The sequence below is a fragment of the Candidatus Nanopelagicales bacterium genome (assembly GCA_028687755.1).
GTDB lineage: Bacteria > Actinomycetota > Actinomycetes > S36-B12 > S36-B12 > UBA11398.
The window spans coordinates 1-50,906 of record JAQTZL010000014.1 but is presented as its reverse complement, the minus strand read 5'-3'; the positions used below and the strand labels follow the sequence as shown (position 1 = coordinate 50,906).

Here is a 50,906-nt window from a genome sequence, read left to right as displayed (position 1 = left end):
GGTAGCCACCACAGCTGCGTCTGTTTTCCGAACAGAAAGATTGTCGCTCACGAACGAATGACCGAGACTACCATCGGCATAAACGGGAAGTCTGTAGCATGTAGTACCGGATGACCCCGCGCCAAGGATGTAAAGAGACTGACTGGTCAGGTAGAACTGCTCTGTGAAAAACAGCGCAGGTAAGCCCGACGGAACAGTTGACCACCCACCGAGGTTGCCGCTGACATCATGACCCGCACGTAACATGTTGCGTGATCGAGCTCCACCTTGTGCCCAGTGGTTGATGACGTAAACAAATCCGGGTGTCACCACAAACATACCGCCGGAATGATATTCGTCTGGCATGTTGTCATACTCTTCCCATGCTCCCAGATTGTCATCAGCGCTGAACTCCGCCATGTAAACCTTGCGTCCAACGACAGCGTAGATCTTGTTACCCAGTTTGAAGAAAACGTTGTTGCGGGTACCGGTCAAGCTAAAGGGAAGATTGCTCAGAGCGGAGAAGTTACTGATAGTACCATCGCCGTTTATGGTTGCTGAGACATAACCCGAAGATTCGGGTGCGGTAACAGCACCAAAAATGAACACTTTATTCTTCGCCAGAATGACGGAAGCGGTGGTGTGGTAGAAGGGATTCGAGGAGGTGTTGTAGTTGTTACCAGTGGCTGTCCAACTGCCGATGTCACCAGACCCATCGATGGTCGCGGTGTAGATCGCTGTGTTCAAGCCGACACCTGTGTGCCCGGCTGTCAGGTAGACACGATTTTTGGTCACAAAACAGCTAGGATTGTTCAACGCTAACGGAACTGGGTTACTCGACTGCCAGCCGGAGATGTTGGTCGATTGGGTGGGGTTAAGACCGCCGCCCTGTAGTACCCAGGGTCGACCATAGCCAGCCACTGCCGTGTTTCGGGCCTGAGCGCCGACCTTGGCATACAAGGCTGGAAAATCGGCGATGTTGACCTGTCCGCCGTTAGCCCGAAGCAGTCCTTCTTCATCAGAAGCTTGTGGGTTATAGATAGCGACAATGTCACCCACTGACAACCCATTGGATCCACCTGTTGCTGCGATGGCTTCAGCATAGCCTTTACTGGCGGCGTGAGTATCCTGAACAGGGTCACCGATCAATGTGACGTTGTCGGCAAATGCGCCACCTTGATCGGACATCACGTCAGTGATACCCAGTCCAGCGAGGTCTGTCGGCTGACCGCTACTCACCAGACTGTAGTCCAAGTTAGGGAAATCTTCAGCGATCAGGTCAGTGCCGCTTATGACCTGACCTCGGCTGTTAACTGTCACAGAACTCATCCATCCAGGGGTCACACCTGTGGGCTGATACATGGTCAGGTTTGTACCTGGCAGACTGTAAAAGTGACCACCGATAGCAGGAAGATTTGACACCGCCAAAGCTTGATCAGACAACCTGGAGACATTCAGATTCTGTACAGCTGAGTCTACATAGGACTTAGAAGCTGCCTCGTTCTCCAGCAAAGGAAGACGAGACAGCCGAATGGGTGTGGTGATGGTCGCACCAGGAATATAGATGACGCCGTCACTGGCGGACGCGTGTGGTTTACCGTAGAACAGCTGCATGGAGCACTCCTGATGTAAAAAAGGGATTCACAAAATACCCTCCCTCTGTACCCGGGAAGACCGGGTACAGAGGGGGTATCTTTAAGCGTACTTGATGTAGTACTGCATGCCGTCTACCCGGACATCGTCCAGGTTAGGGAGGTTATACTCCGTCGCCGTTCCAGCCGCGTTGATCTGCTGAGTACTAAAGTTGGTGTAGTCATTCAGTCCACCACGGAACGCCGTTGCGTAGATGGCCGTAGGGTACCCTGCGATTCCGCGACCGCCAAGATAAACCAGCAGGTCTTTAATGACAAACGCTTGGTGCCCGGCCATTTCGCTCGACGTAGAGTAACCGTCGATAGCCCATGTCCCGATTGTCCCGTCTTCCAAAATAGGAGCGCTTACAGTGGCTGAACTGTAGGTGGTGCCATTTGTACCACCAATAAAGTAAACACGATTCTTCACCACGACCACCTGAGCTTTACCCATAGCCACAGGAAGTGTCTGAGCCTCAGTGACCCAGGCGCCCAGTGTGCCGTCCAGATTGATCGGAGCACTGAAGATCTTGTTGGTACCGGCGCCGTCGCCGAGCAATCCACCGAAGAGATACACCCGATTCCCGATGATAGCGTAGTCACTGTGGCGAACAGCTTCCGGTGTCGCGCCACCCAAAGAGGACGACCACGAACCAGTCATCAGTCCACCGCCGGCTAAATCGATCACGTAGGATGTACCAAACCCGATCACATGCAGCTTCTTGCCGATTACAAAAGCGCAGTGTCCGGTCTCCGCCGTAGGAAGTGAAGATGCCACTGTAGACCATGACCCGAACGTATTGTTGGTACCCCAGGAGGTTCGCCAGATTACATTCGACGCAACACCACCCACGGTTTCTCCACCGATGTAGTAAATGTACCCACCAACAGAAAGTACTTGTCCGTAGGCCCGTGACGCAGGAAGAGCGCCCGTGCTTACTCCTACCTGAATACCAAAGCTACCGTCTTCTCGAATAGACATGGAACTACACGTCGTGTAGTATGTCGTGTTCAGTTTACCACCAAACCTGATGACAGCATTGTTACGAATCAGCGCCCGCTGTCCTTCAGCCGAACTGATCGTTGAGTTAGGGATAGCGTAGAACGGAGCGGCTATCTCCGTTTGTTCAGAATTGAAACTGTACTGTTGTTTCCACGGTTGTCCGTGACCTTGGGTCGCCGCGTTTCTATACGCGTGCCCGATAACGTCGTACAGTGGTCGAAAGATCCCTCCGTATCCGTCGATAGGGAGAACGCCGCCATTGCACTGAATAAACTTGGCACTGTCCCACGTGTCGGTCAAAACGATCGAACCAATAGGCAAACCTTCTACAGCTGGCCCACCGGACAGTGTCGTGTCAACATAGCCCTTTGTGGCAACTTCGTCGGGTGTAACGGGATCCGCGGCAACTGTGATCGGACCACCCAGAGTTCCGCCAGAGGTCAGGAGCCCATCGGTGACACCAAAACCAGCCGCAGTGGTAGGTTTCTCACTGACATCGCTCCAGCCGGCTGAAGGAATATCGCTAGCCTCAAGGAACAATCCTTGGCTGACGCGACCATAGTCGTCCAGAACAAACTTGGTATACCACCCAGGGGTCACACCGTTTGTCGGTAAATTGTAGTACTGTGCGTAACCATCATCGTGCTCAAACGTTACGGCACCCGTGTAAAACGGGGCGTTTCCAGCCGGCACATAATCAGTGACCAGGGCACTAGCCGACAGGTTCAGAGCCTTTGTGTCAACATAGCTCTTGGTGACCGCCGAAAGACCTGCGTTGCCTTCCGCTGACAGAAAGATCCTGTCGCGAATAAACCCTTGAGCGTCGATCATCAAACCGCCGTAGGCGAGATCGTTGTCATAGATAGTGAGTTTCATAGTTTTACCTCAGTTAGATATGTGGGTCGATGTTACTCAGCTCTTGATCCAGGCGTGAACGCCGCGCTCTTCGATCTCAGACAGATCAGGCAACCCAAAGCTGTTTGATGGGGTCAAGTTACCAAGATAACTTGTGTAAGGGGGGTAGTAATCGCTTCCCCCCGGAATCTGTGTCCTGTAGATAGCAGGGCTGATGGTTCCGTTGCTGATCTCTCCGCCGATACGCACCAGCAAGTTTTTCACAGAGATCATCTGCGAATCAGCCACCCCTTCGCCAAAGTACGGCAGGTCGGTACGCCATGCTCCGGTATCCATAAGACCAGTGTTGCGATCGATGGATGTGCTGATAATGTCGGTGACAACGGCGTTACTCTGCACCATGCCAGAGAACAAGTAAACACGGTCAGCTGTGACATGCATAGTGCACCGATGTCGATATGCGGGCGATCCAGAAACAGTCCACGAGTGGGTAGTCCAGGCGCTAAGTCTCCCGTCCTGTTGAATGTCAGCCGACAAGATGCCGCTCCATGGACCAGTGGTGTTGGTGACGCCACCGATCATATAGACTTTCCGATCCGTTACAACCAAAGAAGCTTCAGACAGTGCCACAGGCATAGCTGACTCTGCTCTCCATTCGCCGCTTGGAAATTCTGAACCAGGCGAACCTGTGATCGCGATAGAGTAAACTGTGCTCTGCACGGTGTTTGTCGCATCTCGCCCGCCAAAGTAAAAAAGACGATCACGAATGATCGCAACAGATCCAGACTTTCTTGGACCAGGAAGTACAGCCGCCCAATTAAGCCAAGAGGTAATCAGTCCTGTTGCGCCGACTGTCGCGTACGCAATACTGTCCGTTACTGTGCCACCGGACAAAGCTCCGCCCAACAACAACACGTTATTGTTCAGAACAACAGCCCTGGCGCTTTGACGTGGGGCGGGTAGCGAAACGCCGGCGGTCCAGCCATTGGTCAATTGTCCAAACGCGGTAAGGTCGGCCACCAGCGTTGATCCAATAGTTGTACCAGCGCTGTTTTTTCCGCCCAAAATGTAGGCTTTGTTGTTCACCACCACACACTGGTGATCAGAAACAGCGGACGACATGGAGGTCCCGGTTCCCCAGTTCGTGTTAACCTGATGATTCAGTTTGTTGAAATGGTACTGCTGCTCCCAGGGGCGACCTGCGCCGGGGATAGTGCGGTAGTCGTACTTGTTTCCAAACCGTGTGTACAGGTCGGGGTAGGTAGATTTTAGGACATTGCCACCGTTGGCTCGGATGTAACCGGCGGGCGCAACGTCAGACGCAGTCAATCGAATATCCCCTGTGACGTACAAAGGGCCGGAAGAGCCACCTGAGGCAGCCGCTGCTGCGTCAACATAGGCCTTTGTCACGGTCTGAAGATCAGAAGAATACGTGATCGCTGTGGGATCCGCCACGTCCAGCGTGATATTCCCTGTAACTGTTCCCCCATTCAGTCCGAGCAGATCGGTGATACCGTAACCGCCACGAGTGTTCGGGAGACCAGACAGCTTGGTCCAAGACTGACCCGGTATATTGGCAGCTGTCAGAGAAGACGTATCCGTGACATAGCCGTAGGGACCGACATAGGCCCTAGATGTGACGGTAAGACCCGCCGGTAAGCTGGAACCCACGCTTATGTTGATAGCGCTCCCTGCTCCGACTTTGGTGATTTTGCCACCAAAGGGACCCAAACGCTGGGTGTGCAAAATACCCGTGGTAAAGTTGTTCACATCCAGAACGCTGGCCTTGTTCTGAACATACTGCATCTGCACGACTTCGTCGGCTTCGGTCGCAGGACGCATCATGTACACAGGTGCCTGTGCAACGTAAGACCCGACAGAAATAGCACCTTCGCCATCCATCAGGGAACTGTTAAAGACTCGAACTCGCATTTTACACCTCTCGTAAAGGACTGAAATTTCACAGAATACCCGAGCCTGGACAGGGGTGGACCCGAGGTCCACCCCTGTCTCAAGCCCTTATTTACCCAGGGTAGTGACCAGTTTTGCCAGGTCAATCACAGCTTCCAAGAAAGGCAAACCTTCCTTCAGCATCACGCAAAGTTCACCAGCTTCGTAGATGTCATCCACAAGCTGAAGAGCTTCCCGCGAGTTGTTACCCCCAGTCTCGATGAGACTGTAGGCGAACTCGCCTTTATCGTTGACACGATCTACAGCAGCACGGTGTTCCCGCAGAAAGCCCAGTACGCTGCTGGTGACCGCGCTAACGGACACAGGGTCGATATCTGCCAACCCGTTCTTGAACTGGCGAACCTTAGACAACTCGACATGAGCCATCAGTACCTGAATCACAGCTTTGTTGAGCTTGTTCGCAAATGGCTCGTACATCAACTCTTTGTCATCGATGATGTGTGCCAGTTCACGCAGACTGGTAGATGTCCAGGCGTCGTAAGTTTTGTTGCGGTAGATAATGGGTACCGAGAATCCCGTACCCCCCAGAGGGTCAAGAATCGCGTTCAGTTGTCCGTAGCACTGATCGTAGAGTGGCTCCAGCTCCTTAAAGGCATCGGAGATTCGATACAGCATAGCCATGATGTCAGACGCAATCACAGAGGCTTGTGTCAAGTCAGTGGGACTGTAAGAGGTCAGAGCGGCATAAGCCCTTGTCTTGTTAGCCACACTGGGAGACTGAGACATCTTGGCCGCCAGGGTCGCGGTGATCATCGCCGGCATGATTGAGACAGCTTCCGTGGCCACTGCGCCGCTGACAGTCTCTAAACCAGCCAAAGCCTCAGCCGCTTCCAGCCGATCGACGGCTGTAATCATCCAGGCCTTCTGTGCCGGCGCCAATTCAAACACCAAACTCTCTGTGCCCACGATTGCTTCTGGCGTGTTGCCGCCTTCTACAGGCTGTTGGTGTTGGTCGATCACATTGTCAAGTGCCATGTCAGCCCCTTGCCACCACAGGGCGCTCTGTCGAAGGATCAGCCACCCAGTCGGTCAGCAGCACACTTCGGAAGGTGGTCAAGATGTAGTTGGCGTTGCCAGCGTTGTCACCTATCTGACACAGACGACCAGCGTCCACATAGCGGGTGATCTGGCTCATCTCGTCGATGACAGTCTCACGGTTACCGCTGAAGATCATGGCTTCGGGCTGCCAGGCCACAGCTGCGCGCCACGACACAAACTCCACCACAGTGGCTTTCAAACCAGCTGTGTCTTCATGAGTGAAGTGGATGTACTGGTTCAGAGAGTCGTACAGGACACTTTCGATGGCTGCACTGTACTTCTGCACGTACAGCGTCAGATTCACCTCACTGGCAGGTGGCAGAGCGATACGCTCAGAGATAGCCTTTGCCAGCAAGGTCAACTCATAAGGCTTCAGCCGACGATGGTTGAACGAGAGAAGGCGACTTTGCAGGTCTTGGGTCAAAGCAGGTTTGGACATGGGTTTTCCTTTTCAAAGAACTTTCAATTGGGCTGACTTCACAAACAGCTCGTTGTTCAAGCTGTTTTCCAGGGACTTCTGAAGATCAGAATAGTACCTGGCTTCTCTGGCATCTGGAAGCACCAGATCCGCTATCTCATAGGGCAGACCATTCACATCCATGTGGTCTTCCAGGATACCGCTGATAAAGTCGTACTGGTCCAGCAGCTCTTGCAGTACCTCTTTCGGCAGATGCAAACGTTTCAGCGCGTTGACCACGGTATGCTTCACACGACGAAACCTGTCCATCGGGAAGTCATATGTCATGTCCACAGTGTCACTGTTGTGTAACAGAAAGATCACTGCCCAGAAGACCAAAGCTCCCCATACAGGGAACACCATGAACGAAGCAGCAAAGACCATGATGTCCACGCTGATCAGCACAGCGTACAACACCTTGCTGTTCGGAGCTATCGCTCCGCTGAACGCCATCATCTTTGCCAGAGCACTGACCAGCTCCTTGCCCAACCCAAACCTGGTGGCAAAGGTATCAGACATGTTCTCATAGTTGGTCTGGTTGTATTTCCCGTTGGCTATCTGGGACTTGATCTCTCCCAGATACGCCTTAGCCAGCTGACCACAGAAGTCATACCTGTGTTTGTCGTCTGTCAGCAAAGACTCGTTGAACTCAGCTTTCGTGAACTTGTTCTTGAACAGGTACACTGCTTTCTCGTAGTCCTTGTTGTTCAGTTCAGACAGCACGTCGTAGATAGACCTGTTGGTGGTCTCCACGCGGTTGTGTTCTTCCAAGCCATCGAAAGCGTGACCCAGCTCATGGCAGATCACAGCCGCTGTCTCTTCAGGTGTCAACCCAAAGTCTTTCAGCAGCACAAAGTCGATGATCAAGTAGTGACCCACCTCAGCCAGGTACCCCCCTACCCTGGCCAACCGTGTGTCCACATAACCTTTACGGCCATCCAGCTTCTTCAGCTGAGCTTTGCGGTGCTTCTCGATCTGGCTGTACTCTTCCATCGCTTTATGCGAAAAAGAAAAGATCGAGGAGAACTTGCCAGCTTTGAACTGGTTCATGTCCTTGGCGTGTCTGAAGTAATCACCGAAGAACGGGATCACCGCAGCCGGTGTCAGCACGTGAAGCTCTTTCATGAACTTCACGTTCAGTCCAAGGCGTCCGTGGATCAGCTTCTCCATCTGACTCGGGTACGCACTTGTCCCGATCAAGTTTCGAGTGTTCTTGAACTTCTTTCTGTCGATCTCTTTGTAAATAGAAGACACCAGCTCGATCAGCTGCCCCGGAAAGGCGTCCTTGAGCTGGTAGTCTATGGTTTCTAAGGCAAAAGCCATGGATGTTCCTTAGACAAGTTGATTGGTCAGAAAATGCCTCAGACGGTCATCAGGAAGTCTTCCAACTCTGCGCTGTCCAAAGTTGGCAAGTCGTACATCACAGAGTGATACTCCAGTACACCCATGCCACCCAGACACACTGTCAGATTCTGTTCCCTGAACACATCCTCAGCGATACCAGCGATGCTGATAACTTCGTTGACACAGGTGGCTTTGCTGACGTTGCCCACCAAAGTGGCTGTAGGGTACGCTGCTGTGGCGTCCACATCGTACACCGTACCTCTGAAGTTTGACACAACCTCAGGGAAGTCGTGGAAGATTTTCAGTCCTTCATTCAACAGCAGATTCTGCTGAAGCATCTGGATCCAGCCGGCCAGACCAAGACCGGTGTACTTGTTCTGGTCTTCGTGACCATTCTCGTCTGGTCCATCGTCTTCATCATCGTCATCGGCATCGATTACAGACTCCAGCAACTCATCCGGTACACAGTCGGCCAGCTCCTTGTCCTCTGAGACATTGCCAGCTGTACCCACCACCACACCTCTCTCTAACCCAAACAGAAACAACGCATCCACGATCTTACGCGGATTGCTGTTGAATTTGGCAAAGTCCGTGATACCGGCGCCAGCTGGTAAACTGTTACAAAGGTCTTTGGTCTTCTCCTCGATCTCCAGCATACCCAGACAGTCGAAGATGTTGTACACCATGTACTCGATCGGGTAGTTCTTCTGCATGAACCTGTGCCACGCCTCTTTTTCATAGGCGTCAGCTTCTGTAAAGGTCAGCTTTCTCTTCTTCAGCACCCTCTGAAGAATAGCGTCCAACGAGTAACTGGGTTCCTCAGGTTTGGCAATGCGCAGTTGTCGGTACACGCACATCGCATCGATCGCGTAGAACGTGCTTGTGGATGTCAGGTAATGCCATTGGAGAGAAGGGTTAATGGGCTTGGACTTGCCAGACGCAGTCTCTTTTCGAGTGATACCTTCTTTGTATCGACAGTATCTGTAGGCTCTGGGGACGTTCTGATCGCAGATGATGTTCTTGGGATCCACATTGTGAACCTTCAGTCTGTCCATGATCCGCTTCATATCGAAGTTGATGTTCCAGATAGCCAAGAAATCAGGTGCCCACTCGTTAGCTACCCTGAACACATCTGCCAGCAACTCTACCTCAGTCTCAAATACCCGAGTCACCACCTGAATCTTGTTCGCGTACTCAGGAAGGTACTTCTCGATAGCTTTGTTGAGTCTGTCCGTGTAGTTGCTGACATTAGCCAGATACTTGGACAAGATAGACATCTCGACCTTGCCCCTGTAGACCACAGTGGCCATCAGGATCTCTAAGGTATCAATGTCTGTTTCAATGTCGAACCCAGCGACACTATAAGGTGTCTGGATGAATTCGTTCTTCATCAAGTTCTGAAGCTTGATGATAGAGGTAGACGTTCTGTCAAAGCCGTACAAGTATGGACTGTCTTTCAGCTTCTTAGGCTGAGTGGCCAGATGAGGCATGTCCAACATCTCAGCCGCACGTCTGTTCAAGTCAGACTCTGTGCACTTGACCTGGATGGTCTTGTCTCTCTGTTCAAACTCTTTCTTGTCTTTGTGATTGCGGTGCTCTGGTCGAGTCACCCACAGTGGTCGCTGAAACTCTTTCACAAGGTAGGTGCTGGGTCCAGAGGTGCCATCCTCGTAATGAACATGCTCCTTGACAAAGTGGCAGTCTTCCCTGTAGTCTGACTTGGGGATATGGACCGCAAAGCGGACTTCCCTCTTCACTATCTTTTTGCTCATAGATTCTCCTGGTCATCTCATTTGACCACAAGACCAAAAAAGAAAACCCACCTACCCAGCCTTGAAGCGGGTAGGTGGAATCTCTTTATCAGGAGGCGCTCTCCTCCTCCTCCGCGTCAATATCGGCGCAGACCCTGTCTAGGTCAACAATTTCGTTGACCATGTCCAGCAAGTCGTCAATGTCGCCATTGACCAAGGGGCTGCCAGACCCCTTCAACAGAAGCATACGATCGTATGCTTCTGACAGTGCGACATCGCACGCAGATTGTTTTCGACGGGAGCGGATCCCGACGATCACTCGCCGGAATCCCTCCATGCGTTTCTCCCGGATCTGGCGGGTGATCCGGCGGAGATTATCCGCCAGCTGCTCGTATGTCATCGCGGTCATGCGCGCCCCTCTGAATAAAGAACTCGCGCTTCAGCGGCTGCTTGGCGCTCCTGCTCCGTGGACACCTTTGTCTTGAGCGCAGCGATGTCTCGCTGGTCTTTGGCTCGGTTCAACCTCAGCTTGCTGGCCAAGGTTTCCTCCAGGGAGTGGCAACAGACGCCATCGATCAGCACGGTAGCACGGTCTTCCGTGATCGCATGCATGTCAATGAAGTCGTTGTACTCCAGCACCAGCGTGGTGCCGAAGTAGTGGGTGTTGAAGACACCCGTTTCCAGCAGCTTGGTAAACAAGTCCGCTGGAACGTCGACGTCGATGTCACTGGTCTCCTCTCGGACACCGTGCATGACGCACGCCCCTCCCGCCCCGACGATCATCTGCGTCGGTTCCAGCGGGAGTTCCGCCAGAGCGGCTTTGTACCGCTCTATCAATTCAACTCTATCCATCTAGCTCCTCTCTACCCTAACTGTCCGTGACACCATGTCAAGAATTCAGATAAGGATGTTCAACAAGTATATATGTAACCCAAAGAAAATCAGATCCCTCTGTGCCCCTAAGAGCACAGAGGGTCTGTCAGATTTCATGCTGAGACTTCAGATGTTTCAACACGTCGTCAGTCGTGCTGCTTTCCTTCTTGCGGTGACGATCCACGGCTTGCAGGATCTTATCGATCTTGTACCGAGGTCTGTTCAGGAAGTCGTCAAACGGTATGCCCGTGTACTTGAACACGTCACGCATCATGTACGAATCCAGATAGGCGTCGTACAGATAGTGATCCATGAACTTGGCGTTGTCACGCATCAGTGCTGTGGCGAATGGATGCGTAGACTGACGGTAGTCATGGATACCGTAAGCGGTCTCCTGAAGCTCTACCAGCAACTGCTTGGCCGCAAGGTAGTCATCTTTACCTGTGAACCACTTCAAAGCGTCGTACAGGAAGTCGTCATAGTTGACCTTGGCTCCAAACCCATACGACGCAATGTAATCGGTTACCCCCGCGCTGTGATCCGGGAGACTCTGAGAGTAACCAATGTAAAAAAAGTGCGCATCACGTCGATAGGGATGACATTGGCCAAGCCTGGATTGACGGGCTCTTCCTGTTGAGGTTTACCGCAGCTGGGACACTTGTACTCTTCCAGACCGATCAAAGCCAACGTGGTGTCTGACTTGAACCGGATGATCTTTTTAGAGATCTCTGGACGGAGGTTGTCGTCAGAGGACAGAAGAGAGAGCACCTTGTTGACCGCTTCACGACCCTGGATCAGTTCACCGTCCACTTCGATGCTGTCCACAAAGTGGCTGAACTGGCGAAGGATAGAGGCGCTGACGTACTGCTGAAGCAGTTCTTTCCGAGCATCCGCGGTAGCCTCTTCACCGGCATCTGTCACGATGACTGTGTCGATGGCTGTGTTGATCATGTTGGACCAAGCCAGACCGTCAGAGATGTGTTCATCGAAGGTAGGTACCTTCAGATTGAAGACCAAACTGTCGTTCAGAGCGATCTGAGCTGACTTGGTGCGGCTGTGTTCTGCCACGTACTTGTTGTAAGTGTCCAGAGTCAGACTCTTGGGTCGAGCTTCGTAGAGCGTGACACGCTGAAACTCGGTCAACGCCATGTTGTTGCACCAGTACAGGAACTGGAGGTTGATAACGCCAGTCTCTGTGTGGGTGCACTTGGACAGATCAAACGAGCAGTCACGAGAGAAGTCGAAACCGTTCGGATGCATCGCAGAAGCAAAGCCCCAGCAGAGGATAGGGAAGTCATGGATCAACATGTACTTCCTGAGGTTGGAAGCCGTGATGTCCGTGTAGTTGATGGCCGTGATGTGTTTGGCAATGAAGTCAAACAGTCGGTTGTTGATGTAGGCCGACATGTTGGTCAATGTCATGCCAGCAGTCATCCGACCCAGGTAGATCTTCTCACGGAAGATCGATGTGTAGAAGTCGATCAGATCTGTCTCGGTGGGGGGATTGATCGTGACCACGATGCCAGAGTGCGGCAGTGGCACGTAGACCGGCTCACCCAGACCCAAGGCTTTGCTGACTTTCAGAACAGCCATGTCGCTGGTGAGTTCAGCGCCAACAACAGACTTGAACTTGGGCGCAGTGATGCCACGCAGACGACCGTCCGTGTGCTTGATACCCTGTTCAAACTGCTGGGTTGAATCTTCAAACAGATCTTGGTACAGGCCACCCGGCGTATAGAAGTTGGTACTTTCACGCTGACGATCCGCAAAAGCTTCGATAACCGGGCTGTCGCGATTCATGCCAGGGATCTTGTCGTTGCGACGCAGAAGCATCGCGCTGTTGCGCAGCGTGTAGCTGGGAAGGTGGAACAGGTAGTCACCCTCCTTCGGCTTCTTGTCTTTGACCTGCGCAGAATGCGTGACGTGAGCGTGTCCTCGGTGAAGATTCACAGTTTCAGGGATGTACTCGGTTTCACCGGTGGTCTCATTGACCATCTGGACAGATGCCTCAGAAGACACATCGATCTGGTCTTCAGGCGGGGTGTACACCAACTCGTCGTCAGGCACTGGGTTAGGGGTATCGGGTGCGGTCATGGAAACTTCTTTCTTCAGCCAAGGGTTGCGGCTGTTTCAACTTTGGGTTCAACGGTGGTGACGCCCTTGGCATCCAGTTCAGCGTTCTTGGCCAACAAGCGCTGTTCGCCTTCGCTGAACAGTTGGAACATGGACAACACCGACAGGTTCAGCAAGCTGGTGACTTCTTGGCTGGCACCGATGTACTGCATGGAGATGTCACTGTAGACCATGGAGTCATCCAGAGTCTTCAGAGGGCCAGTTTTGTCGGCGTGTTTAGAACGGATGGCCAGCATGCGGTCCGTGAACTTGGACACATCGGACTCAAACTGTACCCGATAGCGGTTGAACTCGCCGATGCTATCGCCCAGGATTTCAGCGAAATGTTCGTAAGTGGTCATGGCCTGGACGTTATCAAAGAGCTCGGTCACAGCTTGACCCACTTCTTGACAGAGTTGCATCAGGTCATCCCAGCTCTCGGAAGAGGCGGCCACCAGAGCGTTGTGTTGATTGGGGTTGCTGCGTGTGCTGCCGTCCACGAGCTTGTTGCTGGTGCGAGCAAGCTCGCGACGCTGTTCACGATTCAGTCCGCTGGCAGACAGTTCAGAAGTCTTACGAGGTGTTTTGACACGGGGAAGTTTGGGCACGGTAAATTCTCCTGCTGGGTGGTTAGGGGGTTATTTTTCAGACCATTGCAACGAGACAATAAAATCACCACGTCCCCACAAAGGAGACGTGGTGACATTTCAGAGATCAGGTGCGATCATCATCGAGATAAAGTCGTGGTGCCATTTAGCGTCGTTCATATACGCCACAGGTGTCCAGATGGTTCTCAGGAAGATCTTGTACTGCTCAGCAGCTTCCGAGTAGCTTTCAAGCACAGACTTGAACACACCCAGCTCTTGACCGCCGCTCAGGTATCCGCTGTTGATAGGGATGATCAACTTGTTGTAGATGTACATCTTGACAGCCAAGATAGCCAGATCGGACAACTGCTGGTAACTCTTAGGTTGGATATTGTTCAGGTTGCTGTCGTTCTCCAAGATAGCCAGCAGCGCAAAGTTGTTCAGTGTCTGATAGCTGGCATAGACGGCCACCGTGTTTCGAGACACAAGTTCCACCACGGTGTTGTACAGCAAACTGTACCCCGTGGCTGCTGAAGCGATCTTGTTGCTGACACTGTTCAAAGCTTGACCAGAGGCCATGATAGGCTGGTGAAACGAGTTGACAGTGCCCACACCACCAAAAGCGTTGGGTAAGCCACTGTAGCCTAACGTAGGCAGGTAAGTGATCGCTTGGGCAGAGAGGATCTCCTTGCCCATGGTCAACTCAGTGGGTATGGCGTAGACCGTGTACATGGTCTCAGACATAGTGGGTCTGACCGTGTGCATCTGGATGATGTGCTCCGTGCCACCCACGATGTTGGCGTCCAGCATCACGATAGGACGGATCACCTTGGACATGATCTTCTCGTCCATAGACGACAGCTGATAGAGCCGGTTGTCTTCCCCGTAGGTCAAGCCGTAGTGCAAGAGTTCCATCGGGATGTGTGTCTTGATTTTCCCCAGCACGTACATCAGTGCGTTCATAGATCTTCTCCTGAAAAAGTGATCAAACGATCTCAGAGAGGTTGCCCTCTCTGAGATCGATCTTACAGTCCAAGTTGATGCTTCAGCTCGCTGGAATACCGGGTTCGGATAAATCCTTCCAGAAAGCTCATGGACGACGAATGTTTGTCATCCACAAAGTCTACGAAGTCAGGCTCACGTCTCTCACGGATGGCCTTAGCGATATGCACCGCCACAGGTACTATCACAGAAGCATAGCCGTTTGTGACCCGTGTGACACACCTCCTGGGTGTATGGTAGCTCAGAAAGGCTTTGCTGCCCTCTCCTGCTCTGATCTGTTTCACCAACTCAGGATACATCTTCAGCTTCTGGTAAGTCGCTAAGCCGATGATGGCTCTGAAGTTAGGAACGTACACCGTTTCAGGCAACTCTGTTTTTACGATGCGTCTGAGACCGTTGTAATCCCTTACCCTGTATCTGTCGTCCAGGGGCTTGTGCTTCAGCCAGTACCAGAGATTGAGGACAGAGTGGAACTTGCCGATATGGGGGTAGTTGAGTGTTCTGTGGTATCCAGGGTCCAACACTTTCCCCAACTGTGTCTGGCTGTAGAGACTGATGTTGTAATGATCCACACCTTCGATCCCAAACTGGTTAGGTGTGTAGTAAAGTGCCAGTGATGTCATGTACCTGCTTTGTATTTGGTCAGTGTCCAGAAGAACACGTAGACGTACAGACCGAAGATGTGGGGGTTGGCAGCCAAGAAGATCTTCTGCGAATGCTGGTTAGCCACAAAGTACTCGGCCATGGTTTCAGGTATCAGACTGGTTTTCGGATCGTAGTTAGGAGGAACACGGATCTTGACCAGTGTCTCCATCAGTGTGTCCAGATAACTGTCACCGTTGGTGGAGTAGAAGACCGACAACAGTTCCACCAGTTCCAGAAAGCTGCAACTTTCTTCCACATAGTCAAGCATGCCCGTGGACTCACGATCTAGGGCTTCGACCATCGGAGCCGTCAGACACTTGAACAATGAGATCCGGTACTTGTCACGGAGGGTCATGAGCGCCGGAAACTTGTCCAACAGCTCGTGCACAGCCAACACAAATGCCGGATCAAATGCAGGCCGCTGTGACGAGATCGTTTCCACGGTCGAAATTGGTCCGGCATCTCGGTAGCCGGGCTTACTTGAGGAAGTAGGGAACGTAGGCATCATGGTACATCTCAATCAAATCAAGGGTGGACAAAAAGGGGACTTTGTTTTCGTACTGGTCGAAGGTCCAGAAGTCACGGGTGTCCAGAAGCTTGTCCCACCCGTACTTCTTTTCCAGCTTGGTGTACAGTTCACCTGGCTCAGGAACAGCGATAGGCAAAGTCTTGTAGTGGTTCTTGATCTGCAGAAGATCAGCCGTGATCTTCACAGCGCGCGCTGTCCTTGGATCGTTGTCGATCGTTTCCCGAACGCTGGTGCGGGTCAAGTTAACAGAAGGACGAATCGCCAGATGGTAGGTCGTGTTGTTACCGTCCAGCCCAAAGCGGTCAGCTTCCTTGATGTAATGGAACTCTGTCAACCGAGGCAGTACACCGTCAACCTGAGAGACCAGTACCTGGATAGTGCCGCCGCTGGGACCCGACTTGTTGCGAAGCAGCTTCAGGTTCACCAGGTTCAGATCCGGGTTACCAGCGTCGTCCTGACCACGAACTGCCGGGTACAAAGGACCGCGTGTCTCAGGGTGCGACAGCGCACTTGCCGTACACGCTTGCCACAAAGCGTTGGTCATGAAGAAGAAGTCATCGGGCGCACCCTTGATCTTCTCACCTTGCTTCATGTGCTGCAACTTCTTGGTGGGCATCTGATGCTGCGGTACACCGATCAGGTTCTCTTGCGTCACGTGCGCGGTGGCGATCATGTAGTGCGCAGCGGCACCGCACATGATAGGCAACTCAGCCAGCAGCTGAGCTTTCACCAACCCCTGACGCATGAACTCTGTCAACCTGGAACTGTCGCCGATGTTGTTCTTGTTCTGGATCTCTGCGACACTGGATGTGGTGAACTTGGTCACAGAGTCCAACTGCCCAAACGTAGGATACAGTGTCTGAATGGGTTCACCTTTCTTGTTCACAAAAGGCGTGTCCATCATCCTCTTCTTACCTTGCTTGATCTTGACGTTGCGCAAGAACTCACGAAGCAAACTGAACCACTCATCACCCATGTGTTCATTGACGTCACTGACCAACCAGATCTTCTCGTCGAACATGTCGATGTCACGGAACATGGGGAAGCCTTTCGCGAAGGCAACCAGTCGGTTCAGGTGGATGTTCGTCTCGGTATCATAGGTGCTGATGTAGGGTCTGTACCCAGCTAACGCCACGCTGTGTGCCGCTGTCAGAGACATGAAGTGCATGATGGTGCTCTTGAACAGATTGTTCTTTCCCACCAGACCCATGAAGGCGCCATGCCCGCCGTTCAAGATGTTCTCACCACGCATCCCCCGAACATACTGTCCTGTCAGAATATCGGCAAGACACCCTACGTTGTAGTAGGTTTTCTGCTCAGCGATAGAGTTGATAGCCGGCAGTGTGTCTAACATGTTTTTCATATAAACGAAGTCTTTCTAAGAAAGGTTTTCAAACAAACTATTGCCAAACATTTCAGGCAAAATTAGAACCCTCAAAGGTAACCCTAAGAGACTCTGGAACTGACTCCACTGTGTTGAGAGCCACACCGGTTTGGTCGACAGCTTGATTCACCAAACGAGTACCTTCAGCTACCACACTGGTGGCTTGGTTAACCAGTGACACGCCCTGGTTCACGATAGCTGTACCCTGCGCAATAACACTGTTGACTTGTCCCGTGACGCTGTTTACAGCACCCTGTACAGCGTTTGTGACCGAAGAGGTAACAGCGCCTGTCGCCTCTGCAAAAAGCCGTTCAGCGGCCGTTGAAGCGGCTTCCTGGGCATTGTTGAGAACTTGTGGAATACTGGTACCCAAACCGCTGGAGGAGAAACGATCTAACACCTGCTGTTGTGCGGATGTCGGTGTGATACCGAAAGGAAGTTGACCCGCTGGACTGGCTGCCACCAGCGCATCCACTGTGGCAGCGTAGTTAGTGTTAGCCATAGATGGACTGGCTTGAGAAACCATAGCGCCCAAGAAGGGGTTGTTCATATCCATACCCGAGGCTACCAGACGCTCGACTTCTGCGGTGGCCTTGATACTTGCGGTGCTTCCACCAGGACCAGAGCTGGCCATGTTGAGCAGTGCGCCACCGTACTTCAGATCGCCACCTGCGTTGATGTCCCCAGACGCATAGATAGTCCCGTCTACTTTGACAGCTGGAGACTTGATGAAGACACGCTTGGGGGACTCCAGGGCGATCTCGTTTCGTGTCTTGACAGTCATCAGACCTTTATCAGACTCTAGCTTGATTTGGTTCTCATAGCCGTCAGTGATGGTCAAGACGCCTGTGCCAGTGTTCAGAGTGAACGTGTAGGTGGTCATCTCGTCGTTCTTGGCAGATGTGCCGAACTCCACCTTCTGACCCTTGGTGTCCATGATCAGGTAGTAAGAACTGTCACGAGCGATGCGGTCTGGATCATCAGCGTTAGAAGCGCTCCACAGCTTCAGTCCACCGAACCGATACTCCACTGTCTCCAGACGACGCAGGTCACTGAAGCCCCAGTCGATCCAGTAGTACTTGTCCACGTTGGCAAACCGAAGCAGCATGACTTCTTCATTCACCACCACGTTAGGCGGAGTGATCCTGTTACCAGCCCCCATGGGACACCAGGAAGCCTCTACCGTGCTTTCTGCTTTCAAGGTGGTGGAGCTGGTGGACGCAGACGCATCTGTTCCATGACTCACCTTGAACTCGGTGGTGTTGTCGATGATGTGTCCTGAGGGCTGAGCGTTCAGTGTTTCCAGAGGAGACACTTTCAACTTGCCGTTACCCATCACTTCGGTTACCACGCCCTTGGAGTAGTACTCAAGGGAACTCTTCTGATCAACTTCAATCGGTGTCTGCATCTCTGCTCCTTATTACAGTTAAGCTGGTGTGAAGAGCCGCTATGAGCGTCTCGATATCCATGGCGGTTTTAAGACCAGGTTGTATGGGTTTACCCACAGTGGACTGAAGCCGTTTGAACAACTCTACTCCTGACAACCGACTCTTGAAGAAAGTTCCCAAATCCACAGCCAACAACCTGGGGTCATGGCTTTCTGGCAAAGCGCGGTAGAACGAGTCCAGCAGCTGCCCCATGCTTTCATGGTGCACGTTGATCAACCTTCTTCGCTGAACAGCGTCAGACAACACGCGTTCTACATCTTCACTGGTGATCTGAGAACAGAGTGTCACCAGAGGTGTAGCTACCTTTGTGCTTACGGTGGGTTTCTTGATACCTATCGTCGATACTGGCGTTACCCAGTGTTTCAGGGTCTCTAGGATACCCATGAAAATTCCTTTTTAAAACAGTGCTTGGATAATGTGAAAGTTCCCCGGACTAAAGCATAGCGGGGGCTTGTTTAATTTGTAAAAGGACCTTTTCGCCATGCAAGCACCTGACTTTTCTGAAGACACTGACCTCTGTTCACGCGTGATCAAACGCATGCAGCTGACGGGTTTCAAACCTGAGAACATCGCCAAGTTCACCACTGTCCGTGGGTATGTTTCTGCGGTAGGTTTGCCACCGATTGTGCAGCTGCCTTACCTGGTGGGTGCCTTCAACGCACTCTTTGTCAGCGTGGGTCAACCCGTTCCCAACACGATCAGGCTGTCCCTCAATCAAACCCGAGACCCAGGAAACTGGATCCAAGACGTGGAACAAATCGTGCTGCCTTTCATCCTGGCCAACGAAGAAGCGTTCTTCAACTGAAACAGCGCAGACGTGCCTTCGGGTGCGTCTGTGGCTTGTTCTATCGATGATTTGACCCCTATACAAGGATACCGATATGAAACGCGATCCCTCTCACATAGCCAAGTACCTTGACCTGAAAGACGGCAAGTACGTCACACAAAAGAAAATGATCATCGAGTTCCCCTCCTGGTACAAGGAGAAGGGGCTTTACGACATCTCTGATACCTCGTTCCTGTACGGCATCTTTGCGATCATCATGGACGACGTGTATTCCGTGTCTCTGATCACCACGGTGTTGTCTACCTCTCCGGTGATGGTCACTGAAGTAGAGCGTGAAGACATGACCTACACTCAGTTCCACTATGGGCCTGGTGACGTGATCATCAACAGCGACACCGTGATCATGCACACCTTTCTGGTCTATGAGCTGTTTGACATGTTCTTCATGCAAGCCAAGATTCCATGGTTCATTGAGTACCTGGATCTGGCCAAGATCCTGAAGAACACAGTCTCCTACGGTGGCACCAACTTCGGCCGAAGCAAAACAGGTAACGAAGTGTTGGTGAGCTTTATTGCTCGGTCATCCAAGGACAAGTTCAAGTTCCACAGACAGGACAGAAAAACACCCATGACCTATGTGGACCTGATGGACATTCGGTACTCCACACTGAGTACCGTGAACAAGTTCGCTGGCAACTACTTTGAAGAATCGATGGTCAGTGCGCTTGTCGTGAAAGAGACCAAACCCACAGCCCTTGAAAACCATGTAAGGACATGACATGCCTTCTATCACCACCACCCTACCTCCGGTAGGTCTGAAAGCTTATTTCAGCTTCAAAGACCCTATCGCTGGTCAGATCCGATCCAAGCTGATCACGACCGACACCAAGATACCGTTGGAAGTCACAAGTGTCTCCAGCATGATCGAGATGCGCACGTTCGACATGCGCAACCCATACACCTACGTGTACATGCCCCTTGGGTTGACAGAGACAGACTTCGACCAAGACTATGCCAACGATGTCTCGATCATTACCTTCAGACACCTGGGTCCCAAGAACACGGTCTCTTATGTCCGTGTACCACTGAACTACATCAGTCAGTACTCAGAGACACTGGACATCACCTACATGAACAAGTGTCTGGTGATCGATCTGGGTAAACAGCACACGCTGCTAGATACCACTGTGGTCTTCTCTGAATTGTCAGATGTGATCCTCAGTAAACTGGGCATCATCTGCGACATGAAAGAAGTTCAGATCGGTGAAGTGGACGTCTTGACACAGATGGACCACGAGTCACTGGAAACAGTTCGTCAGAATGCCATCACTGTCCGCAAGCCACTCTCTGTCAAGTACGAAGAGCTGACGCACGCGCACAGTCAGCTTCTGGCACGTTTGCAGGCGCTTAACATCACCTTGGAGTAACCATGTCTGACAATCAACTCTTTACCGATGAAGACCAAGTAGCGTTGGCGAAGACTCGCAGTCTTCGTTTGCGCATGATCGACCAGATCGCAAAGAAGAGCGACGCTGAGTTGCCCTCTAAGCCATCTGAGCTTTTGGCTATCGCTCAACTGACCGTGGTGCAAGACAAGGCTGTGATCGATCAGGCCAAGCTCCGCATGGACAGCGCCAAGAACGAAAACGACGCGACAGCCAATCGTCTTCTGTTGATGGCGCTGATGCGCGAGATCCACGAGAACAAACCTCAGTTTCTGTCAGAAGAAGGTGGTGGTCAGATCCCTGAGTACCAACCTACGGATGCCCTGACCATCAATGACACTGAGCTGGTTCGCGGTATGCAGACGCCTGATGTGGAAGCCGTGCTAAAAGGCATGTAAGTCACAGTGACTCTGGCTTGCGCCAGAGTCACTGTGTTACCGTTTCAAGATACGGAGAAGCGCCATTTGCAGTCTGGGCGGCGGAGTGCGATCAGACTTCATGGCGAGATAGAAAGCTTTCTCTGAAGACAGACCAGAGACAGTGATACGACCCTGGTACTCACTGAAAAACGTGTCCGGTGGAACAGTGGTTTCCAGAGAAAGGCGTGGTCCATCCAGGGTGGCAGAGAGCAGTTGATCTGAGGTCAGACCGAGAACAGTGGCGTTAAGTTCCATGGTGTCTTCCTTAGATAGGTGTCGCGGTGATGGTCAGGGTAGATGGGTTGATCGAGAAAGCGTCCATTCGCCTATTGTACTTGTACGCCGAATCTGTTTCTGGAAAGCTGATGGTGTTTGCTACTGGAAAAAACCCCATGTGAGATGCAACAATCTTTAAAGCACTGAGCCCCATCTGGTCTCCGGTGATCATCTTGATGATGTTGTTTGGATTGGGGTTGTTTGCGGTAAGATAGTGGCGAGGGTCGGTATCCGGGAAAGATGCCAAAGGTTCTGTAGCAACTGGTGGTATGTTGGCACTGTGATCTGCTGATTCCGATGGATTACCAGAAGAGTCCCAGATAGCGCTGTTGTACCAGTCGGTGTAGGTCTCTCTGTCCACATACACACTCCACTGGGTGGCACCCAATGTTCCTCCTGGATACTGGAAGTTGCAGTAAACATACCCACCCTGAGTGGCACCAGGAAGCATCGTACCTCCGTAAGAGATGGACATCAACCCAGCTCCGCCGTTGCCGAAGAAGAAGGTTTCTCGGCCAGCCAGTATGTTGGCCAGGATGGTCTGGTCATAGGCGCCACCTTGAGGACCGCCTGAGTTGTCTGACGCGTAGGCCATCGCGTCGGTGACTTGGAACGCTTGGGTGGTAGGCGCTGACCTGAACTTCATCACACCCTTGGCTGGCATAGGGCTTAAGTACGCAAGGAAGTTGGCCGTGAACATAGCCGTCCCCGGTGGGAAGAAGAACTTCAGTCGCTCAGGTGATCCAGCGCCAGCTATGTAAGACAAAATCACATAGCCGGTGGCTGAAGCGGACCCAGAAGGCACGGAGTCCGGATGATGCAATGATTTAAACCCGGTAGCTTGCCCAGTAGGACCTACAACTGACGTGTAGCCAGAAGACGGCGTTTGCACCACAGTTGTCGGCGGCGCATAGCTGTTGGTTACTACCCTGAGGGTAGCCAGTCGCTGATATGCTGTTCTGTCAGTGTCGCTGGCCGATGACGGCGTTGTCAGACTAAGTCCTGGCTTATTGACAGCCCGCAGTAAAGCCACACAGTTCTCCACAAAGCCCGCTGATACGCGATATCTCTGTCCGTCTAGGATCACAGATTGTCGGTCTATCTCTGAAGAAGTTGCCAACAATAAAGCCCAGTGTTCGGAAAGTGGACTATAGGCCACACTTCCAAAGCTTCGGCCATCTGTTAGCTGGTACATGGACATAGGCGAATGCAAGTCAATACCATTGGTCCCGCTATCCCAGAAAACACGCAGCTCCTGCCGGATGTAGTTAGCCTTTTCCGCGACGCTAAGGTTAGCCGTAGATAACAGAATTCTATCCAGTGTCCGTGATAAACTGTGGGCAAAGACATAAAGCGAGACCCGATGACCTTTGTCGAGTGTGAATGATCGACCAGCGTCACCCTCTGCGCTAACGCACTTAGCAAGCACAGTGATGTACTGTACAAACCTGTCATTCTGGCTGTAAGCTGTACCGCCAGGGTAAGTGTTGGGGTAAGTTGTTGCGTGTATAGAATCAAACAGCACTCTAGTAGCCGATGAAACAGACATGATTTCAGCAGCTTGTCTTAGGTGCGCCGCTATGGCTGTCAGGTATGATGTAACGGCGTCTATACCTGCGTCAGGAACACCTGTCGCTGGATCCAGAGTCTGCGACATTATCCGAACTGTATCCATAAAGAGTCTGTCGTGTGTGTACGGCCACCCAGCTCGCATGTTGGAGATGGTCATGTACATGAACGCTGTGTCCTGGGTAACAGGTGGTGCTCCTGCCAGACACTTGTTGATGATATGCTGTCTTTCGTCGGTATGAAGATACGGGTGTCGGTAGTAGACGCAGACGGCCTCTACAGACAGCGCCTTGTACAGTAGCAAGGCAGAGCTTGTGTCCACGTTAACGGAGGTGGTCGTCGAACTTGTCCCTCCACTCTGCTGGGTGGACCCCAGTAGAGCGTTGGCGCCCTGAACAGCTGTTTCCTTCAGTCGGTCGATCTGTCTGTACAGACCTGACATCTCCGCCAAAGGCAGGTCATCGCTGATCCGTCGAACAATCTGGTTTCGCAGAGCTGCGCCATCGGCTCCAGACTGGATCACTTCGTTGAAGTCCTTCAGAGCCTTCAGCATCACCTGCGTAGAGACGTCAGGAGAGATGCTCTTGAACTCTTCCAGCAGAGCAGGATTCTCGTACAGCTGAGCCGTCACGTTACCCATGACTGATCTGAGAAAGCTGTTCACAGTGGCTGTGTCCATGCCCTTGATCAGATTGATTGCTGGCCCCAGGCTTCCCAGTCTAGAGACGTCCAAACTGCCTAGCATACGAGAAGCCACATCTGACACGTCAAGATTCTCCAGCCTGTTAGCCAGATCTGCCACACCGTCTTGTAAAGACTTCAGCGTGTCCAGCGCTTTCCGCGCATCTTGAAACGCCTGGTTATTTAACAGAGGCGTGATGATCTTCGAGATGACGTCACTGGTCTTGAGCTGGGTGAAATCTCTTACCAGCAGATCAGCTTCCTTGGTGACGTACTTAACCCTGTTTAACGAGATCCCCATGGTCTTTCTCCTTGGCAACTTCTTCCAGCGGTCTTTCCATTTTGAACTTGTTGTTCTCCATGTACGCTGTAGCTGTCACGATGTTTGTGTACAAGAGAGGTGACAGAAATGTCAACTCCATCCTGGGTGTCATGACGTACTCGGTATAACTGAAGATGTCCTTGAAGCCCAGCTTCTTGAACAAGGCCACTTCCTCCTTAGACGGATCAGCTTCTCCCAGTGCCGCAAAGTACATCTTGGTCTCAACACGACCCACACTTTCCAGTGAGTTTCCGTGTGCCTGCATCCACTCACCAAACTTGTAGCCATAGAAGGCGTACACGTTCAGCATCTTCATGTAAGCAGGTGACCATGTCTCCACAGGGTCTCTGACAAGTGTCACCTCTGTGGACTCATTCAGCTTCACGAACAAAGCCCTTACAAAGGCCTCTGCCTGCTTTTCAGAGAGGTGGTAAGGGTAGATGTTCACTATCACCTCAGAACGCGATGGCTGCTGATTAAACGCGTTTCTCTTCTCCAGGGTATCCAGCTTAGACAGCAAGGATATGGCCATGTAGGTCACCACACTTCCAGCGATGACGTCAGCCGTCTCTTGGGACAAGAGTCTCTGGTACTCCCTCATGTCCACAGGAAACCTGTCAAACTCCCTGAACGCGTAGTCCAAAGATCCGCAGTGTTCGACTGCCTTGTCTTTGCCCATGAGCATGGACAGCACAGAAAGTCTCAGCTCCATGATAGAAGCGATGTCTATATAGATGCGCGATATCACAGTCTCTCCTTACAGGGTATGTTTGATGTGCATGCAGTTGAGGATGATCTTGACGGTCTTGGTAGACTCGGTACCTGTCCGGTAAGGCTCGATGGTCTTCAGACGCACAGAGCCATATCGCATGGCCATGGCGTTGTAGGCGTTGAAGCCACCTTTGTCGCCACCTCGGTACTTGATAAGTTCGGAGATGGCGTTGTCCATGTTCATACCCAGAAGCACGCGCAGCTCTGGGTAAGAGATCTTAGACCCCTTAGAGGGACCTGTGGGCTGGTAAGTCATCTGGTCGATGACCTTGTTGTTGTCAGGAACGCTGATCTTTTTCATCATGGTCTGCGACTGACGACGGTACGGCATTTCAAGGATCAGGTACTCGATCGCTGTTTTGTGATCAGGTTCATCTGGGTTGTTGGTGTAGACGAGCTTCTCGAAGAGTTTGATGCCATACTTCTCAGCTGTGGCGAGACAAGTGTCTTCGGTGATACCTTGCGCTTTGTAAGCAGGCTTGAAGAAGACGAGGAACTTGGTTCCATCGCGAAGTCCCTTCATGTATTCATCAAACTGTCGGTCGGTGAGATCGGCAAAGATCTTCTTCCACTGCTCGACGTTGTAGCCTGTGGGGTCGATGTCTTTCATCAGTTGCAGGATGAACGCTTCAGCTTTCTTGCGATTGGCCATGGTGATACCTCAATTTTGACAGATCAAACGATCCCCTAGGGAAGCAAAAAAGAAAGAGCAGGTAGAGAAGGGCGCAACCCCTTCTCTACCTGACCGTCAGGCCTGCGCGAGGTAGGCCTGACGGTAACCGAAGACCCAGTCGGGGTCCTCGGTTTTTGCCATCAGGGTGAGGGTGGCCAAAGCCACCTCCGTCCACTGGGTGGGGTGCTCTTGGGCGCCCCTTTCGTGGAAGGTTTTGAGGGCATATGCGGAGGCGTACGCCTCCTCGTCATACACCTTCATGATGGACCCTTCCGGGTCCATCTCGTCAAATCCGGACATTCTCTCCCCGAAGGGGGTCATCCGTGCGGGAGTAACCCCCGCACGGACGAGGTATTCACCAAACCCCTCTTGAGGGAGGGGACGGGTCATGTTGGTAGAAACTGTCATATCAAACTCCTTTATCCTCCACTGCTAACCATCGAACGTGGTGAGATCAGTAGAGTATGTTCGATAAGTATATATGTAACTGAAGGTTTTTCAAATGAAAGTCTCGACCAGATGCCCAAAAGTATCGTGTGGTCCCGGGACAGCCCAGGGTTCAGAACACTTCACAGGAGGCGCTATGCGCATCAGCATCTACAGAACAGGCTACGGTAATACCACAGTGGGTGGTGGTTCTGCTGGCTCTATCGACTTCGCTATCCCTCTCACACTTCCGCTTCTGCTGACGGGCACGGCACCGACCGACGACACAGAACTTGTCACCAAACAGTACGTAGATGACAAGCTGGCTTCTCTGGATGCCTCAGGTGTGATCGGTCCGGTTCCAGCCGCACGACTTCCAGCCTACCTGGGTGACGATGTCACCTCAGGTGGGAATGGCATCTTCTATCTCACCAACACGGGTGTCCTGACAGGTGAGTACTCCAAGTACACCGTGGACTCCAAAGGTCGCATCATCTCCGCTCAACAGCTGGGTGTCAACGACCTCCCACCCCTGAACTTTGGGATGCTGGAAGGGCTGCCTACCACAGTGGCTGGTTATGGGATCACCGATGTGGAAGGTCTCTACGGTGACCCGATGACTGGCTATCTGGAAATCTACTTCACACCCACTGCGGCTAACCACATCGTCAGCAAGCAGTACGTGGATCAGGCATTTGCTTTCACCGACCAAGAAGTGGCTTACTACACCGGTGATATCATCACCCGCGCTGACGCAGTCTGTCCATCTGGATACCTGCGAGCCAACGGCGGTGAGGTTCTGAAGGCTTCTTTCCCTGCGTTGTACCTGAAGATCGGTGACAGCCAGATGCTTCGTTCTGTCCCTGGATATGGTCGTCCTTGGGAACAGCAGCACGCCATCAACAAAGCAGCGAACACCAACTTCAGTGCATACAGCACACTGGACGCCAGTAAGAATGGACCCTACTTCAGCTTGACATCAGGTGCCATCCATCAGTGTGTTGTGGTTACCAAGAACAAGATCGTTCGCATGGGTGGCTTAAACACGAGTGGATCTGCCGCTACCAAGATGGCGAGCATGACCATCTACGAAGACGGGACCGAGTCTACCTGGACTGTGGTGGACATGAATATTGAGTTCTTCGGTGCGGCGTGCGTGGTAGCTCAGGACCACGTCTACATCATCGGTGGACGTCATTCCGGTCTGACAAGCAACGCAGTATACCGATCGTTTATTGACGTCGCCGGCGGTGTCAATCCTTACTTCGTCAGTACAGGATGTCCTCCGCTCCCTGAGAAACTTGAGTACCATAAGGCGTTTGTCGTGAACAACCGCATTTATGTGCTCGGGGGTATCGACAACAGCCCACCAACTTCTTCACGCAAAAAGACTGTCTACTACACAGACATCCAGCCGAATGGCGATCTGGGACCATGGGAGCAGGGTACTGACCTACCTGACTACTGGGAGTCTGGTAACATCGCTGTCATCAAAGATCGTGTTTACGTGATGGGTGGATACAACAACTCAGGCGTTGCGCTGGACAAGATCTACAGTTGTGAAATCAACCAGCACGGTGACCTGGGTTTCTGGTTGGAGTACCCGCTTCGACTGCCAAGACCCATGGCAAACTTTACAGTGCTTGTCACCGACAGCGTACTGAATGTCTTCGGTGGCCTGGGATCAGGAAGCTCGTATGCCGACAACGTCTATGGCACGGCTATCCTTCCTGACGGGCATTTGGCAGGCTGGGGACAAACCAGCTACGGTGGTACAGAAACCACCGGACAAACAGGTACGCTACCATTTCTGCTCCGCGAAGACATGACAGCCGTGTCTACCAAGAATGGTCTCTACATGTTCAATGGTAAAACCTCGGACAGTTTCTACCCCTACCCACCAGAAATTATCAAGGTACCCTTCAACGGTGGGCTGAACGACTACACACCTTACTTCATGAAACGTGACGCGTTCAAGGGTGCTTACCTGATGGGCGGTGGCCAGCCCTGGAAACAGCTCAGCCACATCGCAGAGACCGCAGGACCATCGCCCACCTGGATCACTGTGTCAGCTCTCCCGCATCCGGTTACCGAACCTTTTGTCTTTGTGACAAACCGGATGGTCTACGTCATGGGCGGTAAGTCTATCGCTACCGGTTTGGCTGTTGATCTGATCCAAGAAGGCTACATCGATGAGAACGGTGTTCTGGATAGCTGGAGTATCTCTGGAAGCACACTCCCGGGTCGTGTCTACGCTGGTGAAGGTGTCATCCTTCCTACCAACTGGACCACGTTCATGCTGTTGATGTCGGGTCACAAAAACGATCTGGGTACCACCAGCGACTTGATCGGCTACGAGATCGACCCACGCGGTGAAGGTAACTCTGCTCCGATGGACCTTTCTTCGCCCAGAGACTTCTACTTCTCACCCAGTGTCAGAAACTTTGCCACCGTAGTGACGAAGAAGATGGTGCACATCTTGGGCGGTCTGGATACCAACAACAACGCCGTTTCAACCATCTACTCCAGCTACATCAACTCCGCAGGTGAGCCACTGGAATTTCTCCCCAATGGCAACATGGTAGACAACAACTCTGTCACCGTGAGCATCGCTTTTCACAAAGTCGCTCAGGTAGGTAGCTTTGTGTTCTTGATCGGTGGTAACAAGAACGGCGGGTACAACACTGACGTCTATCGGTATACGATCGCGGCCGACGGGTCTCTCCGTGGATTGACCAAGATCTCTGGGCTGACTTTGAACGCCATCACCAACTACGCCGACGTCTACGTCAACGGAAACATTATCTATCTGTTTCCCAAGACTGTGGCTGACACCATCATCCGTCTGTCTGTGGATCTGAACGGCAACCTGACAGAACTGACACCACTGACTGCGGCTGGGGCTACTGGTGGCTCTTCTGCGTTTGTGTTTGCGACCTCGTCTCGTCTGTATGCCTATGGCAGCGGTTTCAACCACTATCTGAGCAATCCAGATGGCGGTAAGAACTCTTACCAGGATGAGTATTACCGACCCACCACGGTGATGCCTTTTGACTGGACTGCCAACAGTGACACCTTCCGCTTGCCAGACACCAGCCATCTGGAGCAAGACGGCGTGTACTCTTACATCAAGACGTAACAAAAAAGAAAAGAAGAACTAGCAAGACTACCGCGAGGTAGTCTTGCTAGTCTTACCCTGGATACATTTCCGAGTGGAGGAGTCGTGGGCGGATAGTCTCCACCTCCCAACCAGCCTCATTCCGGTTGTATCGACGTGTAAAACGCTTCCCGACGTTATAGTCGTCGTAGGCGAACCAGATACATGGCGACTCCTCGATCACGCGCACAGCGCGCGCGACGTTGTCACCGTATATTTCGCCGGGAATGCCGGCGATCTCCAAGTCCGCGTCAGCGGACGACACATTCGCGTCGTCGCCGCCGATACGGGTGGCAAAAGCGTTCATGTCGTCAATGACGTCTTGGGGGGTTGTAAAAGTGGTCATAGTGTGCTCCTTTATTCTCCACTGCTAACCATCGAACGTGGTGAGATCAGTAGAGTATGTTCAATGTGTATATATGTAACTGAAAGAAAATCAGATGCCTTAGACCGAAGTCTAAGGCATCTGTAGCTTTATCAGCTGTTCAGGAGAGCGGTGTACTCATACCGAGGGATCACGTAGATCTGATGCCCCTCGTACAGGAACGAGAGATACCAGACACCTTGGCGGTTGATCATGGTGAAGACGTAGTTGGGGTTGGCCATCATCTTCGAGAACATCTCAACCGTGTTGTCACTGTCGGTGATCCGGAGCATGCTTTCCAGCAGTGTCAGCAAGCGCATCGTCTTCGGACGCATACGCGCGAAATCAGGATGTGTAGAAGACACCGTGATGATGTCCGGGTACTGCGTCACAAAGTCTTTGATGTGCTCCTCTGTGTAGTACCCATTGCTCACGGTCAACAGGATGTTGTTGTAGTCAAATGGGACGTTGTAGCTGTTGGCTTTCAGGTACTCCAGATCTGTGTAGACCTTGACGTACTTCTGCAAGTCAAACTCCTCAGAGAAAGCCTTGGCTACCTGGGTCCGGATACCGTGCTCTCCCACGTGAGAAGGGATAGCCATCTTGTTCCAGCGAGGTGTCACAAAGAACTCGTTGATCTTCAGGATCGTGGGGAAGATCGTCTCGATGTACGCAGATGTCAACCCCAAGTCCAGCAGGTACTGATACAGGTACAGCTTGAGTACATGGTCGTAGTTACCCTGACTGCCGTACTGGTTGAAGGCAAAGTGGCAGTCGCGGACCACCGTAGACCCTGGCAGATGGTAAGGGATGTTCAGGATCTTGGTGTGCGTCGTGGGATACAGACCCTTGTCCTGCTCGATCCTTCCGTTGAACTCCACCAGAGAGAAGCTATTCAGGGCTGTGACCATCGCAGCGCCATTCTGCACACTGACCTGGAAGTCTTCAAACGGAAACACGATACTGATCTCGTAGTCCGTGTAGAAGCCTCTGAACGTGCTGTCACTCAGCCAGATACTGCACTGGATACCTCTGACGGTAAAGCTCAAGAAGTCAGGGCCTACCAAGTTGCCTGTGACGACCATGGTCATGGGTGACAGATCAGTCACAGGGTAGTCTGGGTACAGCAGGTTGTGTTGAGACAAGAACCCGATGATCAAAGCAGGTTTGTCCAGGTGTGTGTTTGCTGAAGCAAAGTCCGTGAACCGACGCACCACGTTCAGAACGGTGTCCACTTCGCTCTGGGTCATGCCGGTCTGATCGATCTGCTTGAATACGTACAACGAGTACTCTGGCATCTCCTGGGAGTAGTACTGCTGTTTCTCCTTGGCATAGGTCAGCCCTATGGTGGAAAGCTCATACAGTGGCTCTACTGAGCCCGGGGCGTTGTTTATATGGCGATCGCATGTGACGAAGGCTTTGATTTGTCGAGTCATGTGTTATACTCCAAAATTAGGTTCACAGCATACCCCGGTATATACCACGAGATCATACTAAGAAAGGGAGGTTCGATATGGCTTATTTGAAACTGTTGGAAGTGTTTGTTCTGTCTGTCCTCATGGACAAGACAGAGTACAACTTCTTCCACAAAAACTTCAAGCCTCTGAGAGTAATAGCCATCTCTATTTTGGTGGGGAATTTGTTCTTCACCTTCTACCTGGTGACCGTCCTTAACAAGACACATCAGCTGCTGGAACAGTCTTGTCCACAGATCTTCGAGATCGCCAAGGCTAAAAGCAAAAAAACGTGAGACATGAGACAGCTACCTGCTTGCGCAGGTAGCTGTCTTCTTACATCAGTAGAAGATGTCCAGTGTCACCGTTCCCGTGATCTTGCTGACCGCGATGTTCACAAAGCAGCTGCCATCGTCTTCACGAGGAAGTTTCACGGTGTCAGGCAGCGGCGCATCCAGAACAAAGCTCAGTTTGAGCGTGGTCACATCGATGCTCAGCACACCGGTTTCAGGGTCGTAGTACAGCTCTTTCTGACAAAAGTCCTTCGTGTAGAAGGTCATGTAGGTATGAGTCCGGATACCTTTGTCCGCTTGCAAACCCATGGCGAAGCGCTTATGCACATGGTACAGTTCGTTAAAGAGAGCACGGAACGGCAAAGAGTTCTCTTTGCCGGTGTCGTAGATCTCCTGTAAGATCTTCTGTCGGAGGGTTTTGTGAGGCACATCTGGGTTGTCTTTCAGATATGCCAAAGCGCGTTGACAGAAGTGCGTCTGCTCTTCCATCTGTGCCAGCAGCATTGCGTTGTCTTCTGGAGACAACACCACTGTTTGTGATACCCTGGTCAACCCCAGGGCCTTTCTTGTTGATGAGATGGTCATCATTCTGGTTCCCTTTCGTCCAGTGGCGTCAATGGTTCAACAGAAGCTGGCAGGTAGACCACCTGCTTGGCTTCAACGGTTTTGCCGGTGATGGTGGTTGCCTCCACCTTCAACGTGATGGCGGTCAGATCAAGCACCTGCAAGAGCTTGAAGAAAGTCCTGATCGTCATCGTTTTGCTGGTGAGTTCCTTTCTCAGACCAATCTTGATGTAATGGTGAGCCACACGGCGGTCTGGGTAGTGTCTTTGGACATACTTGTCGATCTGACCCATCAAGTCAGTTTTCGATCCGACCAGACCCAGCTCCTTCTTAAGCACTGTGGCAAGAGCACCTAACTGGCCGGCAGGGGTCAGTGGAGATGTTTCCTCTTGTGGTGCCTGGTGGATCCTTGTTGTCTTTTTGAGCATATCTTACCTTTTCCCTAACGGGATGTTTCCTTGAAGTAAAACACACAGGGTATGCGTCAGCATACCCTGTGTGTCAGATGAGAATCAGAATCAGCACACCAGGCTTTTCGATGAGCACCAGGTACTCTTCGTTGTGTCCTGATGTTTCCACAGAGACGTAGTTCAGTTCGATCGACACCAAGATAGACTTGATAGCTTCCACGATCTCGTCGAACTCATCCACGACCACAGCTTCGCCGTATTTGGCGCTCATGGTCTTGAAGATGTCGTCGTAGAGATCTGAGCTGACCGAGTCATACAGATCTGATCCAGAGAGTCCACACATGACATCCAGGCTATCAAACTTCACCACGGTGACGTGGTGATCGCGGATATTCAGGATCAAGTTTTTGACCGCACTCAGAGCAGCTCTGTCGCCTTCGGTTTCTGCTGTGTTGGGTGTGACACGCTGGTAGTCTGTCAGGTACATCCTGAACAGGTCGTAGGCGTATCCCGATGGACTTGTCTCGTCTGTGAACAGTTCATAGACCTTCTGACGAACGCTGTCGCCAAAGGTCAGTTCACTGATCCTGTTGAGAAACCAGCGATCGTGCAGCGTATAAGCTTTCATGTTTGTCCTCGATCTGGCTCTACGCCGTAAACTGCCACAGTGTTTTGATCTTGGAAGATCACGGCAGAGATTCTGAATCCAGGATTCAGTCGTTGGTTGACGAAGGTTTCTGACAGATGTGCCAGCACCTCGTTGTACTCACCCATGTTTTCCTGGTACTTTTGTTCCGCATAGCTGTGCAGCAGACGAAGTACATTGTCCAGGTGATCTTCGTCGTACGTCGGTGGAACATGACCCGAGTGAACGGTGTAGATGTTCCGAAGCGCATCGCGGATAGCCACGAGGTAGTGCAAAGGGATAACCATCTGTCCAAACAAATGCCCCAAGGCCAACTGTCTGAAAAACGTAGCCATCGAGTTGGTGTGTGCCGCGACAAACACGTTGTGCGTGATGGATTCGTGCAAACACCTCAGAATCGCCATGGCCGACTGACCGAGCTGAGTCTCACTGACACACGCAGGAACATCCGACGCTCTCATGACGGCGTGTGTCAAGTCAAGAAAGTCTTGCTGAATGTACTGCCGCTGAAGAACGCGGAACAGTGGCAGATGACAGCCAGGTGGAAAGATGTATGCTGCGGACTTGGTTTTTTGCATGTTCAATCCTTGTAGATAGCGGCCATCAGAACGACCGTGTTGTGCGTCACAAAGCTGACGCTGAAGTTGATAGAAGTTTGTCCCGTGAACCCTAACAGGAAAGCGCTGAGACACTGACTGACGTGTTCTTTGATGATCTCGTACGGAGACACAAAGTCAGTGCGGAAAACGTAGCCACCAGTGTCAGGTGGTGCGTCGTCTGACAGATCGATGGGTGACAGATTGACAAAGATACGGTTAACGCAGTGTCCGTACTGCGGGAGAGACTGATAGTCCTCTAGGGTGTACCGCACAGCGTGTCGAACCGCCAGTGTCATGTACTCGGTCAGGTATCGATGCTGACTGAGGTTCTTGGGAGGCTCGGCGTCTATGCTGAGCAGGTAGCTCTTGTTCATACCTGCTTCAGGGTAACGATCAAGTTGTAATTACCATCTACGGTAACCGAGAGGTAGTTGTACATCCGAGCGTTGTACCGGTAGCCCAAGAAGTCTTCCAGCGTAGGAAGCAGATCCAACCCCAGTTGCGGACAGTCTGTCATTCTGAGATTTTGAAGAAGGTCCAACGGTGACTGTGATGTCAACCCATAGCGTCGGAGACTTTCCAGATACCGACACTCAAACTCGATGTGCCCAAACTGAAGATGTTTGGTCATCTGCATATGTGTCACACCGAACACCACGCTTTTGGCCACGGCATCAAACATCGTGCTGTAGCTGGTGTCAAACTGGGGTTTGAGATTGCTGTGACTGGTTTTCAGAATGTGCGATAACACGGCTTTTCCTTTTTATCAGGTTGATAGGTTCACACTTTATATATGGCATCAACGGTTTTTCAAAGTCATCAACTGTCAGTATCTTTCTTTGCACTTTTGAGGATGATCTGAATCAACCTAAGGACCACTATGTCACGATCTCACAGTCTCTATAAAGGAGTTGAAGACTTTCAACTCAGTATTGAACTTCTCGAATGGCGCGAGTCTTTGCTGAAGGGCGTACCTGTGTATGTCCCTAGTCAGGACCCAATGCTTGACACATTGACGCTGGACTCTGTCCCTGAGCCACTGCGTCAGCAAAAGGCATCTGACGTTCAAGATGTGGTTGCCTTGCAGGACCGACCCATTTGCCGGTTTGTGACAACTGGTAAACAGGTCAGCGGCAGTAAGCTGTTTGTCGACGACTCTGTTCTGGCACCTCTGGTCAGCACAACGCTTTCTGGCAATTTCCAACAAGCTTACCGCAAGCAGCTTGACCGACTGATCCACGACGATGCCGACAAACTCAGCGTACCGACTCTGATGAGTCTGGCTGCTGTTTTCTCTAAATACAGCTCACCTCTTCCCACGTTGTTGACTTCAGCCAAGTACGTGAGAAGGTTGCGTGACATCCAAATCGTGCTGAACAGTTTCTTCAAAACCAACCACAAAGTCTTCATCGATCTGGTGATCCTCTTTAACGATGAAGCCAGACCTGAAGTAGGAACACCCCATGACGCACCTGGTCGCATACTTGGCCGTTGACCTGGCTGAAGGCAACACATTTTCAGGTTACGCTTGTCTGGCTTACAGCTACGCGCTGACGGCTCGATCCAAGTACACCAAACACCCTCGCAAGTCTGCACTGAACTTCACTGAGTCCGGGATACAGAAAGAGAAGTCCGCAGCACCCATGACCGTAGAGAATATCTACGAGCTGATCCAGCGAAGTGGATATGGTTTCATCGAGACGATACCTGACGCAATCACAGAGACATTCTCACTGGCATCCAGTCTGGAGAATATCGAATCACTGACCGTGATCCATACGCTGAAATACCTGGAAGGGTTGACAGATCTGGCGTTTGGTGAAGGTCGTCACGAGTGGGTCAAAAACGGCGGTGTACTCCCTAAAAGAGCCAAACCGATAGAAAGCCCAGAAAAGTGGAAAGCCATCGTCGAACTTCACGATCAGCTGGTAGAGCGTAACGTCCGGGTCAGTTTTGTCAAGGAAGACGTGGACCCAGAGAACTACGCGCAGACACTCTGTAAGACCATGGCTGCCATAGGCTCTAACTCTGCCAGGACTCTCAACGAAGCACCGTTCAACGTCAACGACGTGGCTCCAGTGGTTCTCCGGTCATGCTTGGCATATCCAGAATTCAAAGAGTCCTACGACACCAAAGACCTGATTTACTACTTCAAGGACTTGTTCTTCAGCTCTGACCCCACTGTGCAGGACGACAACTTCTGTATGCTGGCTTCGGCGAAGGATGACCATGAGGTCGGTAAACGCAACTTCACCAGCAACTACAGCTGTATCCACGGACACATTCCTCCGCTGATCCACAGACTGAAAACCTTCTTCAGGTCAGAGCCCAGGTACCAGGTGATGACCTGCTCTGTCCGGTTGACCGAGTTTGAGAACCGTGATCTGCTCAGACTGGCTGAGGTGGTCCCGTTGACTGACATGCTCAGGAGCACATCCACGGGCTCAGAGAGTCGGTATAAACTCGTGGGTGGTAAGCTTGACTTGCTTCAAGAGAACACCATGGGGTATCCCTTTGTTCGGGAGATCATGATGATGATGGACTTCATGGAGACCATCGAAGCAGAGTCTCAAGAGCACACCAAGATCAAAGACGTCACCGATGTCTTTGTGAAAGAAGGTAAGCTGGTTCTTGACAACGCGGAGACCCATAAGGACTTCTCTCACCTGGCGTCTGAGCTGGGTATCAAGATGACCCAGAACTTCATCGCGCACACAGGGTTTGACTACCCCAGTTATCTGGCTCTGAAAAAGATCGAAGCAGACATCCAGTCTGTGTTCTTTATCATGAGCAAAACCCACGACAGCAATTTCATGTCGTTCCATACCAAGTTTGTGCTGCCTGACAGGGTACTGTATTCCACCTCGGTCAGGAACAAGTACCTGGTGCGACATTTTTAAATTCTTCGGCAAGACGTCATCCTTTCCCTTTTTCACCTCGTGAGGTTTAACCATGTCCCTTTTGAACATTGTCACCGGTTCGTTCTCCATCGCCACTGGCGAAGCCGCTGAAGTCTACTTCTGCCCAGCAGGCAAGACCCACGCCATCGTCGACCTGAGCTTTCTGCGTGATGACCTGACCACCAGCTCTCTGATCGGCGTGGCTCTGACTACCCAGTCCAACCCTGCTGCGCTGACTTCCCTTGACTACCTGATCGACGACATCGAACCCGTCGGCACCCAGAACGCCATCGAACTGTCCAAGGTCATCGTCGGCCAAGGTCAGCGCCTGTTCGTGAAAGTATTCTCTGGCACCGGCATCTCTGTCCGGATGTCTGGCTCTGAAGAAAACAACCCCCTGGTCCTGGCCGCTGGTCGTTTGGCTGCCACTGCTGTGGCTGGTACTGGTCAAGTCCAGTTGTTCCACAACAACCTGCCCGACACTGCTTACAGCAGCGTGAGTATCAGCACCTACAACGTGTCTTCTTCCAGCGACGCCATCATCGAAATGTGGGTGGGTAACACAGCCTCTCCTGGCGCTCAGCACAAAATCATGAACGCTCGCGTGCCTGCCAACGAAACGGCCATCGCCGAGAACTACACGTTGGCTCCCGGCGACCGTATTTACGTCCGTTCGAGCATCGTGGGCTCGGAGTTCTTTGCCAATGGAATGATCGTCAAAGCCGCGTAACAATTGCCTTTCTGAGGCTACCTAATCTCCAGGCTCCCACTCACGTGGGGGTCTGGAGGTTTTTTACCAGTGATTGCATCATCTGATCCCACTCAACAAGGACACAAAAATGTTTGACGATCTCAACGACAACAGCGGTTTCTCACCTGAGGCTGCTTCCAAACCTCCCGCTGAAAACCGGTCTTCTCATCAAGATCGTCCTCAGGGCAACTCCTACGGCCAGAGTCGCCCTCAAGGTGGCGGTGGCTACGGTGGTGGCGGCGGTGGCTTCCAACGCAAAGAAGACAAGGTGGATGACCCCTACCTGCCTATCGCGGTCTTTGTGGACAAAGAGTTCTCCGAGCAAGCCAAGACCAGCTTGTTCCACATCGCCTCCAAGCTCATCGCCAAAGGCTACACCGTCCGCATCTTCGGTGACGACAAAGAGTTTGTTCAAAAGGTCACTGCTGTGTCCACCAAGTTTGTGGAGGTGTACCTGCCTTGGCGCAACTTCAACGAGATCGAGTCCAAGCACACCTGGAACACACTCACTGCCAAGGACATCGCTGCCAAGCAGTTCTCTGGCTGGGACAAGATACCTGACGCTGTGAAGGGCATCCTGGCATCTCAGGTGCGCATCATCTTCGGTGACCGCAACAACAGTCCTGTGATGTCTCTGATCACTTGGTCACGTGACGGTGCTACGCGTGCCTCTGAAGTCACCAAGGACACGGGTCGTGTCGGCTTCATCATCAAAATGGCCAGCAGCTATGGCTTCGGTGTCCTGAACATCGCCAAGGAATCGTCTGGCGCCATCATTGAGCGCACGTACGGTATCTGAAAAGGACCCCTCTGTGAGCCGCAATCGACACAAACAAACCAGCCTCCGCAGTTTGGCGGAACTTTCTTCCACCCCAGTAGGAGACACCACGATGACCGAAGACTCCGAGACTCAGGACCAAGCCTCTGACGCCCAAGAGCAGACCAGCGCTTTGGGCGAACAATCGACCGAAGTTGAGCAGGTCTCTGAACCTGTCGCTGCCGAACAAGTCAGCTGGAAAGACATCAAACCTGAACCGCAATTCTTTCCCCGGGCGACCGAGACTGTCGCGGACGTCGAACCAACACCCCGCATGGTCCAAGTTCCACGCGCCGTGACCGCTACGGCAGCCGAAGTTTCCATCCAACATCTCGACACACGCATCATGAAACAAACCTACGATGAACTCCAAGGTTACCTGGACGCCATGCTTCCTGCCAAACGCATCACCGAAAAAGACGGTGGCCAGTGGCAGCACTTTCTGCACGGCGTGATCGTTCGCGCTCTGAGCGAAACCGATCCCCAGGTCTTCAAGCAGAAGTGGACAGCTATCCTCCGGTTCTTCCACGACAACAAAGACGCCCTCTGCAACCCCAGCTACATCTACCGCTTCATGTCCAAGTGGCCAGGCAGCAACGCCGAGCTGGTGGTGTTCCGTCTTTTGGTGTGGGTTCTCATGGAGACCTGTGATCCTGTCACCCGTCGCACCAAGTTCCAGGGCATGACCACCAAGTCTCTGACGGGGCTGTCTGAGCACCAGAGGAACAACCTGAACGCCTACTACGCCTGATCGATCTCTTCCACACCCTACCCATGAGAGGTAGGGTGTGGAAGAGTCTTTTCAAGGTTCTACCGGGATCATATGAAAAATGACTTCGCGAAAGAACATCATGGCCAAACGACTGACTTACAAATACCACCAAGATGGTGAGATCCCCCTTCCTGGCACCAGCGACATCTTTGTGTTTGGGAGCAACCTGAGAGGGGCGCACGGCCGAGGCGCAGCTTTGGTCGCTAACGATCTCTATGGAGCCATCTACGGTGTCCCCAGAGGCTACATGAACCGTTGCTACGCCATCCCTACCAAAGATCGCTTTATGCGATCACTCAGTGTCTTTGAGATCAAACAAGAGGTGGACAGATTCATTGCGTTCACGTTGGCTCATCCAGAGATGACGTTCTGGGTCACACGGGTTGGCTGCGGTCTTGCAGGGTACAAGAACCACATGGTCGCTCCTCTGTTCAGAGGCTGTGGCAAGAACTGCAACTTCCCACATCAGTGGAAGCCATTTACACGCTGATAGAAGCCTCTTAGAGCGCTTTAATAACAGTGGGTGATACGTAGATATAGATTTTGTATTTAAACGCTTATAGACCTCTTCCTGTAGCCATGCTACAGGAAGAGTGTCATTTTAAGTCACCAGGTCGATGGCGTGGATCTTGGTCAGTTTGAAGCCTGAGGTGTGCATGCGTTTCAGAAAGAGACCCATGAGTTCACCAGAGAACTGTGCGGCGATGTTGTTCAGAGCGTTCTTCTGACCTTTGTAGGTATCACCTAAACAAGCGTAGCAGAGTGTGAAGCCTTCAGATGCGCAGAACATCGGAGACCGCATCTCTACCTTCTTGCCTTTGTAGGAGGCAGCTTCGGTGTCAGAGGTCACCAGAGACCACTTGTTAGAGAGGCGGATGTACTTACCCACCATGCCACGTGTGTCTTCTACGATACCCACAAGACCTTCCTTGGTGTCACAGGGTGTGTCCACAATCTCCACACCAGACAGAGCGCGTTGCAGGATGGTGTATGCATACCCGGAGAGCTGCGTCGAGTGACCGCGAGAGTAAGAGGCCAGACGCTGATCGTTCAGGTACTTGGGGAAAACGTCAGGTGAGGTGTCCAGACCTTCAGACATCGAGGCGGTGATGGGGCTGGAAGTCAGGCTGGTTTTGAAGTCGTTGGCTTCACCGTACATGCCGAAGACCTTCTGCCGAGAGATCTTGGCTTTGTTGGACATCAGGCGCTTGGCGATAGGGTCGTCTGCCAGAAATGCGTCGTCGTGCTTCTGAAGCTCTTTCAGGATCATGGCACCTGTGGCTGGGTCTGACAGCTTGTCGCCATGTTCGTCCAGAAGTTTCTTCTTCAGCTGTTTGGCCCCAGGAGCCTGACGGATCATCTTGACGCTGGTGGCGGAGGACACCAGCGGAGCTATCTGGGTGAACATCCAGAGACGATCCATGGTTTCCAGGTACTCGGAGACTCTGATGTCCTTGGTGTTCTCTTTGAAGTCCTCCTTCTCTTTGGCCTGTAGTGCGATCAGGTTTTCCAGTTTGGAAGGAGGTATGTGGCCTTCTTGAAAAGGTATGCGTGTACCCAGGATCGGGTAGATGGCTGCTCCGTTGATGATGACATTGCCAACACGTGTCTCTATGGTACCGGAGACAGAAGACATCCAAGAGTTGTCGACAGAGACTTTGTCGCCCATCCGGTAGAGCGGCTCGTCTCTCTTCCAATCGGTGATACGGACCAGAACTTTGCCCTGTTCTGAGACCATGACACAGTGAAGTCCATCCGCGGTCATGACTGGTGTCAGGTGATCCATGGTGTCTATCTGAGGGTCTTTCTCTGGGAGAGGGATACCCAGGGTCATGATGTACCACCGACGTTTGGTCAGCGGTTTCTCAGCCACAACGCACAGCTTGAGGTATTCCAGTTTGGTGAGCATGGTGTTCCTTTATTGCAGAAGGGTTTGTGCGTGTTTGGCAGCTGACCTGTGAAGATCGAAGTCTTTCAGGATAGCCAGCACGATAGGACGGATCCGACTGATCTGTTCCGTGGTGGAGAGTATCTTGCTGACGTGTTTGTCAAAAACCACCAGCGGCGCCTGCTGACCATCGAAAGAGAACATGACGAAGCTGAGGATGTCCAGCGCCAGAAGAGCGTGGTTCTGACTCAGCTCAGACTGCTGTACTTTGAAGTCCCAGTTGATACCTGAGAGATCGTACAGCGTTTGGAACTCTGTGCGACCGAAGCCTTTTTCAGAAGCTGCTTTGCCTGCACAGTCAGTGTTATCCACAAAGGCCATAAACGCGTCCCAGTGCGCTTTCCACTTGCGGGTGACATCTGCGTCACTGAAATTGCCGTCTTCCTTTACAAGCTGTTTCATGGCTTCTATGAGTTCAGGTTGAACATGTTCCACGAGCTGCATCATCCGTGGTTCAGACAGCTGCGTCAGACGACTTGCCATCTGGATAAAGAGTGTCCTGGGTGGCTCAGGTCCATACAGACAGTAAGCCAAGTAGTCCGTGTCTTCCAGTTTCTGCACCATCAACAGAAAGTGACCAAGTTCGTTGAGTTCCCAGAGGGCAGGGTCTTCTTCGATATTGACACGGATACCGTGCTTCTTCAGCAGGTCCAGGATAAAGACTTTTACTTTGGTCAGGAAGAGGTCGTGGATCTCTTCCTTGCCGTAGGCTTCTTCGGCGCTGATCAGATCGACCAGTTCGTTCTCCCAGTCCTCCAGGCCAAACTCCTGAAGAACAAACATGGCGTTGGTGAGGTCTTGCTTGACTTGGTGAGTGTAGGAGCTGTCCAGGTACAGCTGTGTCTGTTCCGTGATAGATAACATTTAGGGTGTCCTTTTAAACGATCAAACCATCACACTGTCTCATAAAAGAGACAGTGTGAGGTAAGAGGCAGATGTTACTTGGCGCAGGCCAGCTGGGCCATCAGGTAGTCGGTCAGGTACTTGGTCAGAGCAGGTACCACAGCGCGAGACGGTGTCAGCTCAGGGTCTGCCTTCATGGCTTCCAGCATACCAGAGATGATGTCGAAGGCGTTGCTGTGTCGGTAGATGATCTTTGCGACCATGAAGAGTGACAGCTTGGCCAGATCTTCCAGGTGCTCAGACTTCAAGATGCTCATGTGCTGTGCGCAGAGCTGAAGTGTTTCAGCGCGATGCGCGGGATGAGCTTGGTAGAACTCCTTCATGGATTCCATGTGCTCAGGTGAGTCCAGGAGAGCGCGCACCTCAAAGTTCACGATCTCCTTCATGCGCTCGTTCCACCGCTGTGACGTGTACACGCCGAACAGACTGCGCTGGCGGTTCCAGATGTCTTTCAGTTCAGCGCCACGAGACTCCAGGGTTTCCAGTGTCAATGCGGTGTTGCCAGAGGCGGCCACATGACCGAAAATGTGATCGATCGAGAAGCCTTGTTCAGCTGCCTTCTGGAAGTTCTCTTCCAAGATGAAGATGTCCACACCCTTGTCAGACATGTAGGAGAACTGACCAGAACCACCAGGGATCAAGACCGTACCGTTCTTCATGTGGACGTTGAGCAGGTCCATGGCAGACATCAGGCCCTCCGCGTAGCTGTTGCGAAGTGTCACAGCCAGAGAAGTCAGAGCGGTCAGAGAAAGACCCACCTGAAGCGTGGGGTTGTTGACCAAGCCACGGAAGAACAAGAAGTTCACCAGCTGGTAGTTCGCCATCTCGATGGGGTTCACGATGGTGTTGACAAACTGATCAGAACCAGCCATGTAGCTCTTGAGTTTGCTGTCACCGTTCTCGGCGTACCAAGACTTGATCAGGTCATCTTCACCAGAGTCGCCGGTCAGGAGGCTGGCCAGCAGATCGAACTCGGGAGTGAAGACACCAGCACGGTAGTCGAACGAAGCGCGTGGTCCACGAGCGTTGCGGAAAGGTTGGGCTTCGGATTCGATCAAGGCAGAGTCGAAGATGGCGTGGCGACTCATGTAGGTCACCCGGAACAAGTCTTCAGGCTGCTTCATGCCGATGTTGGCTGCGTGCTGACGAACGTTTTCCATGAAGGACGTCATCTGGGCGTAAACCACGCGCTGTGCAAACAGAACGTGTGTTCCGATCAACTTGGTGTAGTCCTGGATGTAGTTGTCCATCAGGGCATCGTGGCTGGACGCTGCGTACGATGGCGCGTTGTTGCGATCACGGAGAGAGTCACCAGAAGCTGCCGACACGATGTCGCTGGGCAACGACTCGGCACCCGTAGACAGATATTGACCGTTTTGGTGGCAGCCACGGACACGGGGAAGCATGCTTCCACAGAGTGCGGCCATCAGAGTACCGGAGATAGGTGCAAAGCGCAGTTTCTTCTCGTGCGCGATGTGAGCCAAACTGGCGCCAAGGTCGGCGGATGTATTGCGGATCATGATGGTGCCCTTACGCGAGGTACGCGGTTTTGATGTGGTTGGCCACGGTGTTGGAAAGGACAGCGCGAGAGAGCCCGTCACGGTTCATGGCGGCTGCGGTATCTTGGCCACCCATGCTGGCCACCACGCCGGTAACCAGCTCGATGACGTTGGCAAAAATGACGGCGTTGTGCGCAAGAGCTTCGGGTTTCACCGTAGCGCTTGTCGAGGGGGTGGTGGACGTATTCACGTAAGCTCCTGGCTTGTTAAGGGGTGTCACACTATATTTCCCCCTGTTTTCACATTTGGTAGTAACAAAAAAGGGTCTACCATGGAAGGTGTTTTCTACTTGCCAGCTGAGAGCTATACCGAGGGTCTGAACCCTTTGAAGGCTTATCTGAAGCAGCTGAGTTTCTACATCCAGAACAGAAGAGGTTGTTCTGTTGAGGAAGGCAACAGGTTGGCCATCACGTTCTTGAAGAAGCACTTCAAGGACAAAGAGATGAAGTGTTTTGAGCGTCTGGAGAACGGCGACCGTGTGGCACTGACAACCACGCTGTACGGGTATATCAAGAAGAACTTGGCCGAGGGTAACGTCTTAGCACCTACGCTGACATCTTACATGCCTCGGTCTAAACAGGTCTCTATCTTATCAGATTTCATTTTTGTGGCAGTGAAGAAGCGCGGTAAAGCCAAGAGCGAAATGCACCGCGCTAAAGCTGTTGGAGACATGGTGCTCTACGACAACAAAGACAACGAGCAAAACAACATGAAGACGTACTGCAACTCCATGAGCGGTTCTTTTGCTCAGGAAGCATGCATCCTTCACAACCCGTCTAATCACTCCACATTGACGTCTCTGACCCGGACCATGACGTCGCTCAGTAACGCCAACAACGAGCGACTGATCGCCGGTAACAGGTACTACCCTCGTGGGATCGATGTCCTGAACAACATCGTCTACATCACCAGCAACGTGGATGTGGACCAGGTCGAGAAAGCCGTGGTAGAGTTTGAGCTGGTCTTTCCTACGGTGGAGCAGACAGTCGCTGTATTGAAGCGGTCTTCTGATCTCTACTTTCGGGACAATAAGTACTACCAGGAGAAGATCATTCCTCTGCTGCGCAAGCTGAGACCTGGTCATCTGGCAGCTGTCTGTTACATCGGTGACTTCTATCATCTGCGAGCACTGAACCCAGATGTTATCAAAACCCTCTTGGATCAGATGGCCGCACCTGTGGTAGGTGAAACACCCGCGCCAGATATAGAAGGTAAGCTGTACGCAGTGGACGAGAACATCCGTAACCTGGCGCACCACATCTTCTTCTCAAGAATGGTGGGTAAGGGTAAAGACTATGCGGAGATGGAAGACCCACAGCTGGTGATGGACTTGTACTCCACATCCAAGCACATCGAAAAAGTGCTGATGAACTACAAGCTGTTCTTCAACGCGTTCTTCATGACAAGCATTTTCCCACCTAACGTCACACGCTTAAAGAACATGCGGCGACGAGCGGTGGTACTGTCAGACACTGACTCGACCTGTTTCACTACCGACGAGTGGGTGACGTGGTACAACGGATCGTTCCACATCAGCGACAAGACCATCGGTGTCGCTACCTCTGTGGCGTTTGTGACGACACAGTCCATCGTTCACATGCTGCGTATCCTATCTAGGAACCTGAACGTGGATCAGTCTTTGATCACACGCATCGGGATGAAGAACGAGTTTCTGTGGCTGGCTCACGCACCGGCTGATGTCAGTAAGCACTACTTTGCTTACACCGTCACCCGTGAGATGAGCATTTACAAGAAACCAGAGATCGAAGTCAAAGGGGTGCACTTGAAGAACTCAGCTGCCCCTAAGTTTGTGATCGAAGACGCTGCCGAGATGATGAAGTATATCCTGACCAAGGTGGCCACCAATCAGAAGTGTTCACTCACAGAGCAACTGAATCGTGTCATTACGCTGGAGAACACTATCCGGACCAGCGTACTGAAAGCTGAACCTGTTTTCTTGAAGCGTTCTAAGATCAAGGATCAGACAGCTTACACGCAGCCCGCTAACGTATCTCCTTACGCCAGACACACGTTCTGGAATCAGGTCTTCGGTCCTACCTACGGTGAGTTCTCGGCACCACCTTACAGTGTGGTCAAGATACCTACCACACTCACCAACAAGACCCGTTTGATGGCTTGGGTAGAGTCTTTTGACAACCCAGAGCTGAAAGCCAGACTGGTGGGATGGTTGGCTGAGACAGGTAAGAAGAACCTGCCTACAGTGTACATGCACAGCGACTGGGTGCTGGCTTACGGCATACCTAAAGAGCTGATCGCTATCATCGATGTGCGACGTATTATCCTGGATGTTACTACACAGCACCGTCTGGTGCTAGAGACATTTGGGGTGATGCTGTACAAAGAGAAGTTGGTCTCAGAGCAGTTCACAATCTGAAGTACCACACCTCCCGTTCTTGGGGGGTGTGGTCTTTATTTCTGTCAGTCATTGGGTGTAACACCACCAGGAGTGTATTTTGAAAATAGTCTATATCAAGCTTGAGGACTACAAGCGCTTCCCTCTGTCAGAGAAGACGGTCTTCGAGCATCGGTTTACCAAGAAGCTGGTCATGCTCTCTGGTCCCAATGGTTCCGGTAAAAGCTCACTGATGTACGAGCTGACCTCATTGCCTTCTACCAAGGATCGATTTGGCAAGAACGGCTACAAAGAGATACACATAGAGTTCAACGGCAGTTTCTATATCCTGATTTCCAGCTTTAAAGACGGTGTCAAGTACAGCTTTCTGAAAGACGGACAGGAGCTGAACAAAGCAGGATTGATCACCGCTCAGAAAGACTTGGTCTTTGAGCACTTCAAGATCTCGTCGATCGTGCACGACATCATGGTGTCTCGTGAGAACTTCACGACCATGGGTCTGATCGCCAGGAAGAAACTGCTGAACGCTGTTTCGCACATCAACATCGACACAGTCTTGGGACACTACAACGGACTGAAAGAGACGCTCAAGAACCACACCTTCATGCTGAAGAATCAGTCCAGTCAACTGCTGGCTGAAACACAGAAGCTGAACGACGAAGGTCGTCTGGATCTGCTCAGGTCTAAGAAAGAAGTCCTGGTGCATCGGATAGAGGGACTCTTGGACCAGAAAGCCAGTCTCAGGGCTTATACAGGCGACGTAGATATCGACCAAGGAGTAAGACACTACCAGAGTGTTAAGCAGGCTCTGGACACTGTTCTAGAGTCCCACAGCTGTGTTCTGACCTCACACCCGTACGTGGGTTTACCAGAGTACATCGGTGAACTGAGATCTGATCTGAAAGTGACGGAGTCTTTGCTCACCAGCAAGTACACAGCCATGGAAGACCTGGACGCACGCGTCAAGTCGGCACAGGTTTTAGCGAACCAGGGGTCACTGGAACTGGGTGAGAAAAGATCCCAGCTTCTGAACACCTATCAGCTGATCGTCAGCAGACTGGTGCACCTGAAAGACGAACTTGACAACCTGGAGTCCGTGCGGTCTGCCATGGAGACTATCCGGTCAAGTTTACCTTCTGTACTGGAGAACCTCTGCGAGAACCCAGAACGAAAGTACTCACAGGCTAACTACCAGACACTGCTGGACAACAGGGACAAGACCACACAGCTTCTGATAGCGGCGATGAGTGACGGTCACAAGCTAGACACGGACCTGAAAGAACTGGAAGCCCATCAGAACCTACAGTGTCCCAACTGTTCTCACAGCTGGTTGCCAGAAGAAGTCAAAGCCAAAACACAGTCCACTAAGCTGGCGCTGAAGGAGGCCTCAGAGCGACAGTTTCAGCTTCAGCAAGAAGTGAAGGCACTGACCGCTCAGATCACCGCGCAGTCTGTGTATCTGGACTCCTTTAACAGGTTGACACAGCTCTACGGTCACACCAAGTTGACAGCCCGTGTCTTCTGGGATGTTGTCCAAGAGACCAAGATGATCTACCTGAATCCAGGAAAGATGCTGTCTCTGGCTGATGAGATGCTTTTAGAGCTGGAAGCCACAGAGTCTCTGAAGCGCATCACTGAACAGGTAGCGGAGTACGACAGACAGCTGACCACAGCAGCGCTGTTGGGTGATCGCTCTGTGGACCGTCTGGCAGAGATGATGACCGTCTTAGAGGCCGAATGTTCGGAGCTTCGCAATCAGCGTGAAAACAAGCTCTCAGAGCTTAAAACAGCTGAGACCGCTCTAGCTACCTACAAGCGTTTAGAGAAGCTCTACGGCTCTCTGGATGCGGCTAAGCAGTCTTTACAGACACAAGCGCTCAGACATACAGTTAACAGCCTTGTTTCCGAGATAGACAACCAGCTTTCTTTGTTGAAAGTGTCTGTCTTGGAAGTAGAGAAGGAGTTAGCGCAATCAGAAGCAGTCAAAGCCACTGTGGACACTCTGCGCAGAGCTGTCGCTGAAACACAAGAAAACGTCAAGGTGCTGGAGATCATGTTGGAAGAGCTGTCGCCTAAGAACGGTTTCATAGCCAAGACAGTCTCTAGCTTCCTGAATGTGATCATCACCAGCATCAACACGGTGATCAGTGAGAACTGGTCGTACAAGATGGAACTGAAAGCCATCAACGTCGAAGAAGATGCGCTGGACTACAAGTTCAGAGTTATCGTGAAAGACAAGCTGCCTGTGGACGACATCTCTCTCATGAGCGGCGGGATGCAGGAGATCGTGAACTTGGCGATGAAGTTCACTCTGGTTATGCTGATGAGACTACAGGGGTATCCGGCTTACATGGATGAGTTCGGCCTTAAGCTGGACAAAGTCCACAGAGCCAAGGTAGCCAGTATCATCTTCCAGATGCTGGGGTCTTCTATGTACAGCCAGATCTTTCTGATCACCCATTTGGACATGGAGTATGGTGAGTTCCATGACGCTGAAGTGATCGAAATGTAAAAAAGAAAAAGTGCATACCTACAGACTGAAAGGTCTGTAGGTATGGCTTTGTATCAGTCCTTCGCAAAGCTGCGATTCAGTGTTTGGCTGATCTCAGGGATGGGGGTCAGACTGCTGCTGGCGTCACCCTCAGCCATCTCTTTATCGTCTTGCAATTCTGAGAATATTCGTCTGTATACGTCTTCTGTAAATACCTGATCCAGCCACAGGGCGTCAAGTATGATCTTGCCGGCAAGCGCGGCCGGTATCTGAAGCGTTTTCTTTTGGCGAACCGAACGTAGCAGCTCACTGTACGCATCGTGTACCTGTGGAGCAAAGGCTTTGAATCTAACAAGTTCGTAATCTTGGGTTACTTCCATCCACGTAACAACGTTATGGATGGCCCCGATCGTCCTCTGTGTGGTGAGATTTGGGAGACCCACCGTACTGTACAGACAGAAGATCACTGTCAACAGCTCGCCTGTCTCAATTTTCAGTGTCATGGTTAATCGCCCTTTGGAGTTAATTGTCGCTGTGTTTGAAAATGCTGGTCAACATAGAAGCAACTTCGTTATCTGAAACAGCTGCTTCCTGAGTATCGAGTTCACTAAGCTGGTTGTCAAGTTGTACTTCGCTGACCATCCGGCGTTGAACGCGTCGTGTAAACGCATTACCAAAGACCGACGCAGCAAATCCCACCCCTGTCGCCATATCCACCCGCGACGCTTCTTTACGAACCGTCCTTAGCAGGACGACGTATTTTTCGTACGCGCTGGGTGCAAAGGCCTTAAATCTGGTAAGATCTTTGTCCCTTTTTACTCTCCAGTTCTCTAGTGTGTCGAGAGCTATAAGAATCGCACTGAGAGTGACTGGACTCATGTGATGCATGGTCTGCCGAACACAGACCAGTATTGTCAATGCCTCGCTGGCGGTAATTGCTACGGTCATAGTTGCTCCTTAACCCCACTGCCAGATCTGACGTGATCGAGTTCAGTAGAGTATGTTCGGTTACTATGTACCTAACTCAAATAAAATCAAGAGCAATCTACCTACAGACCAGAAGGTCTGTAGGTAGTGCTTTACCACTTCAGGAGAGCGGGATTGACTTTCTTGCAAAGGAGACTGCGGATCTCGTCGGCCACGATCTGCGAAGACTCTTTGGCAAAGATATGGCTGCTGCGATCTACCGACACCAAGTTTTGCAGGATATCGCGGTGCACGACATGCTCTTGACCAGTCTGGAGAATCAGTCCGTTGGACTCTACGCCAGGTGCGAACGCCTTGCACGCGTGCTTGATACCCGGCATGACCACATGGTCAAAGGTGATCAAGCTGGTCAGCTCACGTTCTGTTCGTCCGTTGCGCTGATGGGTATCCATCAGAGACCGGATAGAGAAAGCGGTGTTCTGGTCAGGTGTGTCCAGAGAAGCCTGAAGCACAGCAGCATGAGGTCCATGAGGACGCAGCTCAGCCATGATGCCGATCATCTCTGGATTGCCAAACTCTGGGTTGTTACGCCCGTAGTTCATGTCCAACCAGATCTTGCGGTAGTGCACACAGATGTTCGGCTCGTAGATGTCGATCATCCGAGCATAGTAGTCCGCATAACTCATGCCGGGCTCACGACGTGGATGACCCAGCTCACCGTACAAACAAGCTGCTTCGATCCGACGCATGAAGGCGGAAGACTCCTTGAAGAGATCCACAACACGGTGAGCGACGTAGTACTCACCGATGCTGTTGTAACAGTTCAGGGCACCGATCATGAAGGTGTGGTACCCACTGGCGTCAGGAGCTGGCAGATTGCCTTTCTTGCCTCTGGCCTTGTAGATGGTCTCAGTGAAAGTGGTGTGAGCTGACATGTGTTTCCCCGTATAGAAAAAGATTTCACAGGATAGCTCGGGGGTTGACGTAGATACTCCACACCGACTGCGTGAACAGTCGGTGTGGAGATCATCAGGGATTAACCACCAGAGGTGGCGACGGGGTTGCCAGTGGTGGAGCCAGCAGCGGTCGTGACGTTTTGACTGGACACGGAGCCCAGCTGAGACGCGTAGTTCAACCAGCCTTCACCAGACAGATTGGGGTTGATGGCTTCAGACTCAGTGCCATAAGGCACGTGGGCTTTGCGCATGTTCGGGTCAGCGTTCTTGCGATTGGCAAAAGCGGTGTCCAGAATCTGCTGTGCCAAAGCGTTGACACCATCGCCGACCGTCATGAAACCGTGGTACTCGATGTCCAGATAGGTGATTTCCTGTCCAGACTTCAGATCACGTTTGGCTGTCGCGACACCAGCGCCTCCTGGGAACATGTTGGAACGCAACCAAGCGCGATCCACATGCTTGTGCAGAGGACAAGGTTGGATGTAGATACCGGTTGCGGCGTACCAGTTGGCAGTCAAGTCCTTGACACGAGCGCTTTCCAGACCACCCATCAGAGCAAACTTGGTTTCGGGATCCATCAGACCGTACCGAATCCAGAACTCATGCATGCGCTGGATGGGGCGACCGTATTTTTCCACGTACTGATGCTTGGGGGTAGACACGCCACGACTCACGTTGGTGACTTCATGCTGAAGTTCGCCGGATCCACCCAGAGCGTGAGAATCCACATCGACCTTCAGTTCCATGTCCAGACCGTCGATGGTATAGCTGTGCAGCTCCATCGTGGCCTTCAGCGCTTGACGCCACTTGGTGGCATCGGTGAAGAGGTCAAACATCTCGGGTGCGTCCAACAGGACAAAGTGCACGGGACGACTGACGTGAGCCTGGTTGTTGACCCATTGTCCGTATTCGGGGGACCACCCGTTCATGCCGCCGTAGGAAGGGTCCAGCATCGGGCGACCAGCGCCCGCTGCAAAGCCTGTCGTCAGCATGGCGTCTGTCAATTTGCTGCTCATTTTGCTACACTCCTGGTGTGAGAGAAA

The 50,906-nt window shown here is 52.0% G+C and carries 53 protein-coding genes; 14 read left to right on the top strand and 39 right to left on the bottom strand.

Annotated features, from left to right (window positions below; translation table 11 throughout):
- The 18 genes from PHN51_12120 to PHN51_12035 form a co-directional block, all read right to left on the bottom strand.
- On the bottom strand, nt 1-1,593 hold a 1,593-nt coding region (locus PHN51_12120), incomplete at its 3' end, for a hypothetical protein (GenBank protein MDD2819526.1).
- An 81-nt stretch (nt 1,594-1,674) separates the two neighbouring features.
- Complete coding sequence (locus tag PHN51_12115) at nt 1,675-3,489, bottom strand: kelch repeat-containing protein (GenBank protein MDD2819525.1); 1,815 nt, start codon at nt 3,487-3,489, stop codon at nt 1,675-1,677.
- A 36-nt stretch (nt 3,490-3,525) separates the two neighbouring features.
- Nucleotides 3,526-5,400 carry a tail fiber protein gene (locus PHN51_12110; protein ID MDD2819524.1) on the bottom strand — a complete coding sequence of 625 codons (1,875 nt, stop codon included), beginning with the start codon at nt 5,398-5,400 and terminating at the stop codon, nt 3,526-3,528.
- Between the two features lie 87 nt (nt 5,401-5,487).
- On the bottom strand, nt 5,488-6,414 hold the full coding sequence (locus PHN51_12105) for a hypothetical protein (protein MDD2819523.1): 927 nt from the start codon (nt 6,412-6,414) through the stop codon (nt 5,488-5,490).
- Nucleotide 6,415: 1 nt separating this feature from the next.
- Nucleotides 6,416-6,916, bottom strand: a complete 501-nt coding sequence (locus PHN51_12100) for a hypothetical protein (GenBank protein ID MDD2819522.1) — start codon at nt 6,914-6,916, stop codon at nt 6,416-6,418.
- A gap of 12 nt (nt 6,917-6,928) precedes the next feature.
- Nucleotides 6,929-8,257, bottom strand: a complete 1,329-nt coding sequence (locus PHN51_12095) for a hypothetical protein (protein ID MDD2819521.1) — start codon at nt 8,255-8,257, stop codon at nt 6,929-6,931.
- A 38-nt stretch (nt 8,258-8,295) separates the two neighbouring features.
- Complete coding sequence (locus PHN51_12090) at nt 8,296-10,050, bottom strand: 3'-5' exonuclease (protein MDD2819520.1); 1,755 nt, start codon at nt 10,048-10,050, stop codon at nt 8,296-8,298.
- Nucleotides 10,051-10,138: 88 nt separating this feature from the next.
- Nucleotides 10,139-10,438 (bottom strand): hypothetical protein, encoded by a 300-nt coding sequence (locus PHN51_12085; protein MDD2819519.1) that lies wholly within the window; start codon nt 10,436-10,438, stop codon nt 10,139-10,141.
- Nucleotides 10,435-10,881, bottom strand: coding sequence for a hypothetical protein (locus PHN51_12080; GenBank protein MDD2819518.1), 447 nt, complete (start codon nt 10,879-10,881; stop codon nt 10,435-10,437). The genes PHN51_12085 and PHN51_12080 overlap by 4 nt, the downstream gene beginning before the upstream one ends.
- Before the next feature lie 127 nt (nt 10,882-11,008).
- Complete coding sequence (locus tag PHN51_12075) at nt 11,009-11,359, bottom strand: hypothetical protein (protein ID MDD2819517.1); 351 nt, start codon at nt 11,357-11,359, stop codon at nt 11,009-11,011.
- A gap of 65 nt (nt 11,360-11,424) precedes the next feature.
- Nucleotides 11,425-12,996, bottom strand: a complete 1,572-nt coding sequence (locus PHN51_12070) for a hypothetical protein (GenBank protein MDD2819516.1) — start codon at nt 12,994-12,996, stop codon at nt 11,425-11,427.
- A gap of 14 nt (nt 12,997-13,010) precedes the next feature.
- Nucleotides 13,011-13,622, bottom strand: coding sequence for a hypothetical protein (locus tag PHN51_12065; GenBank protein ID MDD2819515.1), 612 nt, complete (start codon nt 13,620-13,622; stop codon nt 13,011-13,013).
- Nucleotides 13,623-13,721: 99 nt separating this feature from the next.
- Nucleotides 13,722-14,564: a hypothetical protein gene (locus PHN51_12060; GenBank protein MDD2819514.1), complete on the bottom strand. Its 843-nt coding sequence runs from the start codon at nt 14,562-14,564 to the stop codon at nt 13,722-13,724.
- Nucleotides 14,565-14,626: 62 nt separating this feature from the next.
- On the bottom strand, nt 14,627-15,226 hold the full coding sequence (locus PHN51_12055; protein ID MDD2819513.1) for a hypothetical protein: 600 nt from the start codon (nt 15,224-15,226) through the stop codon (nt 14,627-14,629).
- Nucleotides 15,223-15,756 carry a hypothetical protein gene (locus tag PHN51_12050; protein ID MDD2819512.1) on the bottom strand — a complete coding sequence of 178 codons (534 nt, stop codon included), beginning with the start codon at nt 15,754-15,756 and terminating at the stop codon, nt 15,223-15,225. The genes PHN51_12055 and PHN51_12050 overlap by 4 nt, the downstream gene beginning before the upstream one ends.
- A complete protein-coding gene (locus PHN51_12045) occupies nt 15,725-17,140 on the bottom strand; it encodes a hypothetical protein (GenBank protein MDD2819511.1) in 1,416 nt (471 codons plus the stop codon). Before PHN51_12045 ends, PHN51_12050 begins: the two co-directional genes overlap by 32 nt.
- A gap of 52 nt (nt 17,141-17,192) precedes the next feature.
- Complete coding sequence (locus tag PHN51_12040; GenBank protein ID MDD2819510.1) at nt 17,193-18,569, bottom strand: hypothetical protein; 1,377 nt, start codon at nt 18,567-18,569, stop codon at nt 17,193-17,195.
- Nucleotides 18,553-18,993 carry a hypothetical protein gene (locus PHN51_12035; GenBank protein ID MDD2819509.1) on the bottom strand — a complete coding sequence of 147 codons (441 nt, stop codon included), beginning with the start codon at nt 18,991-18,993 and terminating at the stop codon, nt 18,553-18,555. The genes PHN51_12040 and PHN51_12035 overlap by 17 nt, the downstream gene beginning before the upstream one ends.
- 97 nt (nt 18,994-19,090) lie before the next feature.
- Between PHN51_12035 and PHN51_12030 the strand changes: the two genes are divergently transcribed.
- The 4 genes from PHN51_12030 (at nt 19,091) to PHN51_12015 (ending at nt 21,239) form a co-directional block, all read left to right on the top strand.
- The gene (locus PHN51_12030) at nt 19,091-19,414 is read left to right on the top strand and encodes a hypothetical protein (GenBank protein ID MDD2819508.1); all 324 of its coding nucleotides are present in this window, start codon (nt 19,091-19,093) and stop codon (nt 19,412-19,414) included.
- A gap of 76 nt (nt 19,415-19,490) precedes the next feature.
- Entirely contained in the window at nt 19,491-20,174 is a 684-nt protein-coding gene (locus tag PHN51_12025) for a hypothetical protein (GenBank protein MDD2819507.1), read from the top strand.
- Nucleotide 20,175: 1 nt separating this feature from the next.
- The gene (locus tag PHN51_12020; GenBank protein ID MDD2819506.1) at nt 20,176-20,823 is read left to right on the top strand and encodes a hypothetical protein; all 648 of its coding nucleotides are present in this window, start codon (nt 20,176-20,178) and stop codon (nt 20,821-20,823) included.
- Between the two features lie 2 nt (nt 20,824-20,825).
- On the top strand, nt 20,826-21,239 hold the full coding sequence (locus PHN51_12015; GenBank protein ID MDD2819505.1) for a hypothetical protein: 414 nt from the start codon (nt 20,826-20,828) through the stop codon (nt 21,237-21,239).
- 36 nt (nt 21,240-21,275) lie between these two features.
- Here PHN51_12015 and PHN51_12010 read toward each other — a convergent pair whose 3' ends face one another.
- The 5 genes from PHN51_12010 to PHN51_11990 form a co-directional block, all read right to left on the bottom strand.
- Nucleotides 21,276-21,515, bottom strand: coding sequence for a hypothetical protein (locus PHN51_12010; GenBank protein MDD2819504.1), 240 nt, complete (start codon nt 21,513-21,515; stop codon nt 21,276-21,278).
- A gap of 10 nt (nt 21,516-21,525) precedes the next feature.
- Nucleotides 21,526-24,087, bottom strand: a complete 2,562-nt coding sequence (locus PHN51_12005) for a hypothetical protein (GenBank protein MDD2819503.1) — start codon at nt 24,085-24,087, stop codon at nt 21,526-21,528.
- Nucleotides 24,062-24,856 carry a hypothetical protein gene (locus tag PHN51_12000; protein ID MDD2819502.1) on the bottom strand — a complete coding sequence of 265 codons (795 nt, stop codon included), beginning with the start codon at nt 24,854-24,856 and terminating at the stop codon, nt 24,062-24,064. The genes PHN51_12005 and PHN51_12000 overlap by 26 nt, the downstream gene beginning before the upstream one ends.
- Nucleotides 24,857-24,865: 9 nt before the next feature.
- A complete protein-coding gene (locus PHN51_11995) occupies nt 24,866-25,531 on the bottom strand; it encodes a hypothetical protein (protein ID MDD2819501.1) in 666 nt (221 codons plus the stop codon).
- 96 nt (nt 25,532-25,627) lie between these two features.
- On the bottom strand, nt 25,628-25,960 hold the full coding sequence (locus PHN51_11990) for a hypothetical protein (protein MDD2819500.1): 333 nt from the start codon (nt 25,958-25,960) through the stop codon (nt 25,628-25,630).
- A gap of 175 nt (nt 25,961-26,135) precedes the next feature.
- On the opposite strand from PHN51_11990, the gene PHN51_11985 reads away from it, so the two are divergent.
- Nucleotides 26,136-29,117 carry a hypothetical protein gene (locus PHN51_11985; protein ID MDD2819499.1) on the top strand — a complete coding sequence of 994 codons (2,982 nt, stop codon included), beginning with the start codon at nt 26,136-26,138 and terminating at the stop codon, nt 29,115-29,117.
- 52 nt (nt 29,118-29,169) lie between these two features.
- Here PHN51_11985 and PHN51_11980 read toward each other — a convergent pair whose 3' ends face one another.
- Nucleotides 29,170-29,481 carry a hypothetical protein gene (locus tag PHN51_11980; GenBank protein MDD2819498.1) on the bottom strand — a complete coding sequence of 104 codons (312 nt, stop codon included), beginning with the start codon at nt 29,479-29,481 and terminating at the stop codon, nt 29,170-29,172.
- A gap of 131 nt (nt 29,482-29,612) precedes the next feature.
- On the bottom strand, nt 29,613-30,935 hold the full coding sequence (locus tag PHN51_11975) for a hypothetical protein (GenBank protein MDD2819497.1): 1,323 nt from the start codon (nt 30,933-30,935) through the stop codon (nt 29,613-29,615).
- Between the two features lie 77 nt (nt 30,936-31,012).
- On the opposite strand from PHN51_11975, the gene PHN51_11970 reads away from it, so the two are divergent.
- Nucleotides 31,013-31,249, top strand: a complete 237-nt coding sequence (locus PHN51_11970; GenBank protein MDD2819496.1) for a hypothetical protein — start codon at nt 31,013-31,015, stop codon at nt 31,247-31,249.
- 45 nt (nt 31,250-31,294) lie between these two features.
- Here the strand turns inward: PHN51_11970 and PHN51_11965 are convergent, their stop codons facing one another.
- The 6 genes from PHN51_11965 to PHN51_11940 all read right to left on the bottom strand — a co-directional run bounded on the left by PHN51_11965 (nt 31,295) and on the right by PHN51_11940 (nt 34,216).
- Nucleotides 31,295-31,798, bottom strand: a complete 504-nt coding sequence (locus tag PHN51_11965) for a hypothetical protein (protein MDD2819495.1) — start codon at nt 31,796-31,798, stop codon at nt 31,295-31,297.
- A gap of 32 nt (nt 31,799-31,830) precedes the next feature.
- Entirely contained in the window at nt 31,831-32,238 is a 408-nt protein-coding gene (locus PHN51_11960; protein ID MDD2819494.1) for a hypothetical protein, read from the bottom strand.
- A 73-nt stretch (nt 32,239-32,311) separates the two neighbouring features.
- Nucleotides 32,312-32,848, bottom strand: coding sequence for a hypothetical protein (locus PHN51_11955; GenBank protein MDD2819493.1), 537 nt, complete (start codon nt 32,846-32,848; stop codon nt 32,312-32,314).
- Nucleotides 32,845-33,444, bottom strand: a complete 600-nt coding sequence (locus tag PHN51_11950) for a hypothetical protein (GenBank protein ID MDD2819492.1) — start codon at nt 33,442-33,444, stop codon at nt 32,845-32,847. The genes PHN51_11955 and PHN51_11950 overlap by 4 nt, the downstream gene beginning before the upstream one ends.
- A gap of 2 nt (nt 33,445-33,446) precedes the next feature.
- Nucleotides 33,447-33,839 carry a hypothetical protein gene (locus PHN51_11945; GenBank protein ID MDD2819491.1) on the bottom strand — a complete coding sequence of 131 codons (393 nt, stop codon included), beginning with the start codon at nt 33,837-33,839 and terminating at the stop codon, nt 33,447-33,449.
- Entirely contained in the window at nt 33,836-34,216 is a 381-nt protein-coding gene (locus PHN51_11940; protein MDD2819490.1) for a hypothetical protein, read from the bottom strand. Before PHN51_11940 ends, PHN51_11945 begins: the two co-directional genes overlap by 4 nt.
- A gap of 129 nt (nt 34,217-34,345) precedes the next feature.
- Here PHN51_11940 and PHN51_11935 point away from each other — a divergent pair, with 129 nt between their 5' ends.
- The 6 genes from PHN51_11935 to PHN51_11910 all read left to right on the top strand — a co-directional run bounded on the left by PHN51_11935 (nt 34,346) and on the right by PHN51_11910 (nt 39,195).
- Complete coding sequence (locus PHN51_11935) at nt 34,346-34,960, top strand: hypothetical protein (protein MDD2819489.1); 615 nt, start codon at nt 34,346-34,348, stop codon at nt 34,958-34,960.
- Nucleotides 34,929-36,365, top strand: coding sequence for a hypothetical protein (locus tag PHN51_11930; protein ID MDD2819488.1), 1,437 nt, complete (start codon nt 34,929-34,931; stop codon nt 36,363-36,365). Before PHN51_11935 ends, PHN51_11930 begins: the two co-directional genes overlap by 32 nt.
- A gap of 52 nt (nt 36,366-36,417) precedes the next feature.
- Complete coding sequence (locus PHN51_11925) at nt 36,418-37,095, top strand: hypothetical protein (protein MDD2819487.1); 678 nt, start codon at nt 36,418-36,420, stop codon at nt 37,093-37,095.
- Nucleotides 37,096-37,204: 109 nt separating this feature from the next.
- Nucleotides 37,205-37,915, top strand: a complete 711-nt coding sequence (locus PHN51_11920; protein MDD2819486.1) for a hypothetical protein — start codon at nt 37,205-37,207, stop codon at nt 37,913-37,915.
- 91 nt (nt 37,916-38,006) lie between these two features.
- On the top strand, nt 38,007-38,684 hold the full coding sequence (locus PHN51_11915; protein ID MDD2819485.1) for a hypothetical protein: 678 nt from the start codon (nt 38,007-38,009) through the stop codon (nt 38,682-38,684).
- Between the two features lie 79 nt (nt 38,685-38,763).
- Nucleotides 38,764-39,195 carry a hypothetical protein gene (locus PHN51_11910; protein MDD2819484.1) on the top strand — a complete coding sequence of 144 codons (432 nt, stop codon included), beginning with the start codon at nt 38,764-38,766 and terminating at the stop codon, nt 39,193-39,195.
- A gap of 111 nt (nt 39,196-39,306) precedes the next feature.
- Here the strand turns inward: PHN51_11910 and PHN51_11905 are convergent, their stop codons facing one another.
- From PHN51_11905 to PHN51_11890, 4 genes are all read right to left on the bottom strand, one after another.
- On the bottom strand, nt 39,307-40,491 hold the full coding sequence (locus PHN51_11905) for a hypothetical protein (protein MDD2819483.1): 1,185 nt from the start codon (nt 40,489-40,491) through the stop codon (nt 39,307-39,309).
- Between the two features lie 132 nt (nt 40,492-40,623).
- Nucleotides 40,624-41,517 (bottom strand): hypothetical protein, encoded by an 894-nt coding sequence (locus PHN51_11900; GenBank protein MDD2819482.1) that lies wholly within the window; start codon nt 41,515-41,517, stop codon nt 40,624-40,626.
- Nucleotides 41,518-41,591: 74 nt separating this feature from the next.
- Nucleotides 41,592-43,076, bottom strand: coding sequence for a hypothetical protein (locus PHN51_11895; GenBank protein MDD2819481.1), 1,485 nt, complete (start codon nt 43,074-43,076; stop codon nt 41,592-41,594).
- 10 nt (nt 43,077-43,086) lie between these two features.
- Nucleotides 43,087-43,305, bottom strand: coding sequence for a hypothetical protein (locus PHN51_11890; protein ID MDD2819480.1), 219 nt, complete (start codon nt 43,303-43,305; stop codon nt 43,087-43,089).
- An 81-nt stretch (nt 43,306-43,386) separates the two neighbouring features.
- Between PHN51_11890 and PHN51_11885 the strand changes: the two genes are divergently transcribed.
- Together PHN51_11885 and PHN51_11880 are read left to right on the top strand one after the other, a co-directional pair.
- Nucleotides 43,387-45,510, top strand: coding sequence for a DNA polymerase domain-containing protein (locus PHN51_11885; GenBank protein ID MDD2819479.1), 2,124 nt, complete (start codon nt 43,387-43,389; stop codon nt 45,508-45,510).
- Between the two features lie 79 nt (nt 45,511-45,589).
- On the top strand, nt 45,590-48,001 hold the full coding sequence (locus PHN51_11880; protein ID MDD2819478.1) for a hypothetical protein: 2,412 nt from the start codon (nt 45,590-45,592) through the stop codon (nt 47,999-48,001).
- 53 nt (nt 48,002-48,054) lie between these two features.
- Here PHN51_11880 and PHN51_11875 read toward each other — a convergent pair whose 3' ends face one another.
- From PHN51_11875 to PHN51_11860, 4 genes are all read right to left on the bottom strand, one after another.
- Nucleotides 48,055-48,483, bottom strand: a complete 429-nt coding sequence (locus PHN51_11875; GenBank protein ID MDD2819477.1) for a hypothetical protein — start codon at nt 48,481-48,483, stop codon at nt 48,055-48,057.
- A gap of 19 nt (nt 48,484-48,502) precedes the next feature.
- Complete coding sequence (locus PHN51_11870; protein ID MDD2819476.1) at nt 48,503-48,928, bottom strand: hypothetical protein; 426 nt, start codon at nt 48,926-48,928, stop codon at nt 48,503-48,505.
- A 131-nt stretch (nt 48,929-49,059) separates the two neighbouring features.
- Nucleotides 49,060-49,842 (bottom strand): hypothetical protein, encoded by a 783-nt coding sequence (locus PHN51_11865; GenBank protein MDD2819475.1) that lies wholly within the window; start codon nt 49,840-49,842, stop codon nt 49,060-49,062.
- Between the two features lie 101 nt (nt 49,843-49,943).
- Nucleotides 49,944-50,879 carry a hypothetical protein gene (locus tag PHN51_11860; GenBank protein ID MDD2819474.1) on the bottom strand — a complete coding sequence of 312 codons (936 nt, stop codon included), beginning with the start codon at nt 50,877-50,879 and terminating at the stop codon, nt 49,944-49,946.
- Between the last annotated feature and the right edge of the window lie 27 nt (nt 50,880-50,906).

What these genes read in the sequence shown, in the direction of transcription:
- PHN51_12115 (MDD2819525.1), bottom strand. Translation starts at nt 3,489, where the DNA reads ATGAAACTCACTATCTATGACAACGATCTCGCCTACGGCGGTTTGATG.
- PHN51_12110 (MDD2819524.1), bottom strand. Translation starts at nt 5,400, where the DNA reads ATGCGAGTTCGAGTCTTTAACAGTTCCCTGATGGATGGCGAAGGTGCT.
- PHN51_12105 (MDD2819523.1), bottom strand. Translation starts at nt 6,414, where the DNA reads ATGGCACTTGACAATGTGATCGACCAACACCAACAGCCTGTAGAAGGC.
- PHN51_12100 (MDD2819522.1), bottom strand. Translation starts at nt 6,916, where the DNA reads ATGTCCAAACCTGCTTTGACCCAAGACCTGCAAAGTCGCCTTCTCTCG.
- PHN51_12095 (MDD2819521.1), bottom strand. Translation starts at nt 8,257, where the DNA reads ATGGCTTTTGCCTTAGAAACCATAGACTACCAGCTCAAGGACGCCTTT.
- PHN51_12090 (MDD2819520.1), bottom strand. Translation starts at nt 10,050, where the DNA reads ATGAGCAAAAAGATAGTGAAGAGGGAAGTCCGCTTTGCGGTCCATATC.
- PHN51_12085 (MDD2819519.1), bottom strand. Translation starts at nt 10,438, where the DNA reads ATGACCGCGATGACATACGAGCAGCTGGCGGATAATCTCCGCCGGATC.
- PHN51_12080 (MDD2819518.1), bottom strand. Translation starts at nt 10,881, where the DNA reads ATGGATAGAGTTGAATTGATAGAGCGGTACAAAGCCGCTCTGGCGGAA.
- PHN51_12070 (MDD2819516.1), bottom strand. Translation starts at nt 12,996, where the DNA reads ATGACCGCACCCGATACCCCTAACCCAGTGCCTGACGACGAGTTGGTG.
- PHN51_12060 (MDD2819514.1), bottom strand. Translation starts at nt 14,564, where the DNA reads ATGAACGCACTGATGTACGTGCTGGGGAAAATCAAGACACACATCCCG.
- PHN51_12055 (MDD2819513.1), bottom strand. Translation starts at nt 15,226, where the DNA reads ATGACATCACTGGCACTTTACTACACACCTAACCAGTTTGGGATCGAA.
- PHN51_12050 (MDD2819512.1), bottom strand. Translation starts at nt 15,756, where the DNA reads ATGATGCCTACGTTCCCTACTTCCTCAAGTAAGCCCGGCTACCGAGAT.
- PHN51_12045 (MDD2819511.1), bottom strand. Translation starts at nt 17,140, where the DNA reads ATGAAAAACATGTTAGACACACTGCCGGCTATCAACTCTATCGCTGAG.
- PHN51_12040 (MDD2819510.1), bottom strand. Translation starts at nt 18,569, where the DNA reads ATGCAGACACCGATTGAAGTTGATCAGAAGAGTTCCCTTGAGTACTAC.
- PHN51_12035 (MDD2819509.1), bottom strand. Translation starts at nt 18,993, where the DNA reads ATGGGTATCCTAGAGACCCTGAAACACTGGGTAACGCCAGTATCGACG.
- PHN51_12030 (MDD2819508.1), top strand. Translation starts at nt 19,091, where the DNA reads ATGCAAGCACCTGACTTTTCTGAAGACACTGACCTCTGTTCACGCGTG.
- PHN51_12025 (MDD2819507.1), top strand. Translation starts at nt 19,491, where the DNA reads ATGAAACGCGATCCCTCTCACATAGCCAAGTACCTTGACCTGAAAGAC.
- PHN51_12020 (MDD2819506.1), top strand. Translation starts at nt 20,176, where the DNA reads ATGCCTTCTATCACCACCACCCTACCTCCGGTAGGTCTGAAAGCTTAT.
- PHN51_12015 (MDD2819505.1), top strand. Translation starts at nt 20,826, where the DNA reads ATGTCTGACAATCAACTCTTTACCGATGAAGACCAAGTAGCGTTGGCG.
- PHN51_12010 (MDD2819504.1), bottom strand. Translation starts at nt 21,515, where the DNA reads ATGGAACTTAACGCCACTGTTCTCGGTCTGACCTCAGATCAACTGCTC.
- PHN51_12005 (MDD2819503.1), bottom strand. Translation starts at nt 24,087, where the DNA reads ATGGGGATCTCGTTAAACAGGGTTAAGTACGTCACCAAGGAAGCTGAT.
- PHN51_11995 (MDD2819501.1), bottom strand. Translation starts at nt 25,531, where the DNA reads ATGGCCAATCGCAAGAAAGCTGAAGCGTTCATCCTGCAACTGATGAAA.
- PHN51_11990 (MDD2819500.1), bottom strand. Translation starts at nt 25,960, where the DNA reads ATGACAGTTTCTACCAACATGACCCGTCCCCTCCCTCAAGAGGGGTTT.
- PHN51_11985 (MDD2819499.1), top strand. Translation starts at nt 26,136, where the DNA reads ATGCGCATCAGCATCTACAGAACAGGCTACGGTAATACCACAGTGGGT.
- PHN51_11980 (MDD2819498.1), bottom strand. Translation starts at nt 29,481, where the DNA reads ATGACCACTTTTACAACCCCCCAAGACGTCATTGACGACATGAACGCT.
- PHN51_11975 (MDD2819497.1), bottom strand. Translation starts at nt 30,935, where the DNA reads ATGACTCGACAAATCAAAGCCTTCGTCACATGCGATCGCCATATAAAC.
- PHN51_11970 (MDD2819496.1), top strand. Translation starts at nt 31,013, where the DNA reads ATGGCTTATTTGAAACTGTTGGAAGTGTTTGTTCTGTCTGTCCTCATG.
- PHN51_11960 (MDD2819494.1), bottom strand. Translation starts at nt 32,238, where the DNA reads ATGCTCAAAAAGACAACAAGGATCCACCAGGCACCACAAGAGGAAACA.
- PHN51_11955 (MDD2819493.1), bottom strand. Translation starts at nt 32,848, where the DNA reads ATGAAAGCTTATACGCTGCACGATCGCTGGTTTCTCAACAGGATCAGT.
- PHN51_11950 (MDD2819492.1), bottom strand. Translation starts at nt 33,444, where the DNA reads ATGCAAAAAACCAAGTCCGCAGCATACATCTTTCCACCTGGCTGTCAT.
- PHN51_11945 (MDD2819491.1), bottom strand. Translation starts at nt 33,839, where the DNA reads ATGAACAAGAGCTACCTGCTCAGCATAGACGCCGAGCCTCCCAAGAAC.
- PHN51_11935 (MDD2819489.1), top strand. Translation starts at nt 34,346, where the DNA reads ATGTCACGATCTCACAGTCTCTATAAAGGAGTTGAAGACTTTCAACTC.
- PHN51_11930 (MDD2819488.1), top strand. Translation starts at nt 34,929, where the DNA reads ATGACGCACCTGGTCGCATACTTGGCCGTTGACCTGGCTGAAGGCAAC.
- PHN51_11925 (MDD2819487.1), top strand. Translation starts at nt 36,418, where the DNA reads ATGTCCCTTTTGAACATTGTCACCGGTTCGTTCTCCATCGCCACTGGC.
- PHN51_11920 (MDD2819486.1), top strand. Translation starts at nt 37,205, where the DNA reads ATGTTTGACGATCTCAACGACAACAGCGGTTTCTCACCTGAGGCTGCT.
- PHN51_11915 (MDD2819485.1), top strand. Translation starts at nt 38,007, where the DNA reads ATGACCGAAGACTCCGAGACTCAGGACCAAGCCTCTGACGCCCAAGAG.
- PHN51_11910 (MDD2819484.1), top strand. Translation starts at nt 38,764, where the DNA reads ATGACTTCGCGAAAGAACATCATGGCCAAACGACTGACTTACAAATAC.
- PHN51_11905 (MDD2819483.1), bottom strand. Translation starts at nt 40,491, where the DNA reads ATGGATCACCTGACACCAGTCATGACCGCGGATGGACTTCACTGTGTC.
- PHN51_11900 (MDD2819482.1), bottom strand. Translation starts at nt 41,517, where the DNA reads ATGTTATCTATCACGGAACAGACACAGCTGTACCTGGACAGCTCCTAC.
- PHN51_11895 (MDD2819481.1), bottom strand. Translation starts at nt 43,076, where the DNA reads ATGATCCGCAATACATCCGCCGACCTTGGCGCCAGTTTGGCTCACATC.
- PHN51_11885 (MDD2819479.1), top strand. Translation starts at nt 43,387, where the DNA reads ATGGAAGGTGTTTTCTACTTGCCAGCTGAGAGCTATACCGAGGGTCTG.
- PHN51_11875 (MDD2819477.1), bottom strand. Translation starts at nt 48,483, where the DNA reads ATGACACTGAAAATTGAGACAGGCGAGCTGTTGACAGTGATCTTCTGT.
- PHN51_11870 (MDD2819476.1), bottom strand. Translation starts at nt 48,928, where the DNA reads ATGACCGTAGCAATTACCGCCAGCGAGGCATTGACAATACTGGTCTGT.
- PHN51_11865 (MDD2819475.1), bottom strand. Translation starts at nt 49,842, where the DNA reads ATGTCAGCTCACACCACTTTCACTGAGACCATCTACAAGGCCAGAGGC.
- PHN51_11860 (MDD2819474.1), bottom strand. Translation starts at nt 50,879, where the DNA reads ATGAGCAGCAAATTGACAGACGCCATGCTGACGACAGGCTTTGCAGCG.